This window comes from Streptomyces sp. NPDC001750, from assembly GCF_042892615.1.
GTDB lineage: Bacteria > Actinomycetota > Actinomycetes > Streptomycetales > Streptomycetaceae > Streptomyces.
In genome coordinates this window covers 1-43,280 of the sequence record NZ_JBIAUE010000042.1, presented here as the reverse complement: position 1 = coordinate 43,280, position 43,280 = coordinate 1, and the positions used below count along the sequence as shown (strand labels likewise).

The window sequence follows — 43,280 nt, the reverse complement described above, 5'->3', positions numbered from 1 at the left end:
GACCAAGCTCGCGATGTGGCTTGATGAGGGGCCGGCCGCGCACGGCTGGGCGGACGACCAGGTGTGGACCGCCGCGCGGGTACGCACGCTGACCGGGCGGAAGTTCCACCTCTCCTACAGCGTCTCCGGGGTCACTCGGCTGCTGCACCGCATGGGCTACAGCGTGCAGATGCCCGCCCGGCCCGCCGCCGAACGCGACGAGGACGCGATCACCGCATGGCGGGAGGCGACCTGGCAGGAGGTAAAACCCTCCGGGCGGCGACCGGCGCGTTCATCTGCTTCGAGGACGGAGCGGGCGTGACCGGCCGGCCGCCCAAGGGCCGCACCTGGGGCCGGCGCGGCATCACCCCGAGGGTCAAGGTGTCCGGCCGTAGCCGGGGACGTCTCTCGGTGGCCGGTCTGCTGTGCTTCCGGCCGGGCCTGCCCGCCCGTCTGTGCTACCGGCTGCGTCGGCATACCGGCCGCAAGGGCGAGCGTCGCTCGCTGGGCGAGGCGGACTACATACGCCTGTTGGATGGCGCCCACCAACTGCTCAAGGCCCCGCTGATCGTGGTGTGGGACCGGCTGAACACCCACATCTCCAAGAGGACGGCCGGGTCGTCCTGCTCAACCCGCACCCCACCACTTCCAAGTCCGGCGGATCGCCATGGATGCGGCGGAAGGCTGTCCGACGGCAGCGATCACGGTGGTGTGCCGGAACTGAAGCGTGTTGTAGAAGGTTGTGCTCAGGCCGGGCCAGGGCCGGCTCCGGGGCTGCTCTGATCACGTGATGAGGGCGAGGTTGCGCATGTGGGCGAAGGCGTGCCCGCACGCGTCTCGTGGAGGAGAGCGAGCGGTGCCGTACGCGACGAGCCAGCCTTTTTCGCCGAGCGCGAGCGCATTGTGCGCACGGCCGAATACCTCGTCATCGGATCCTGGAAGGGAGACGGCCGGGAGGACCTGGGACACGTACCGGCGAGGGGTGATCGCACGGTTTGTCATTCGCGGCCTTTCGGGCCTTCCTCGGTACGGCTTCCATGGGACGCGCCGCCTCACGGTCGTTCTGGACGACGAGAAGGACCCGGGCCGTCAACCTGGGCTCTCGTCGTGGAGTACTCGCCTGCGGGGTCCGTAAGAGGCCGAGCCGCGTAGGCAATGCGCACGACACCGTCCTCGTGGCGTTCCGTGCGGGCTTCGACCCCGAAGACCTCGCGCATCATCTCAGGCGAGAGGACGTCGAGCACCGGTCCGGCGGCCACCACCGTGCCGTGGTCAAGGAGGACGATCAGATCGCAGAGGCGGGCGGCCAGGTCGAGGTCGTGCAGAACGGCCAGGGTGCTCACACCGGTCGAACGGATGAGCTCGAGCAGTTCGAACCGGGCACGGATGTCGAGGTGATTGGTCAGTTCGTCCAGGACCAGCAGAAGAGGCTCCTGTGCCAGTGCCCGGGCGAGCAGGACTCGTTGGCGTTCGCCCCCGGACAGGGACACGTACTCCCTCTCGGCGAAGTGGCGTATCCCGCAGCGGCCGATCGCATCGGCGACGGCACTTCGGTCGTCCGGGCCTTCGCGTCCGATCAGGCCGTGATGGGGTGTGCGGCCCAGTGCCACGATCTCGGCCACCGACAGCCCTCCGATGCTGCCCGCCGAGTCCTGGAGGACCGCAGCAGTACGGCGGGCCGCGGCACGGGGCGTGAGGCTCCAGACGTCGTCGTCGTCGACTCTGACGACTCCCCGGGCGGGGCGGAGCGACCGGTAGACCGCGCGGAGCAGAGTTGACTTGCCGCTGCCGTTGGGGCCGACGAGGCCGACGATCGAACCCGGCAGAACGTCCAGGTCGACCCCGTGGAGGACAGGCGTCCCGTCCAGCTCGACGTGCAACTGGTCGACGGTAAGCCTCATACGGTGTCCAAGCCTTTGTTGCGGCGCAGCAGCCATACGAAGAACGGTGCGCCGAGCAGGGCGGTCAGGATGCCCAACGGCAGTTCGTTCGGCCGGATGACCGTACGGGAGAGAAGGTCGACGAGCACGAGGTAGACAGCGCCGAGCAGCGCGGTGAGCGGGAGCAGGCGCCGGTGGTCCGCACCCACGGTCAGTCGCACGAGGTGCGGAATCATCAGCCCGACAAATCCGATGCCGCCAGCCACCGCGATGACCGAACCGGTGAGCAACGCGGTGATGACGAGCAGCAGGGCGCGCAGGCGGTTGACGTCCACGCCCAGAGCGGTCGCCGACTCGTCGCCTGCCAGGACCGCGTTCAGCTGCCGCCCGAACAGGCCGAGCAGAGCGGTGCTGGTCAGTACGACAGTCGCGACCACGGGGAGCTGGTCCCACTGGGCGCCAGCGACGCTGCCCAGCATCCAGAACATGACCGTCCGCAGTTCGGTGGGCGTCGCCCAGAGCTGCACGAAGCTCGTCGCCGACAGCAGTACGTAGCCGACTGCCACGCCTGCCAGCACCAGGCGTGTCGGGGCCAGGCGTCCGCGACGCCGTCCCAGGGCGAAGACCACCGCTCCGGTGGCGAGAGCGCCGAGGAACGCGGCTCCCGCGACCCCCACTCCGCTGATCCCGATCCCGCCCAGCGTGATGACCAGGACCGCGCCGAAGGACGCTCCGTAGGAGAAGCCGAGTACGGTGGGATCGGCCAGGGGGTTGGAGACCAGCGTCTGGAGGACGGCTCCGGCTACTGCCAGGCCGGCTCCCGCGAGGGCCGCGAGGAGGACCCGGGGCGTGCGGAAGCTCCACACGATCTGGTCCAGCGCGGGGTCGGCGACCGCATCGTGGCCCGTCAGGTGATGGGCCACGATGCTCCAGACGTCCGCCACCGGTACGGTGATCGCGCCGATGCCGATCGCCGTGATCATGGCGGCGAGCAGCGCGGCGAGCAGGACGGCGATGCCGAGGGAGAGGCGCAGGCCGGTCAGAGCGCGTCGGGGTGGAGCGTCTTGGCGATTTTCTCCACCGCCACGTCGTTGCTGGGGCCGAGGTAGATCGAGTCGGACAGCACCACGTACGCGTCGTTCTTCGCCGCCGGCCACTGGGGGAACTCCTTGAGCAGCTTCTTGGCATAGGCCGTGGGGTCGGGGTCGTTGTAGCCGATGACGACGAGGGCGTCCACGTCGGCGGCGGCGATCTTCTCCTTGCTCAGGTCCGCGAAGGAGGTCTTGGAGGCCGACTCAAAGGCGTTGGTGCCGCCGGCCTTGGCGAGGATGTCGTTGTAGATCCCCTTGGCGACGACGGAGCTGAAGTCGTTGCCGCCCATCGCCATGTTGGAGAAGAGGACCATGACCTTGGGCTTCTTCTTGCCCTTGACCTTCTCCGCGATGTCCGCGATGCGCTTGTCCGACTCGGCGATCAGTTTCTCGGCGCGGTCGCTGACGCCGAAGACCTTGCCCATGTCGCGGAGCAGGGTCTGGCTGTCCGCGATCGTCATTCTGGACGTGTCCTGGTCACAGCCCTGCGGTGAGATGTAGGTGTTGGCGCCCACGTCCTTGAGCTGGTCGCGGGTAGCGAAGCCGTTCTTGGCGTCGAATCCGTACGCGGTGGTGGACAGGACCAGGTCGGGGCGCTGGCCGAGCATCGCCTCGCGAGGGATGTCGAAGGCGTCGTTGAGCTTGATGTCCCCCTTGGGCAGAGCCTTGATCGCGTCGGCGCGGCCGGGTACTTCCGACATGCCGTAGCTCTGCTGGTTGACGACGATGCGGTCCTCAAGTCCCAGCGCCAGCAGCGTGGAGACCTCGGCGACGGAAGCGCCGTTCATGACGACCACTCTGCTGGGGGCCTGCGTGAAGGTCTGCTTCGCCCCGCAGTTCTCCAGCGTCACCGGGTAGTCGGTGGCCGAGGACGCGGCGGGCTGCTCGGCTTCCGTCTTCTTCTCGGCCGAGGACTCCGCGCATCCGGCGGTCGCGAGTCCGACGACGGCTGTCAGTCCGATGGCGACGAGCCGGTTGGTGGACATGTGTGCTCCTAGCGTGAGGCTGGCTGTTGGCCGGGGTTCGTTTCAAGAGTCGTGCGGTGCCCGGAACGAGTTCCCGGGTGCTGCGCCGAATCTGCGGACGCCCCAGCGGAAGCCGGCGGAGGGGGCAGTGCACCGATGGCCACGCAGTGGTCCAGTTGTCGGAAGAAGGCGGCTCGGTCGACGACCGGGTGCTCGGGAGGCAGGGGACCGTCGGCCGATGCCAGGCTCTGCCGTACGTTGTCCGCCCGTACGGTCGCGAGCCCGAGGTCCTCGTCCGGCCGGTCCGGCCCCGAAGGCAGGGACTCGAAGAAGGCGAGGACTGCGGCGGCGTCCGCCGAGTCCCGGGGCATCCGCTCCCGCCAGGTGCCCAGGGGAAGAACCTCGATCGGGTAGCCGTACTCCCGCAGCCAGCGGTGCAGGTCTTCCTGGCGCACGGGTATCCCGGCGTGGTGGTGGACCACGGAGCTCTGGCGGTGTGTACCGGGACCGACCGCCACGATCTCGGCCGCGGCACGGTCGACCGGGGTCCAGGACTCCTCCGTGAAGAGGTCGGGCACGATCCCTGCTGGCACACCGGCCCGCAGGACGGTCCACAGGAAGTCCTGACTGTTCACCGCCCCTGTGGCGACCGGGCCGACCACGCGTCCCAGCCGGTGCACCGTGACAGGGAGACCGCGTTCGAAGGCTTGCTCCAAGAGTCGCTCGGAGGCCCACTTCGACTGCTGGTAGCCGTAGCGCAGTCCCTCGTGGGCTTCGAGGAACTCCTCCGGGAACTCGTCGCGCAGAGCGCGCGGCGGGCCGACCGAGAGCGTGGAGACGTAGTGCACCGGGATGCCGCGCGGGGCGGCCAGGCGCAGCAGGCAACGGGTGGATTCGGTGTTGGCCGGGCGGAGGGTGGTGTAGTCGCGGACCACGCTGACCGCCGCTCCGTTGTGGACGATCGCGTCGCAGGTGGACTCGAGCTCGGTCAACTCGTCCTGACGCAGGCCGAGCTCCGGCAGGGCCAGGTCCGCCGCGAGGGCGGTGACACGCTGACGCTCGGCCTGTGACAGCGTCACTCCGGCGGCTTTCAGGGCAGAGTGCACGCGCGCCAGGGCATCCTCGGCGCTCCTGTCCCTGACGGCGCAGACGACCTCTGCGTTCGTCGAGCGGAGGAGCTCCACGAGGAGGTGTGCGCCCACGAATCCCGTCGCTCCGGTGAGAAGAATCCGTCGGGGAGGCCACGGGGCGCTTCCGTCTCCCGGGCGGATCTCCGGATCGAGGACGGTGTCGGCTGCCAGGGAGGGTGGCAGCACGGAACGGATGGAGCTCGGCGTGAGAGCGCCGGAGCCGAGGAAACCGGCGAGCTCGGCGGGGGTGGCGTACTGGAAGATCCAGGCGACCTTCACCTCCCTGTCCAGCTCCGCAGCCAGGCGGTTGGCGGCTTGAATGGCCTGCAGGGACTGGGCTCCCCGTTCGAACACATCGTCGTGCGTGGTAAGGCCCTCCGCCGCGAGCACCTGGCGCCAGACGCCGATGACGGTGGCCTCCAGTGTGGCGCCGCCCCCGGTGTCCCCGGGGACGGCCGTGCGCGAGGGCAGGGAGGCGAGGAGAGCGGCACGGTCCGTCTTGCCCGAAGCGGTGCGCGGCAGGCGGGGCAGGAACGTGATGGACGTGGGGATCATCGGCCCGGGCAGCCGGGCCCGGAGGTGGTCGCGAATCCCTGCCGTGCTGGGCCGCGGTCCGGCCGGTACGAGATGGGCGGTGAGCCTGCGCGTCCCGTCGAACAGCACCTGGCCGACCACGGCGGCGTCGCTGATGCCGGGGTGGGAGAGCAGGGCGCTCTCCACTTCGGCTGGCTGGACGCGGTGACCGCTGATCTTGAACTCGTCGTCCACGCGGCCGAGGTAGCGCAGGAGTCCGTCCTCGCCCACCTCCACGAGGTCGCCGGTGCGGTAGGCGGGCGGGGAGTCGGGCAGGCGCTCCAGCGGGGCAAAGCGCTCCGCGGTCTCCTCTGGTCGGCCGCGGTAGACGTTGCCGAGGGCGGGGCCCAGCAGATAGAGCTCACCGTCCACGACAGCCGCCCGGCCGCCCGGCAGGGGACGGCCCACCGGCGTGTCGTTGGCGGCGAGAGCCGGGTCGTGCAGGTCGGCGACGGTGGCGACGACGGTCGCCTCGGTCGGACCATAGGTGTTCAGGAGCCGGACGGTGGAGCCGACCGCCCTGCGCCAGCGTGCGGCCCGTTCGGGCAGCGCTGCCTCACCGCCGATGACCACGGTGTGCACGGTGTCCGGCAGGGAGCCCGCTCCGGTGGACACGGCGTAGGCCAGCTCGTGCCAGTAGGCGGTCGGCAGGTCGAGAACGCTGATGTCCAGGCGCTCGCACTCCGTCAGGAAGTGCGAAACCGAGTCCGTCATGTCCTGCGGCCTGATCACCAGCGTGGCGCCGGAGCACAGGGTCAGGAAGATCTCCTCGATACTGGTGTCGAAGTGCAGCGGGGCGAACTGCAGGACGCGGTCGGCCCGGTTCAGCCCGTAGCGGAGACCGGCGCCCGCAACGAAATGGGCCAGTGCCCCGTGCCCCACCTCGACGCCTTTGGGCTGTCCGGTGGAACCGGACGTGTGCATCACGTAGGCCGGTTCCTCGGCTCCGGGGGCGGACGGTGCCGGGCCCGCCGACGGAATCTTCCGCGCGATGTCGAGCAGCAGAACCTCGTGGTCCGGGAAGAGGTGGGTGTACGACGGTGTGGTGACGACGAGGTCCGGTCCTGCGGAGATGAGCAGGGTGGCCGTCCGGTCCGCCGGGGCGGTCGGGTCGAGGGGGCAGTAGACGGCGCCTGCGGCCATGACGCCCAGCAGGACGGTCACCGCCGCTATGCCGCGCGGCAGCGCGACGGCGACCAGGTCGCCGCGCCGCACCCCGTGGTCGGCAAGGAGCCGGGCGGTCCGGCGTACCTCGCCGAAGAGTGCGGCGTACCCGATGCTCCGGTCGCCCTCCTCCACGGCCACCACGCTGCTGCGGCGCGCCGCGTGGTCGGCGATCAGGGAGAGCACGGGGCGCGGTGGAGCGGGAAGGGGATCTCCGTCCAGCACGCGGACCCCGGTGGAACGCGCCGCCGAGGCGGAGGGAAGGGTGCCGATCGGGCGGTCGGGCTCTGCCACGGCTTCCGTCATCAGGTCGAACAGGGCCCGCCGGTGTCCGGCGACCTCCGCTGCGGTGTAGAGCTCGGGGTTCCCGTCCACGGCGAAGTGCAGGGACGCGCCCTCGGAGCGGTCGTATACGTTGAAGGCGAGGTCGTCCACGGGGCCGGCCGAGACGTTCTGCACCGAGCTGCGGTATCCGGCGAACCGGAGATCGTAGGCGAACGGCATGATGTTCACCCCCGGGCCGGACAGCCGTCGGCCTCCGCCAACCAGCCGCAGGTCGCGCCGGATCTGCTCGTAGCGGTAACGCTGGTGGGGCAGGGCGGAGCGCACCTCGCGGGACACCGCGCCGACCAGCGTGCGCAGGCTGTCCTCCGCGCCGACGGTCAGCCGCAGCGGCAGTACGTTGCGGACCATGGCGGGTACGCGCAGAGACACAGAGCCGAAGCGTCCCATCGCCGGGATGCTCAGCACGATCTCTGGTGCGCCGGTGGCGTGGTGGAGATGGGCGGCGGTGACGGCGAGCAGGACTTCCGACCAGGACGCCGACAGGGCACGTGCCGTGGCCCGGAGCGCCGCGGTGGTCCCGACGTCCAGGGTTGCGGCGTCCCGGTGAAAGGAGGCTGCGGGCAGGGCCGACCGGGCCGCCGGTGTGGCCACCGCGGGCCGGTCGGCGTACCGGCGGGTCCAGTGGTCCCGGTCGCGGGCGAAGTGCTCCGATGCCCGGTAGGCGGCCTCCTCCTCGCGTACCGACGCGAGGGTTCCGAAGCGGCTCGGGCCGACGGCCGTGCCCGCGACGAGGGCGGTGTAGACGTCGGCCACGCGCCGTGCGACCAGGGAGAGGCCGAAGCCGTCTAGGGCGATGTGGTGGACGCGGTGGTACCAGAGAAAGCGGTCGGCGGCGAGGCGGAACAGGGCATGCCCGAACAGCGGGCCACGGGCCAGGTCGACGGGGCACGCGATGTCCGCGTCGATCCAGCGGAACACCTCGGCCTCCGGGTCGGGTGCCCCGGAAACGTCAGCGGTGTGAAGGCTCCACTCGGGTGCCGGAGCGTCCACCTGCCGGGGGCGCCCCTCGCCGTCGGTCGAGAAGACGCAGTGCAGGGCCTCGGTCTCGTCGACCGCCCGGCGCAGCGCGGCCTCGAACAGCTCCTCGCACACCGGGCCCTCGATCACCACGTACTCGGCCGTGTTGTAGGCGGGGCTGCCGGTGTCGAGCTGGTGACCGGTCCAGATGCCCTCCTGCGCTCCGAGCAACGGATGGTGGAGGCGGTCGCTGTCAGGCGTCGTCATGCCGTTCTTCTTCCTGTCGTTCGTTCAGAAGCCGCCACCAGTGCCTGAAGGAGGTCTGTTCGGCCAGATCGATGAAGGAGACATCGATGCCATACGCCTGCCAGCGTTCGACCAGCGTGATGACCCGGAGGGAGTCAAGCCCGGCACCGGCGGGGTGCTCGTCGAGGTCGACCTCCTCGGGCTGCTGGTAGAGGAGTTCCGCGAGGTCCGCGCGGAACTGTTGGGGGGTGAGGGCAGCGGGCATGGTGGTCCTCTCTCTTCGCGCTGCTTGCGGCGGGGGTCAGTTGACCTTGCGGCCCGGTCCGCCCCAGAACCGGTCCCGCAGCGCGCGGCGCAGGATCTTCCCGCTGGGGTTGCGCGGAACGTGGTCGATGAACTCGTACTTCGCGGGCAGCTTGAACGCGGCCAGCCGGGGGGTGAGAAAGGTGTGCAGGTCGCGTGGGCGGGGGGCCGGGCTGCCTTCGGCGGTGACGATGAAGGCGTGGACGTACTCGCCCCAGCGGTCGTCCGGAGCGCCGACGACCACTGCTTCGGCCACGCCTGGGTGGTGCTCCAGCACGTTCTCGATCTCCGCCGGGTAGACGTTCTCCCCTGCCACGAGGATCGCGTCCTTGATGCGGTCGCATATGAACACGTAGCCGTCCTCGTCGACGAAGCCGGCGTCCCCGGTGCGGATCCAACCGTCGACGAGCGTCTCAGCCGTCTTGTCCGGGAGCCCCCAGTACCCCACCATGTGCGCCGGTGTGGCCAGGCAGACTTCGCCCACGGCACCGGGCGGCAGCGGGGTGCCCCGGTCATCGATCACCTGCACGCGTACGCCGGGGTAGGGGCGGCCCGCCGCCTGCATGAGGGGCGCTCCCGGCTCGTGGACGGCCGGCGGAAGGCACACCGCCGTGTTTCCCGTCTCCGTGAGCCCGTAGATCTGGGCGAACTCGCAGCGGAACACCGCCAGGCTCTGTTCCAGCAGCGTCTCGGAGATCGGTGAGCCGCCGTAGACGATCTTGCGCAGTGTCGCGAAGTCGGCCGGCGTGACTCCCGGCCGGGTCAGCATCATCCGCAGCATGGCCGGGACCACGCAGGCGGTGGTGATACCGAGCCGGTGGATCAGGTCGACGGCCTGGGCCGCGTCGAAGGCCCGCATCGCCACGACCGTCGTGCCGGCGTTGAAGTTCTGCGCGGCCCACCACATGCCACCGATGTGGAAGCCGGGGATTCCGATGAGTGCGATGTCACCGGCCCGCCAGTCGATCCAGTCGACGCCTGCCTCGGCCATGGCATCCGCGATGGCGAAGAAGCTGCGGTGTGCCAGCACGACGCCCTTCGGCAGTCCGGTGGTTCCGCTGGTGTAGAGCTGGGCCACCGGGGTGTCGCGCGTCGCGGCGTACGTCGCGTCGGCCCCGGAGTGCGGCGCTTTCCAGTCGTCGTAGCCACCGGCCGCGTCGAGAGCGATGACATGCTCCGGCGGTGCGATCGGCATGCCGTCGACGACGGGCTGGAACTCCTCCTCGACGAGGAGGAGCCGGGTGCCCGAGTCCTGGAGTATGTGGCTGACCTCCGGCGAGGTCAGCCGCCAGTTCACCGGTACGAGGACGGTTCCGGTCTTGGCGCAGGCGAAGAGGATCTCGTAGTACCGCTCCGATTCCTTGCCCAGGTAGGCGACCCGGTCGCCGGCGGAGAGACCGGCGGCGCGAAGCGCCTGCGCGGTGCGGCTGCTTTCCTGGTGCAGTGCCGCATAGGTGAGTGTGGTGTCCGAGCAGATGACCGCCGGCGTGTCCGGCTGCCGTTCGGCGTGGAACCGGGCGGTGTCGACGAGCGTTGCGAGCTGGCGGTGCGGCCGGGTGCCCGGCTGTGGGGCGTCGTGGAAGCGCATGGGAGGTATCCGTCCTGATCGTGCCCGTGACAGGGCGTGCCTGAGTCAGGCGATGTTGACGAAGGCGAGGGTGGCGTCACCGTCGCAGCGGCCGCCCTCGGTGTCCCAGTAGCGGTAGGCGGTGGTGGCCATGAGGAGCGGACTGCCGCCGGGGGACCGGAGATCGACGGACCGGAACTCCATCTCGCCCGCGAAGTCCCGCTGGTTCACCGGGCGTTGGAAGCGGGAGGCGAACCGCGCGATGAGGATGTCCGGCAGCTGATGGCGCCAGAAGTCCTCCAGCGTCCAGGACTCGAACCCGGTCAGCAGTTGTTCCTTCACCGACTTGGCGACGAGGTAATACATCATCTGGTTGTAGGCGATGTTCACCTCCACCGAGTTCAGGTGACCGGTGTCGTCGATGTAGCAGGACTCCGGGATCGCGAACGATGCCCGGACCCGCGACAACCCGTCGGCAAGCCCCGAGACCTCCGCGGTGAGAAGGTAGCGGCAGTGCTCCTTGTACGGTGCGAGCACCCGGGGGATCAGTTCCTGATCCGTGGCGAAGGCCTGCTCCGGACGGGCGTCGGCACTGTGCCCGACGGCCTGTGTCATGCCCTCTCCAGACCGTCGTGCAGCTTGCGCTCGTCGTGGACGGTGACGCGGTACGAGACCGTGGGCTCGGGCGTGGTGGTGTGCCGGGCACAGTGGATGAGGCTGCGGTTGTCCCAGACAAGCAGGTCGCCCTTCTCGAAGCTCTGGAGATGGATGTTCTCGTGCTCGAAGGTCTTGTCGAGCTGGCCGGTCGCCTCGAAGAGCCTCTGGAGAAGGGCCTCGTCGAGGGGCTCACCCTGTGCGTCCTCGATGCCGACGGTGAAGCCCTCACTGAGGTAGAGCACCGTCTCGCCAGTCATCGGGTGGGTGAAGACGGTCGGCTGGAGAACGGCGGGCGTCTTCTGCTCCACCTCGTCGATGATCTCCGACAGGGGCCGGTAGACGTCGTGGGGACGGACCTTGAAGTACTTGCGCACCGAGTGCCGGCACCGGGTTCCGGCGATCTCCTGCTTGAGCTCGTCGGGCAGCTTCTCGTACGCCGCTCCCATGTCGATGAAGTACGTGCCCCGGTTCTTCTCCGGTATGACCTGTGGGTGGATCAGGGTGATTCCGAACGGGTCGGGCATGAACTGGTAGTCGGCGTGCCAGAACTTGCCCGTCTTGGGTACGCCGATCTGCTTCCCGTTCTCCGGGACATTCGACGACACGAACACCTCGGTCACCTCGGGGTGCTGGTACATCGGCTCGTAGTACGTCTCCGGGCGGCCCAGTCGGCTGCCCAGCTCCAGGAACGAACGGGGCGACAGCTCCTGGGCCTTCAGGACGGCGATCTTCCGGCGGTAGACGGTCTCCTTCAGCGCCTCGATGTCGTTCTCCGAAGCCGTGGTGTGGTCGAAGTCCTCGACGGATGCGCCGATGGCCCTGCCGGCGTTATCGGTGATGCGCATGGTGGTACTCCTTCTGTTCCGGTGGAAAGGGAACGGCTGCCGTCGTGTCAGGCGGCCAGGCGGGTGTCGATCAGCTCGGCCGTCGCACCGAGGGTGAGGTGCGGAACCAGCTCGCTGTCCTCGACCGTGACGCCGAGGTGGCGCTCGATGTGGATGCTGATCTCGACCATGGTCAGCGAGTCGACATCGAGGCTGGCGTAGGTCGCCTCGGGTCGGAACTGTTCGGGCGGGGCGTCGTGCAGGTTGCTGAGGATGGACACCAACTGTTCGTACGTGGCGGTCATGGGGTGGATTCCTCTCCGTGATGGGACGGTTCGGCGACTGGCGGAAGCGCGGGCCAGGTCAGGAGGCAGGAGCCCCAGGTGAGGCCGCCTCCGAAGGCGGTGAGCAGGACGCGGTCGCCCGGCCGCAGCGCCCGCTTCGCGTGGCTGTCGGCCAGGGCCAGGGGGATGGAGGCGGCGCCGGTGTTGCCCGCCGTCTCGACGTGGGTGGCGCAGCGGTCGACGGGCAGCCCCAGGTCGTCGGCAACGGTGCGCAGGATGCGCAGGTTCGCCTGGTGGGGGACGAAGCGGTCGACGTCCGCGATGCCAAGGCCGGCCCGGTCGAGCACGGTGCGGGCCGAACCCACCATGCGGGTGACCGCGTGGCGGTACACCTCCTTGCCGCGCATGGCGAAGTGCCGTTCGGCGCGGGAGGTCTGGCGGGGATCGGCCGACTGCCGGGAGCCACCGGCCGCGACCGTGATCATGTCCTCGTGGGCACCGTCGCTGCCGAGGTCGAACGGACCGATCGCTCCCGCCTCTGAGGCGTGCCCCGCCCGCAGGACGACGGCTCCCGCGCCGTCACCGAAGACGACGGCGTTCTGGCGGTCTTCCGGGTCCACGATGCGGGAGTAGACGTCCGCCCCGATCACCATGACGCTTGTCACGACACGCGAGGTGATCAGTCCCGCCCCCGCCGCCAGGGCGTAGACGAAGCCGGTGCACACGGCGCCCACGTCGAAGGCCGCCGCACCGGTCAGACCGAGCCGCGATGCCACCAGCGGCGCAGTGGCGGGGCAGGTCCGGTCGGGCGTGGTGGTGGCGACGATGACGGCGTCGGCCGTGTCCGCTCCCGAGTTGGCGAGCGCCCTGCGGCCCGCTTCGACGGCGAGGTCGGAGGTGGCCTCCTCCGAGGCGGCGAGATGCCTGCTGCGGATACCGGTGCGGGTGCGTATCCAGATGTCGTCGGTGTCGAGCCGGTCCGCCAACTCGTCGTTGCCGACCTTGCGCAGGGGCAGCCGGCCGCCAACGCCACTGAGGACGGCGGCGGGATTCGACCGGGCGGCGGATGTCGCGGACATGATTCTCCTGGGGCAGTGGTGTCGGTGGGGCCCAGGCGGGCCGGGTGAGGGGCGGAGCTCCTACGAGGTGTCTCCGCGGCGGATCAGCAGGGCGGCGACCGAGCCGAGCGCCAGCGCCCCGGAGGTGAGCAGCAGTGCCGTCCGGATGCCGTCGACGAGGACTGGAACGAGCGACTCCTGTCCGATACCGGAGGCCGCCGCGACGAGCAGCGCGAGACCAACGGCGCCTCCCACCTGAAGGGCCGTGGACGCGATCCCGGAGGCGATGCCCTGGTCGCCCGGTGACACACCCGAGGCGGCGGCGATCCACACGGCCGTCCATGCGGCGCCCTGCCCGATGCCCATCAGCACGATTCCCGGCAGCAGCGCCGGATAGGGGCCGTTCGTGGCCACACCCGGCACCAGGGCGAGAGCACCGGCAGCGCCGAGCCCCAGCCCACCGACCAGCAGGCGCCGCATTCCGAACAGAGGCACGGCACGGGCCCCTGTCTGCGTGCCGACCGCGACGATGACTGCCGGCACGAGGAAACAGAGCCCGGTGACGAACGCGTCGTAGCCGCGCACCGCCTGAAAGTAGAGGGTCAGGAAGTACGGGAGCGAGCTGAACGTCGCGCTGAACAGAGCCGCCACACCCGTGGCCGCGACCAGCCCACGGTGGCGGAAGAGCCGAACGGGCATCAGGGGATCGCGCGCACGCGTCTCGATGACGGCGAGGAGGCCGAGACAGAGGAACCCCGCGGCGCCGGCCGCCAGGACGGCGGGGCGCGTCCATCCCGCCACGGGGGCGTACACCAGCACGAAGACGAGCAGGGTGAGCCCCGCGGTGGCCGCGAGCGCTCCCGCGATGTCGAAGCGCCGCGCGCGGTCCCGGGGCGGGTCTGCGGCGAACAGCACGCGTCCGAGGACGGCGAGCGCCAGGGCCATCGGCACGTTGACGACGAACACCGATGGCCAGCCGAATCCCTGGACCAGCACACCACCGAGGAGGGAGCCGAAGCACAGTCCGCCCGCGCCGGCGGCACCCCAGATCGCGAGCGCCCGGTTGCGTACCGGCCCTTCGGCGTAGGTGGTGTTGATGAGTGACAGCGTGGCCGGGAACAAGAGGGAGCCACCGACTCCCTGGGCGGCGCGTACCGCGAGCAGGAGCCAGGGAGACTGTGCGAGTCCGCCGACCAGCGACGAGAGTGCGTATGTCGCCGTGGCGAGGACGAACATCCTCCGACGCCCCAGGAGATCCGCCGCGCGTCCGCCGAGCAGCAGGAATCCTCCGGTGGTGACGACGTACGCACTGACCACCCACTGGAGGTCGTGGTCGGAGAATCCCAGCCCTGTGCCGATGTCCGGCAGCGCCACGTAGACGATGCTGTAGTCGAGCGAGATGACGAGCTGGGCCGACGCGAGGACGACCACCGGAAGGCCGAGGCGTCGTCGTGCTGCTGAGTGCTCAGCAGTGGCAGCGGACATGATCACTCCCTCTCGGAATGAAGATCTCGATGGACTACGTGGTGAGTCGTGGACGGCCTGGAAGAGCTGCCTGCGGCCATGCCGAACCTCGCCTCGGTACAAGGGCGCAGAACAAAGAAGTCGTCGGAAAGCCGGTCCGGTATTTCGGTGACGACACGGCGAACGGTGGAGTGCTCCGGGTAGCTCGCCGAGGAGCCATGCCGCAGAGGTGCGTGCGGCAGCCGGAGGAACCTTCAGCGGGGGCGGTGCGCGCCTGGAACCGGTCCGTCCGAGTGCGGTACGGCCCCCGGGGTCACATCTCCTCCAACAGCTTTCGCACCTCCGTCACCAGGACGGTCAGCGCCTGCCGCTCGGGGATGGTTGTCTCCGGATGCCAGAGATCGGCCAGAAGGCAGGTCCGTGGGCGGGTTCCCCGGTTCTCAGCGTGATGTTCGAAGGAGTAGTCGAAAAGCAGACAGCGTCCTTCCTCCCAGGAACGCGTCTCGCCGGCAACGGTGATGTCGCAGTCGTTCGGAATGTCGACAGCGAAATGGAGATTGATGCTGAAGTTCCACAGATCGCAGTGCGGAGCGATGCGTGAACCCGGCAGCAGTGTCGAGAAGTGGCTCTCCAGCAAAGGGCAGATGAGTTCATCGCCGACGGCGACATTCTTGATGATGTCGAACGCGGTGGGAGCGACCGTGGCGGAATCCGTGACGAGCGCCCCGTCCCGATACAGGTGGAGAGACTGCCAATCGTCCTGGCGTGTCAAGTAGTGCTCGTAGTCGGAGAAGACCTCACGCTTTGTCTGCCAGGCCCTCTCCAGCTCTGCCCTGATCGCGCTGTGGGCCCACTCCAGGGCGTCGACGAGCGACGCGACGGCCGGATCGCTCCTCGGATCGTGCCAAGGCTTCTGCGATATCCCCGGCAGGATCCACTTCGCGCCCGCCTGCAGTGGATGCCGTGGCAGCCTTCCCGGCGCCATCATCTCCTCCACCCGCGCAAGCGAATCGGGGCCGAACTCGTCCCGTATCGCGGCGAACCGCTCATCGGTCGACTGCATCACGACTTCCTCCCAGCCCTGCTGACACGGAGACCGAGGGAAGGCCGGCCTTTCGCGTCTCGTCCACTCGTCGCTCCCCGCGGCTGCGGCCCCTTACAGGTTGGTGGCCGCTTCGTATCAAGAGTCGAACCGCTCTCCGCCTGAGTTCCCGCCGTGGCCGAGAAAAACCGAGCGGGCGTGCGAGGGGCGTGGGCGGTCGGCGCTGTTCGACAGCCGTGAGTGGGCGCTGTTCATGGCCTGCTCACCGGCCGTGCTCCGAACGGCCCAGCGGCCCGCCGCCAGGCCCGGCTGCCGTCGGCGTCCCCGGCGACACCGACGGCAGCCGGGGCGACCCCGGCTACGATCTCAGGAGGCGGTCCCCAGGGTGACCGGCCTGACGACGGCATCGACGGTGACGCGGCCGGTCCGTTCGAAGTCGAGGGTGAACGTGACGCGGTCCCCGGGCCGCCATGTCTCTCCGGCTGGAAGGGTCACAGCTGTCCCGAAGGGGGACATGTCGACCTCCCCGTACGCCGGAACGCTGACGGTCTCCGTCCGTTCGCGATAGGCCCCGGACGTCGCGTTCATGCGATGGGCGGTCAGCTCGATGCCCGAGACGACGAAGGGGGAGCTCACCGAACGGAGCCGGTCCGGCGCGCCACCGGTGTTGACGATCCGGAAGTAGGCGTTGGTGCTGCTTCCAGGGATCACCGGAAGCAGCACGTGGGACTCCTGCACCTCGATCCTCGCCGGGGTGCCCGCATATCCGGCAACTGTCCACGCGGCAAGGCCGCCGAGAGCGACGACAGAGGCGACTCCGGCAACCGCACCGGTACCGAGCGCCTCCCGTATACGGCGGAAATCGGGACGCCGGTGGAGGTTCTTCATGAGCGCATGCTCCACTGAGAAGGGGGAGAGGGTATGAGGCTCGCGGTGGCAGCGGCCGTAGCCGCCGGGCCGGACGCCCGCGTCACAGGACGTCCCGCGCGGCGGACCGGGCCCGGGGCTGCCGTGCCGGCGACGGCTGCCAGGTGCGGAGCCGCAGACTGTTGGCCACGACGAGTACCGAGCTGAGGGACATGGCGACGGCGGCGACCATGGGGTTGAGCAGGCCGACCATGGCCAGCGGCATGGTCACGGCGTTGTAGCCGAAGGCCCACACGAGGTTGACACGGATCGTGCCCAGCGTGTGGCGGGCCAGCCGGACCGCGTCGGCGAGGGCCTCGATGTCGCTGCGTACGAGGGTGACGTCGGCGGCGCCGATCACCACGTCGGTCCCGGTGCCCATCGCGATGCCCAGGTCCGCTCCCGCGAGCGCGGCCGCGTCGTTCACACCGTCTCCTACGACGGCGACACGCCTGCCTTCGGCCCGGAGCCTGCGCACCAGTTCGGCCTTGTCCCAAGGGGTACAGCGGGCATGGACCTCTGCAATCCCCATGTCCTCGGCCACCGCCCGCGCGACTGCGGCCCGGTCGCCGGTGGCCAGCACAGGCCGTACACCGAGCCTGCGCAGGCGGTCGACGGCGCGGTAGCTGCCGGGGCGGACGAGATCGGCCACCTCGATGAGTGCCGCGGCCGTGCCGTCCACGCGGACCAGGACCGCAGTACGGGCCGACTCGTCCGCCCGCTCCCAGGCGGTACGCAAGGACACGGGCAGATCCGTGCCCTCGGGCGCGAGCACCTCCACGACACGCCCGTCCACGTGACCGCTCACACCCTGTCCCGCGACGGCATGGAATCCGGACACGCCTGGCAGGGGACCATCCCCCGTCACCCGCCGCGCGTGGGCTGTGATCGCCCGGCCCAGCGGATGTTCCGAGCCCTGCTCGACGGCGCCTGCGAGGCGGAGGACTTCGTTCACGCCGAGTCCGTCGGGCACGGCCGTGACCCGTCCCACGCTCATATGCCCCGAGGTGAGGGTTCCGGTCTTGTCGAGCACCACGGTGTCGATGTGCCGGAGTCCCTCCAGCGCCTGCGGACCGCTCACGAGGACACCCAGGCGGGCGCCTCTCCCGGTGGCCGCCACCAGAACCGTCGGCGTCGCGAGCCCCAAGGCACACGGGCAGGCGACGACGAGGACCGCCACGGCGGCGGTGATCGCGGCCTGCGGGTCGGCGTCGGCGCCGAGCCAGAATCCGAGCGTCGTAGCGGCGAGAGCCAGGACGACCGGGACGAAGACGCCCGAGACCGTGTCGGCCAGCCGCTGCGCACGCGCCTTGCCCGCCTGGGCGTCCGTCACGAGCTTCGTGATGCGGGCGAGCTGGGTGTCGGCGCCGACCGCTGTGGCACGGACCAGAAGCAGGCCGCCCACGTTGACGGATCCTCCGGTCACGGTGGCTCCCGGACCGACCTCGACGGGCTCGGACTCGCCGGTGACGAGGGACAGGTCGACGGCCGAGCTGCCCTCGGTCACCTCACCGTCGCTGGCGACACGTTCGCCGGGACGGACCACGAACACCTCTCCGACCCGAAGCCGTTCGATCGGCACCAGTTCGTCGGAGCCGTGGCGGCGGACCGTCACTTCCTTCGCGGCGAGCCGCGCGAGCGAGCGCAGCGCCGCACCGGTCCCGCGACGCGCACGGCCCTCCAGGAATCGGCCTCCCAGAACGAACAGCGGTACGCCCACCGTGGCTTCGAGGTAGACGTGCACCATCCCGTCGGAGGTGGAGGGCACCAGGCTGAAGGGCATGCGCATGCTCGGCTCACCTGCTCCACCTAGGAACAGCGCGTACGCCGACCAGCAGAAGGACGCCACCACGCCGAGGGAGACCAGCGTGTCCATGGTCGCGTTGGTGTGGCGCAGGCCGCTCAGCGCTCGCTGGTGGAAAGGCCGGGCTCCCCAAACGGCGACCGGTGCGGCGAGGACGAAGCACAGCCACTGCCAGTTGTCGAACTGCAACGCGGGAGCCATCGAAAGGACGAGCACGGGGAGGGACAACGCCGCGGTGATGACGAGCCGCTCGCGCTCCTGCCCGACAGCAGCCTCCGCGGAGTCATCGGTTCGCGCGGGCGTCACCTCCGTCGGTGTCACCACCAGTTGTGCCGTGTACCCTGCGGCTTCCACGGCCGACGTCAGTTCACGGGCGGTCATCTGAGCGGGGTGGCTGACCCGGGCCCGTCCGGTGGCCAAGTTCACCTCCGCCGTGACACCCTCCAGCTTTCCGAGCTTGCGCTCGACCCGTCTGACGCACGCCGCGCAGGTCATGCCTCCGACGGCGATGTCCGTCACCACAGCCGCAGGAGCCGAATCAGCCGTCACCGGTGTCCGCCTCCATGATGCATGGGCATCTCCCCGTCGCCCCCGCCGCCCGGAGCGTCACCAGTGATCGCAGGTCCGTGCATTCCTGGTGAGACCGGCCCCACCGCGGCCCCTGCGGCGTGGGCGCCGACGAAAAGCACGCCGAGGAGCAACAGGAAACCGCACAGTGCCGGCGGTGGGACAAATCGGGCGATCGTCGCCCAGGACACGGTGCCTGCCGACTGATCCACAGAGTGCTCCTCCACTTTCTCGACGCGAGCTGTGGTGGAACAGCCCGTGGCAGTCCAGAAGTCGGGGTCGGCGGGCCCGGAGTTCCCCGGCTGCGGAGTGAACAGCATCACAGCCCCGTCCGGGTGGATGGAGGGGCAGTCGCACGCATGCATCATGTGCTTTCGAAACCCGCGGCGCGACAGGAACCAGAAGACGCCGCCGCACGACTACTCATTCGCAAGGTGGTTTCGGAAGTCGGAGTCACAGGCACGGGAGTCGCTGCCGTCCGGGTCTCCGCGTTCGGCGGGGCTCCCCTCCAACAGGGGCGCAGGATCGCCCCGGCGCCGACGCCGGGACCCCGGCATGGAGGTGTCTCGCGGAGGGTGCCAGGATCGGGTGCCATGTCGGTGGGGTGGCAGTTTCGCGCCGCACGGTCCGCATTGTTCGCGACCGTGTGCGTGGCGCTGGCTGCCTGCGGTCACGTCCTCATGTCGGGTGAGCCACTCCCCTGGTGGGCCTTGAGCCTGTGCGTGGGTGGCATCGGCGCACTGGGGTGGCTCGTCGCCGGCAAGGAGCGGGGCCAGGTCACAGTCGTCGCTCTCACCGTCGCGGCACAGGCGGCACTTCACGGCGCCTTCACGCTGCTCCAGACCTCGCAGCAGGCTCCGAATCCGGCCGTCAGTCCCTCCCTGGCGCTGCGGTGGGCCGATGCTCTGCTCTGTGGTCCGCACCAGAACGCCGGGGCAGCAGCGCGGGCGTACGAGATCGCCGAGCAGGCCGGGCTCACCGACAGCATGCCGCTTCCCCCGCTCGAAGGCGGGGCCTCGGCCATCGCCGCCCTCGGGCACGCGTCACATGGTACTGAGGCGATGCAGCCCCTGCATGACATGGGCGCGATGACCGGTACTGCCTCCTGGGGGATGCTCGCGGCGCACGTGCTCGCCGCCGTACTCTGCGGGCTGTGGCTCGCCCACGGCGAGCGCGCGGCCTTCCAGATCCTCAGGGCCGTGGTGGACCGTGTCCACTTCTCTCTGGCACTCCTCAACGCGCTCAGGCCCCTGCCGTCCGCGCCCCCTGCGCCCGCCGTCGATCGCTCCGGCAGGCGCCCGCGCCCGCGGCTGCTCGTCCACACGCTCGTCACCCGGGGACCTCCGTGGGAGACCGCTGTCTGCTGACAGCCGGATCACGTCGGCCGCGGGTCCCGCCGCCGACGCCGGCCCGCGCACGTGGTGCGGGCGAAATCTCTCTCTTCCCGGCACCGAGGCGTGCCCGCTGGCTACGTCCCGTCCGGGATTCCCGGAAGGAACCGCAGTTCCGATGCCCCCTGCCCAGAGACAGCCTGCGGTGACGGAGGACGATATCACCGCATGGGCCGTCGACGCCGCCGCCGGCGACGCGGACGCCTTCGAGCGCGTCTTCCTCGCGCTCCACAGCGATGTGCGGCGATACGTGGCCTGCCTCGCCGACGACCACCAAGTAGCCGATGACCTGGTGCAGGAGACCTTCCTGCGTGCCATGAGCACGGTCCACCTCTTCAAAGGCCGCGGTTCGGCGCGTGCCTGGGTGCTGACCATCGCTCGCCGAGCCGTTGTGGACAGCCTCCGGCGCGCGGCCTCCCGGCCTCGGCTCGCCGACACTTCCGACTGGCAGTACGCCGCGGAGCGCAGTCAGCCGCGTGGCCTGCCCGGCTTCGACGAGGGAATCGCCCTGATGGAACTCGTGGAATCGCTGCCGGACGACCGCCGTGAGGCCTTCGTCCTGACACAAGTGCTGGACATGCCGTACGACGACGCGGCCCGCACCAGCTCGTGCCCCGTGGGCACGATCAGGTCCAGGGTCTCGCGAGCCCGCACGATGCTCACCGCCATGCTCGACGACAAAGCGCAGCCGACTTTGGCCTGCTGACTCGCCGAGATCCGGTCGCGCCTGCGGCTGCTCGGGGCGCTGTTCCGCGCCCCGAGCAGTCGGCCCATCTTCCTCATATTGGCAAGCAACTGAGCGAACTTGTGACGCAGTTTGCGGAACTCTCTCCTGCACACCCCGTCCTGCACGACGTCCTCCTGAAGACCGGCCATCGAAGGTGATGTCGAAGGCGTTCAGGGCGGTCTTCCAGCGCATGGTCCAGCGAGCCTGGCCCTTGCCGGTGGGGTCCAGCGACATGATGGCCATGTAGACGCGCTTCAAAGCCGCGGTTTCGTCGGGGAAGTGACCGCAGGCTTTGACTGAACCGCCCCGTGTTCGGTAGAGATCTCAGATTGTGGTTGTGACCTGGGGTTTCGTGGATTTCATGTAGTGGTTGGCTTCGTATTCGACGGGGCGGGATGTGGCCTATTTCACCGTGGAGTCTGCGGTGGTTGTACCAGTCAGCCCACTCGGCAGTGGCCAACTCGACCTGGGCGAGTGTCTTCCAGGGCCGTTGTGGCTTGATCAACTCGGTTTTGAACAGGCCGATCGCGGACTCCATCAGGGCGTTGTCGTACGCGTCACCGACGGATCCGATGCTCGCCGCAATGCTGGCAGCGTCCAGGTGCTCGGCGAGCTTGAACGATGTGCGACCCGGTGTCCGAGTGATGGTTCAACTCTCCTGGCTGAACCGGCTGTTGATCGCAGTCGCGTTGCCAGATGGGCATCTCCATGGCGTCCAGGACGAAGACGGTCTCCTTCACCGTGGCCGCGGACCAGCCGACGATGCGCCGGGAGAAGGTGTCCACGACGAACGCGACATACACGGTCGCGGACCAGGTCTTCACGTGGGTGAAGTCCGCCACCCGGCACCGGTCCGGGGCGGCGGCGAAGTCGCGGTCGACCAGATCGGGGGCCCGCTCGGCCTGTCCGCCGGGGATCGTGGTGATGACACGTTTGCCGCGCACCGCTCCCTGGATACCGAGCTCGCGCATCAGGCGCTCAACAGTACAGCGGGCCACCGCATGACCCTGCCGGTTCAGCTCGTCTTTCCCGCGACCACTTCGTCGGCCGCCGACACGAGGAAGCCTGTACGACAGGCTCCGCCAGAAGCAGGTGTTACGGGATGTTTCCTGTCAGGGTGACTGTTGATCTTTGTGTCATGTGTGTTGAGGCCGCCCGAGAATCGCCCGACTGGAATGCGGTGTGGTCGACAGTCCTTCGCCGTGAACGAAGTGCTGCCGCAGCTGCATGAATTGCTGTTCTCCTCGATCGACGGTGTGTCCGTGGAGTCGGTCGAGGTGACCGACACGGTCGTACGGATCGAGGCACGTACGACTTCCAGTCAGTCGGCCTGCCCGGGATGCGGATGCTGGTCAGGCCGAAGACACGGCTCCTACCTTCGGTTTCCGTGCGGCGGACGACCGGAGTCCGCCCCTTGGCGCCTCAGGTGCGGCCCGCGATCCGAGCTGTGACCTGGTCGGACATCGTCACGGACACGCGACTCCGCCGCGACGGCGCAGGCCGACGGCGACACGGTCAGCGGGTCGTGAGGACGGTTCGACTGGGCGCCGGCGACCACCGTCGTCCCGGCCACACGGCTGACACTGTCAGGGCCGAGAAGGTCCGCTTGGACCGTGCCTGCAGCGATGTGCGGTGGACCGCTCGTAGGCTGCTGCGGCCAGAACCACCACCCGATGCCGGCCAGGATGAGACAGGGCACCACCGCAGCTGCGAGCAGCTGCCAGTGACGCAGCAGCCGAGCGACGCCGCGCCCACTCGGCGAAGGAACAGGCTGCAAAGCCGGTTGCCGCGGCGACGCGACCACGTTGGAGGCCGGACGCGGACGTCTCACCCGCAGCGAGCGAAGCAGTCCGCCACGCCTTGACGTCCCGGAGCCGGTCGCCGCTCCGTCCGGGCCTGATGGTGGCGAACTCCCTTCGCCGAGCGGCCCGGCAGGTGGGGCGGCGCCAGACGGGCCGCCCCTGCCCAGGTCCGACGCCGACGAAATAACGTATTCGGTGTCCTTGTCCACCCTGATCTCCCCCCATGGCCCAGGTAGCAGCCTGCGCAAATATTGCTACATACAGTCACCAATGATTCAATGCGGCGGAGCAAGCCCCTCTCATTCGATTTGAGACTTTCCGAGCAGCCATCAAAAACCGCCAACTGCCTTCCATTCAGCGGGAGTTCGCAGTCAACTTGCGCTGCCCTGTTCAGGCCGCGCACCGGAGCAGAGACACATGTGACCGACCGATAACCCGGACGGCCCGCACCATCAGGCGCTCACAGCGATGCACGGGGCGCCGTCGGCCGAGGCCCACCTGGCACTCGGCCGGCACGTCAAGGCCAAAGACCTGGCGCAGCGCGCGGCGGGACTGGCCCAGGAGGTCGGTGACCTGCAATTGCGCGCGACGAGCCTGTCCCTGCTCGGAGCCGCGGAACACGGCCGCGGAGACCTGCCGTTGGCCATCGCTCTCCAGCGAGAGGCCCTGGCCACGCTCACCGAGCACACCAGCAGGCCGCTGGAGATGGAGGTCCGCCGCCGGCTCGGACACACCTACGCGGCTGCGGGCCACCCGGACAAGGCCGAGCAGCAGTTCCGCATTGCCCGGTCCTTGGCCGGGGCGACGTAGCGGCACTGGTCCTGTGGCCCGGGCGGGGTCTGGACGGTCAACGGTGGATCTCCGAACAGGAAGTGACACCTGATGACAGACGTGATCGTCTCGGCTGATGCCGTGGAGGAAGTGGCTCCTGCCAGGGCGCCGGATGCGTTGGACGACCAGTTGATCAGTCAGCTGGTGGACCGGGCGAAGGCCGACGGCATCCAGCTGACCGGCGAGGGAGGGCTGCTGCTGCAGCAGCTGACGAAGAGGATCCTCGAGTCCGCCCTCGAACGCGAGATCACTGACCATCTCGGGCACGAGAAGCACGAGCGGGCCGAGAGCGGCAACGTCCGCAACGGCACCCGAGCCCGAGCCAAGACCGTGATCACCGATGTCGGGCCGGTCGAGATCGAGGTGCCGCGGGATCGGGCAGGCTCGTTCGAACCGCAGATCGTCAAGAATCGGCAGCGTCGGCTGAACGGCGTCGACGAGATGGTGCTCTCGCTGTCTGCTTGCGGCCTCACGCACGGGGAGATCTCGGCCCACCTCAAAGAGGTCTACAGCGCCGAGGTGTCCAAGACGACGATCTCCACGATCACCGACAGAGTCAAGCTCAAGGGTTCGGCACGTTCAGTTCGGTGCTCGCGCTCAGCTCTTGGTGTTGCCTTCCAGCCCGGCAGCAGGGAAGAGAGCACCGGATCACTCTCGATCTTCTCCTGAGTGAGCCCCATGTCTTCATCGATGACCGCATCTCCACACTTCGAGGTGATGGACACCCACGTCTTGCTGCGTAGAGGTGCGGGCGCCTCGGTAGCAAGAGGCCTTGTCCGGCCGATCTGCCGGAGGTATGCGGCCAACCTTGCGGATACGGACGTCTTTGAAACGCGTGCGGCCGCAACCTGGTCAGGGGGCCTGAGGGCTGTTCGTTCTTCGGCGGTGGGAGGGGCTGGTAGCGCTGGGGATCGGTGTAGCGGTGCTGTGCGGCTGTCATCGTTCTACTGCTGCGCCGGTGGACCGAGGCGCGCTGGCCCCGGGCCCCGGAACCGGCACAGGACACAGCCCCTGACACGTTCTGCCTCCGCCTGGACGGCCTCACCGGCCGGCTTCGCACGGTGCAGTAGCCCTTGAACAGTCACCCCGACGGACAGGAAGCACCCATGTTCAGACGACTCAGCACACTCACCGTGACCCTGGCACTCGCCGGGACACTCGCCACCGGCACGACCTCTGCCGCCTCCGCCGCCGATACCACGCCGGAGGACCGCGTCTCCGGCAAGCGTGTATACAACGGGATGCAAATCGCCTTCAACCCCGCCACGCCAGACGCCTTCTGCACGCTGGGCGCGGTCGGCCAGGACGACTACGGCCGGAAGATCGCCATCTCCGCAGGCCACTGCCTCAACGACCCGCGCTACGCGGACCGCGAGATCCACGAGGACATCGCCCCCGTCTACCACCGGCAGGACACCGCCGCCGGCCCGATCGGGTACGTGCGGTACTTCAAAGACCCCGAGGGTTCGATGACCGGGCACCTGACCAAGGACTACATGATCATCGAATTGGTCGACGGGGTCGCACTCTCGTCGCAGGGGCCGTATCTGAAGCAGACCGACGAACTGGAGGTCCCCGGCGGCGAGGCCAGCCCGAACGCCCTGACGCCTGCCCGCGACGACGAGCGTCTCCTCGGCGCCGCTCTGTTCAACAACAACGAACTCGTGGTGTCCGGACAACTGGGAGTCTGGTACGGGCGGATCACCAACAACAGCAGCGGCGTCTACCAGTCACACGCCAAGCACAAGGGCGGCGACTCAGGTGGCCCGGCCATCTGGCACGTACCCGGTACGCCGTACCCCTCCGAGACCAACGGCTTCCAGGCGGAGGGCCCCTGGGCAGGCATAACCAAGGGCATCATCCTCGGTATTCCTCCCTACGTGTACACCAGCTCGGCCAACATCCTCGCTGACCTGCGCGCCCGTGACTCCGCCGACCCCGCCAACGTCTACGGCTCGGGCTTCGAGGTGACAACCAACCCGTAGAGCAGCGCTCGCCGTCCGCGCGCTGAGGCATGAACGGACTCCCGCCCTTGAGTCTCGGTGAATCGCCCCGCTTCAAATGGAGACTCGATTTCATGAAAGCCTCGCCCGCTGCCCTTGACGCCTCTCCTCCCGTCATTCGGTCGCCAGACACATGACGCGAGTGAGTGCGTGTACGACGGCGGCGCGCTGTCCACGGACGACCCTTCCCAGCACGACCGACCCGAAGATCATCCCAGGCCGGTCAGTCAACGTGACAGTACCCCGTCCAGCGTTCGATGACGTCGCTGTCGGGGCGGACCCGGTAGCAGAGCTCGGCGGTCAGCGGGTAGTGGCGGTCGGCCAGGCGAAGGCGCAGCTGTCCGCCTTCGATGTGGTGGCCGGTGAAGTGCCACTGGGCGCCCCGCGTGTCGTCGGCGAATCGGACCTGGAAGCCCGTCGGCCCGAAGCGGGCTCCGGTCTACGGCGCGAGTTCGTCTGGGGCGGCGTCGGCCTCGAAGCTGCTTGCTGCAGGTGAGGCCGCGTCAGGCAGCCCTTCGAGTTCTGCGGCGTTGAGGGCAGGCCCCAGTACAGGTGCCGGGGCTGCCGTCGGCGCCGATGCGTACGGTGTACGCGAGGCGGTCGAAGACGTTCGAGGCACGAGTGATCCCAGGAAGGTGTCGGGCGAACGTGAGGATCGGCGCGCAGCGGGTGGGCGGCCGTGGTCAAAGCGTCCGGAGAGACGCGAAAGTGACCCGAGGGTAGGGGCGCCGGTCCGCGAAAATCAATACTGGACGAACTTATTTATTTGCCGGTACGTTGCCGACGTGTTTCCAAAGGAATCGGGGCCGTTGGTCACCGCACCGGCCGAAACTGCCATCCTGAGCCTGCTGTTGGCCGAGAGTCCGCTCAGTCGGGTCGAGCTGGCCCGCCGTACCGGGCTGTCCTCGACGAGGACGTCGGCCTGACCGGTGGACCCCGAGCCCGCACCTGCACCAGCCACTTCGCAGCATTGTGCCCCGCCGAGCTGATGCTCGGCGGGGCACAAGAAGGGGCCGAATGAACCAACAGTGTCGGCTTACTGGCGGGCCCTCACGTTTGTTCGCTCGGGCAACAGAGCCGCGTATTGGCCCCAGAGCAGTTCGTCAGCTATGAGGGCAGCGCGGGCAACGGCGGGGTCGTCACCGGCCGGACCCCGGGCTGCGGCGCGCGTCACGCTCAGCGCGCTTCTTCTTGGTCCGTCCCATCGGCTGCCTCCTCGCTCTCAACCCCAAACGGCCAACGAGCAGCCGCCCGCCCGGACACGAACTCCGCCCTCCAGCGGCCCCACCCGCCGGGGCGGGCAGGCTGGCAGGGCTCCCCGGCTTCCGAAACAGGCCCCATAGTCGCGCTGCCCGCCGACCCGGTGCTGAGGCATCCGGAGCAGGAGGTCGGCACCTTCAACGCGCACATCATCGAGACCGGCACCGACAGCTTCCGTCCGGCCCAAACCCAGCAAAAGCGCCGCCGCAAAGCGACAACGGCCGCAATGCAGGATCGTGGCAGGGGGTGTCACCAGGAGCATCCGGCCCGGACTTGGATGGCCATGCCTGCTCTTGGAGCTCTCTCCCCTGGACACGCAAGCCGGCGGCCCGAGCCCCGTTTCCCGACAGCGTCACACTGGCGGGGCCCTCCCTGCTCGGCGGACCTCGGTGGGTTCCGGCGGAGCGGCCTACTGGTACTGCGTGGTGACGCTCACGCCACTGAAGTCCTGTTGTCCGGCGTCGAGGCTGAAGTAGACCCAGCCGGACGGCGGGTTGTCGATGGTCAGCGTCTCGTTGTTGCCGGCGTTGGTGGACTTCGCCTGGTACGAGGTGGTGGTGGCCCAGCTGGTGCCGTTGTAGTACAGGTCGGCGTTGCCGGTGCCGCCGGTGCTGGTGATGGTCAGTTGCTTGACGCCGGTCGGCAAGTACAGGAAGTGGTTGCTGTGGTCGCCGGTGGTGGCCGCGAGGTTGTCCCGGCGGCAGTTCTTGTCGAACTGGCGCGTGTCTGCGTTGGTGCAGAGCGGGGTGGCCTGGGCCTCCGGCAGGGGGCCGCAGTCGTCGGTCGCGCAGGTGGTCGTCAGCCAGGTGGCGAAGTCGGCGTCGTAGCTGGTGCCGATGGTCTGCTTCAGGAAGGTGCGGGCACCGTTCCAGTCACCGGTGCGGTACTTGCCGAGCACGGTCTCGATGTCCGCGGGGTGCGCCTGCAGCATGTAGCGGACCGCCAGGAAGCCCCACTGGTAGACCCGGGCCGAGTTGACGTCGGGGTCGTCGTCCTGGCCGTAGACGGTGTCGAACAACTCGCTGAGCTTGTACGTGTTCTTGCCGGCTGCGGCGATCGCGTTGGCGTTGCGCTCCTGGCGGTAGCCGTACGAGATGTTCTCGGCGATGCCCTCGACCCACCAGATGGTGGGCGTGGTCTGGCTGGCGTCGAAGTCGCCGTACATGTTGTAGCGGCCGTCGAGGTAGTGGGTGTACTCGTGGTTGAGGTTCCAGATCTCGAACTTGGGGCGCAGCCAGGACGCCTCGTGTGCGATGAAGCGGGCCTGGTTGCCCGGCTTGGACGGGTCGCCCTCCTCGTACATGCCGCCGTTGTCGACGTCGATGTCGTAGATGGCCCAGGCGTACAGCGAGTACTGGGTGTAGTCGTCGAAGGCGACAACCTCCAGGTTTGTGTTCACGTCACCGGGGATCGCGCCCTTGTCGCCGATCACGCGGTGGAAGTAGGCGTCCTGGTTGATCAGGCTGGTGCAGGTGGTGGCAAGCTGTCCGGGGGACATGTCCTGGGCGCGGATCTTCAGGCCCGGGGTGCAGGTGTGCTGGATCGGCAGGACCACCGGGAGTACGCGGCTGCCCAGGTCGCAGATGCCGTAGGCCTCGCAGTTGCCCTTGTCGTACTGACGTGTGGCCCAGCCCAGGTTCATGGTGATCGGGGCGGTGGGGCCGACGTTCGGGTAGCGGTTGATCAGGTCCTTCAGCAGTGGCCGGACCCGGTCCTTGAGCTCGGGGACATCAAGGGCGTAACCGAGGAAGCGGCCGACGTTGCTGATGACGTCCAAGCGGTTCAGCTGCGTCTCGTTGCGGGTGATGAAGTCGGCCCAGGTGTTGAGGATCGCGGGGTCGGCCTTGAGCGCGGCCCGCCAGCCCCGGCCGTCGTTCTTGGCATCGAAGCCGTTCTCGATGACGCGCTCGGCGTTCTCGAGGGAGAGGGTCATCCGGCTCGGCCAGGTGGCGTCGTAGTTGGCGAGCATCCACTTGACGACGCCGGCGTACCGACCGGCCTCGTGGGTGCTGTCGATGAGCGTGACGACCTCGTTGAGGGTGTCGCCGTTGGCGTCGGTGATGTCCTTGCTGTGCGGGGCGGCGAAGAAGGCGTCCAGCGCGCCGCGGGCCGAGGCCTGCAGCGCCGTGCCGTAGTCACCGACGACGTCCTGGTGGTTGTCCTGCACGTAGTAGCCGGCGCGCAGGAACATCACCAGCTGGCCCACGGAGGTGCTGTTGTCGCCCGGGTAAGTGGCGGAGGCGTCGCGGAGCGCGTTGGCGACGGTCACCATCTGGGGCTCGCGGAACGTCTTGCCGGCGTCGGTTCCGGTGAGGTTGAACAGCGAGTAGGTGCAGGTGACCTTGGGGAGGGCCTTGAGCTGCTGGATCAGCGCGCTGCCCGTGGCGTTGATCACTCCGGAGAGGTCGCCGCATTCGTTCCCGCCGGCGGCGGCCGAGAACTGCTTGCCGGCCTTGGCAGGCTCGGTGGTCGGGGCGGCGGCCGGGGCGGACTCTTCGAGGGAGTCCTGTGAGGAGATCTTGAAGCCGGAGCCGTTGGTCGTGGCGTCGGGCGATTTGGGGACCGGGATCGACCGCGGCGCCGAGGCCGCGGGGCCGGCAGCGTTGGCGCCGGCCTGGGGCACGGCGCCGACGGGGGTGGCCTGGCTCTGCGGCGTGAGCAGGCCGAACGCGACGAAGAATGCGGCGCCGAGCGCAGGGAGCCTGCGCGCGTTGGCCGTTGATATCCGGGAGGGGCGCATCTGTTGGGGCCTCCGGGGCCGTCGTGGCCGCATGTTGAACAAGCGGCTATTGGTGTGTGACATGTAAAATGGCACATGTCGCACCGCACAGGAAGATCCTGGACCGGATTACCGTCCGACATCTTTGCGTTCGGCCCCTGCTGAACGGCGCGGAACTCCCCTCCGCCGCGCCGCTCCGCACGTCCGATGGTGTCGAGGACGGATGGCCCGGCTCCTGGACAGCTGACCTGCTGTCGGGCAGCGACGTGGCCCGGCCGGGCCCGGCGCCACCGCGAGGGCCTGGTCGAGGCGGTGCGCAACAAGGGGTTCCGCGTCACCGAACTCTCCGACCGCGATTTGGACGAGTACACCGAGATCCGCTCACTCATCGAGATCCCCACCATCGGCCGCGTGACTCGGTCCGCCTCACGCGAGCAGCTGGAGGCGCTGAGGCCGATGGCCGAGGAGATCGTGGCCGCCGCGGACCGGGGCGACCTGATCGCCTACCTGGAGTCGGACCGCAGATTCCATCTCGGCCTGCTCGCCCTCGCGGGGAACGCTCGCCTCCTCGAGACGGTGGCCGACCTGCGCAAGCTCTCTCGGCTCTACGGGCTCGCCGACCTGTCCCAGGAAGGGGCGCTGGTGGGGTCGGCGCGGGAGCACACAGCACTTCTGGACATCATGATCGCCGGGGATGCGGAGGGCGCCGAGGAGCACATGCGCCACCATCTCGCGCATGTGCGGACCCTGTGGGCGGCGCGGAAGCGGGAAGCCGAGCGCCCGGCCCGCACGCTCGGCTCCCGCTGACGCCGATGCTCATCCGGCACGACCGGGGGTACTGCCCCGGCACCGATGGGCCGGAGGGGTCAGGTCCGCTCCCTGGGAGTTCCCCCCTTCCGCCGGTAGGCCGCGACGGCGACCACCAGGTCCTGCCAGGCCATCCCGCATGTCTTCACGACCAGCGGGCGGTCGGCCGGGGCGACGGCCCGCGAGCCGATCAGGTCCGCCATGGTCACCAGGGAATCCGGCGCAAGCGAGCCTTCGCCAATCGCCATCACGACGTCGCCCGCCTCGCGGAGGGCGGTCTCCCGGCTCTCCACGAGGACCGTGGCGCGACCCATCAGCGTGCTGTCGATTTCCCGCGCGGTCGGTTCGTGCGAGCCGACCGCCAGCACCACCGCGCCGTCGCGCACCAGACGCCCGTCGACCACCGGTTCACGGGCGGACGTCGCAGTGACGACGACATCCGCGCGACGTACCAGAGCCGCCGTTTCCGCACCGTCCGCCGACGTATGCCGGTCCGCCCATTCAGGGACGGGGCCCCCGCGCCGGGTGACGGCCGTGACGTCGGCCACCGGAACGTGGGCCCGGACAGTGGCGACGTGCCCCTCCCCCTGGGGGCCCGCACCGAAGACCACCAGACGCAGTCCTCCGCCGGCGTCTGCGAGCCCGCGCAGCCGGTCCAGGCAGGCCGCGACCGAGACGGCGGGGGTCCGCAGGGTCGTCAGCGCCACCCCGTCCAGGAGCGCCACCGGGGTCAGGGTCGCGCTGTCGTGGAGCAGATAGGTGGCGTTGATCCGCCGCAGCCCGCGCGCGGCGTTGCCGGGCGCGACGGTGGCGATCTTCACACCGAACCAGCCACCGGATTCCGAGGGCATGAGCAGTCCCTGACCGTGGGCCAGCGGAATGATCGCGCGCGGCACGTCGCCGTCCGGGTCGAGCCCCCTGGCCAGCGCTTCCCGGACTGCGGCGACGGCGCCGGCCGGGCCGAGCGCGAACACGTCCTTCTCGTCGAGCATTGTCGTCATCGCAGCACGAAGCCCGGCAGGAGGGTGTCGTCGGGGTCGACGGTGAAGCGGCAGGTCCCGGTGGCGTACGCCGTGCCCGTTATGGCCGGGACGACCGCGGGGAGGCCGTGGGCGGTGGTCAGGTGGGCGATCCGGGCGCGGAAGACGGAGCCCGCTACTGACTCGTGCCGCAGTTCGTCACCCGGGTGCAGTTGTCTGGCGTCGGCGAGCAGCGCGACCCGTGCGGCGGTGCCCGAGCCGCACGGGGAGCGGTCGACCTCACCGTCCGCGAATACTGTGACGTTGCGGTGGTGCAGCAGATGGGTGCCGTCGGGCCGTCGGGCCGGTGCGGCGGCCTCTTCGGTGAACACCGTCCCGTAGACGCCGGACAGCCGGGGATCCTGTGGGTGTTCGGCGGCGTCGGCGGCGTTGAGCGCGTCGCGGATCTCGCGGCCCGCCGCGATGAGCTGGGGGATGTCTTCCGGCCGGACCCGCAGCCCGAACTGCTCCACCGGAAGCACGGCGTACATGGCGCCGCCGAAGGCGATGTCGACGGCGACGGTTCCGCGCGAGGTTGCCACCTTGACGCCGCGCGCGTGGACGTAGCCGGGGACGTTGATGAATGTCACGTCCGCGACCCGGCCGCCGACGGTGCGCACGCTCGCCGTGACACGGCCGGAGGGTACGTCGATCACGACGTCCGTCGTTCCGTCGGCGGGCGCCGGGACCAGGCCCGAGGCGACCGCCCAGGCGCCGAGGGCGATCGTGCCGTGGCCGCAGGCTGTGGAGAAGCCGTCCTTGTGCCAGAAGAGGGCGCCGAGGTGGGCGCCGGCGTCGTCCGGCGGCACCAGGAAGGACCCGTACATGTCGGCGTGACCGCGCGGTTCGCTGCACAGCAGGGCCCGCGTCCACTGGACCTCGTCGCTGGCCATGGCGGTCGTGCGCCGCTCGGCGACGGTGAGCCCGGCCCCGGTCACGGCCGGCGGGGCCTGCGGCACGATCCGGAACGGTTCGCCCCCGGTGTGCCAGTCCACCGTCTCGATCGGCGCGGTGCCCAGCGGCCCGCGCGCCACCGCCGTCTTCGGCCTCTCCGCCTTCCCATGCCCTTCCGAAGTGTCAGCCGCCTTCGGTCTTTCCCGTGTCACCTGCATCACGCTCCCTGATATCTCGACATGCTGTGGGCCGGTCCGCCAGGCGGCGTCCGGACAGGTGGGCGCGATGGGCCGGACGCCGCACGGGCGGCCGGCCCATCGCGCGACCGCTCAAACGGTTCACACAGTGAACCCCGCCGGGTAGGGGTCCGTGGGATCGAGCAGGTACTGCGCGGTCCCGGTGATCCAGGCGCGGCCGGTGACGGAGGGCAGTACGGCGGGCCGGCCGCCGACCGTGGTTTCTGCCAGGATCCGGCCGGTGAAGCGGGAGCCGATGAGGGACTCGTTGACGAAGTCCCGCCCGGTCGGCAGTAGCCCCCGCGCGTGCAGTTGGGCCATCCGGGCGCTGGTTCCCGTCCCGCAGGGCGAGCGGTCGAACCACCCGGGGTGGATTGCCATGGCGTGCCGCGAGTGCTCGGCGGTCGAGCCGGGCGCCTCCAGATAGACGTGGTGACAAACGTCTATGGAGGGATCCTCCGGATGCGCCACCGGGTTCTGCGTGTTGATCGCCTCCATGACGGCCAGGCCCGCGTCGAGCAGCCGATGCTTCTCCTCCCGGTCGAAGGGGATGCCGAGGCCCTCGGTGCGCACGATGGCGTAGAAGTTGCCGCCGTAGGCGATGTCGTAGCGGACCGGGCCGAAGCCCTCGACCTCGACGACCTGGTCCAGCCCGTGACTGTAGGACGCGACGTTCTCCAGGGTGACCGACTCGGCGCGACCGCCCCGCACAGCGACCCGTGCCGTGACCAGTCCGGCGGGCGTGTCCAGGCGGATGAGGGTCTCTGGCTCGACCGCCTCGACCATGCCCGTCTCCACGAGAACCGTCGCCACGCCGATCGTGCCGTGCCCGCACATGGGCAGGCAGCCGGAGACCTCGATGTACAGGACGCCGAAGTCGGCGTCGGGCCGGGTCGGGGGCTGGAGTATCGCCCCGGACATGGCTGCGTGCCCGCGCGGCTCGCACATGAGCAGGGTGCGCAGCCGGTCGCGTTGCTCGACGAACAGCTGCCGCCGCTCGGCCATCGTCTCGCCCGGCAGGACGCCGACCCCGCCCGTGATGACCCGGGTCGGCATGCCCTCGGTGTGCGAGTCGACGGCGTGGTAGCAGGCGACCGAACGCATGTCAGTTCACCCCGGCGTCGATGAGGGCCTGGGTGGCGGCACGTACGAGGGCTTCGGTCTCCGGGTTCAGCGCCTGCCGGGGCGGACGGCAGGAGCCTCCGGTCCGGCCGATCATGTCCTGGCCGAGCTTGATGGCCTGTACGAACTCGGTGTTGCTGTCCCAGCGCAGCACGGAGTGAAGCTGGCGGTAGAGGGGGAGCGCGGTGTCGAGGTCGCCTGCCAGCGAGGCGTTGTAGAGGGCGAGGCAGGCGCGCGGGAAGATCTGGGGGTAGCCCGCGACCCAGCCCTTGGCGCCGGCGAGACCGACCTCCACGAGGGTGTCGTCGGTGCCGATCAGGAGGTCGAGCCCGGGGGCGAGCTCACTGATGGCATAGCACCGCCGGACGTCGCCGGAGAACTCCTTCACACCCACGATGAAACCCTCGGCATGCAGCTTGGCCAGCAGCTCCGGGCGCAGGTCGACCTTGGTGTCGATGGGATTGTTGTAGGCGGTGACGGGAAGTCCGGCCGAGGCCACCATCTGGTAGTGCTCGAGAACGGCGCGGTCGTCAGCTCGGTAGGCGTTGGGCGGCAGGCACATGACGGCCTGGCAGCCGGCGTCCTTGGCGAACTGCGCGTGCCGCTTCGCCTCGACCGCGCCGTAGGCTCCCACGCCCGGCATGACGGTGAAGCCCTCGGGAGCGTTCGCGACGGCGGTCTCCACGACGCGGTCGCGTTCCTCGTAGGTCAGGGTCTGGTACTCGCCCAGCGAGCCGTTCGGGGCAACGCCGTGCAGGCCCTGTTCGGCGAGCCAGGCGACGTTGTCCCCGTAGGCACCGTGGTCGACGGCAAGGTCGTCGTCGAACGGGAGGCTGGTCGCGACGATGACGCCGTGCCAGGGCATGCGGCTCTGGGTCATTTGAGCTCCTCAGGTGTGATCGGTGGTGGACTCGTCCAGACCGGCGAGCCCACCGAGGGTGACGGGGGTCGCGATCAGCCGCTCCGCGGGCGCGTACGGCTGATCGCGGGCCACGAGACAGTGCACGGCGGGCCCGCACATCCGGCCCTGGCACCACCCCATGCCGGCCCTGGTCAACTGTTTGACTTGCCGGTGGTCGGATGCCGATCCGTCGGCGCAGGCGGCCCGGACCGCCCCTGCGGTGACCTCTTCGCACCGGCAGACCAGCGTGTCGTCGGTCAGCCACGGGGACCAGGCCGGTGGCAGGGGGTGCGCCTGTGCCATCGCACGGGCGAAGGCACGGTGCCTGGCCACCGCGGCACGTTTCGCGGCCAGGCGCCGGACGTTCGGCAGGCCGGGCGCCCGGAGGTCGGTGAGCACCGACACGGCGGCGATCGCGCCCTCGCTCACCGCGAGCACGGCCCCGCCCACGCCGCAGGTCTCGCCCGCCGCGTAGAGCCCGGGCACTCCGGTGCGCTGTCCGTCGTCGACGGCGGCGGCCATGGTGCCGTCGCCCGCGTCGGCGAGGTCGCAGCCGAGGGGGATGAGGAGGTCGAGCTGGGGCGCGAAGCCCCAGCCGACGCCCACGGTGTCGGCCTCGATCCGGCGCTCCGTACCCGGGAGCGGGCTGCCCTCGGCATCCAGGGAGGCGACGCGCACCATGGCGACCCTCCCGTCTCCTTCGGCGCCGACGATCGCGGTGCGGGTACGGACCGGGACGCGGTGCCGGGCGAGCGTGCCCGCGTACCGCGCGGCCTCAACCCACTTGGCGGGGTTGCGCAACAGCGGTACGGGGTGTCGCAGCCAGGCCGAGGGCGCAGCCGCCTCGCACACGGCGGCGACCTCGGCCCCGCGTGCGGCAAGGGCCGCGGCGACCGGCAGCAGGAAGGGTCCCGTACCGCCGAGCACCACCCGGCGGCCGGCGGCAACTCCCCCGCCCTTGAGCAGCGACTGGAGACCCCCGATGGTGAGCACGCCGGGCAGGTCCCAGCCGGGGAAGGGAAGTTGGCGGTCGTAGGCGCCGGTCGCCACCAGCAGTGCTGGTGCGCGCAGCACTACGGCGGTCTCCTCGGGCGCCCGGCTCCGGTCCATGGCGTGGACGGCGAACCCGTCGCCCTCGCGGGCCGTGGTCCACACGTGGTGGTTCAACAGCAGCGTGAGCCGACCGGTGCGCGCGTGGGCGGACAGTGTCGCGCACAGCGCCCGGTACGTGGGAAGTGCGTGGTGCAGATCCGCGGTCGGGATGGCGTGGCGCGCGTGTTGCGGGGGGTGGCGCCAGAACTGGCCGCCCAGGGCGGCGCCCGAGTCGACGAGAAGGACACGCAATCCGCCGTCCAGGGCGGTGGCGGCAGCCGCCATGCCGGCCGGGCCGGCGCCCACCACCACGAGGTCGCCGGATTCACTCATCGTCGCCCTCCCCGGTCGTGACGGCCATGCCCGTGCGGGCCTGCACGAGGCAGGCGCGTTGCCCGCCCGTTCCGTCGATGGTCACCAGACAGTCGAAACAGACACCGATCCCGCAGAAGACCCCGCGGGGCCGCTGTCCGAGCCGGGTGGCCCTCCAGGCGACCCGGCCCGAGGCGACGAGTGCGGCGGCCAGGGTCTGTCCTGGTACGAACGGCAGCGGTTCGCCGTCCACGGTGAACTCGCTCACTTCGGCATACCTCCGGTGGTGAGGAATCGGTCGGGCAGGAGACCGGTGTGGGCGGCCGGATCGGCGCCCCGCCAGGGGCGGCCAAGCAGGTGAGCGGTGACCAGAGCGCCGGTTCCCGGAGCGAGACCGACACCTGCGCCCTCGTGGCCGCACGCGTGGACGACGCCGGGCACTCGGAGGTCCGGACCGATGACCGGCAGGTGGTCCGGGCAGTACGGCCGGAAGCCCCGGTAGGCGCGGATCAGATGGGCGGCGCGCAGGAACGGGAACAGACTGCACGCCTGGGCGGCGAGGGCGGCGACCACGGCCGGGTTCATGGCGGTGTCGAAACCGACGCGCTCGCGGCTGGCGCCGATCAGAATGGTTCCCGCCCGGGTGCCCTCGACGACGCACGAGGTCTCCAGCCCCGCGTCGCAGGAGGCGACGTTGGCGACGTAGTCGGCGGAGTAGACCTTGTGCCGGATCATGGGCGGCAGCGGCTCGGTGACGAGGACGAAGCCCCGGCGCGGCAGGATCTCGACGGGGGCGCCGAGTCGGCGGCCGACTTCGCCACCCCAGGTCCCCGCAGCGTTCACCACGGCGTCGGCGGTCAGCACGGTGCCGTCAGCGGTGCGGACTCCGGCGATCCGGCCATCGGGTCCGGTGATTGCGGCGATGGCTTCGCCGGTGTGCACCCGTGCGCCGCGCCGGACTGCGGCGCGCAGCAGTCCGGCTGCCGCGAGGACGGGCTGTACCTGGGCGTCCTGCGGGTAGTGGACGCCGCCGGGAAGTCCGGGCGCGATATGCGGTTCGAGATCGCGGACGCGTTCGACGGGTTCGGTGCAAACGCCAACTGCCGCCTGGTTCGCGGCGAACGCGTGCAGGGCGGTGAGGGCCTCGGGTGTGCTCGCGACGACCAGGCCGCCCTTGGCTTCCAGTTCGACGGTCTCCGGGCCGAGTTCCTCGCCGGCCTCGTCCCACAGATCGCGGCTGAGCCGGGCCAGTTCCATTTCGGGTCCCGGTTCCTTGTCGGAGAGGAGTATGTTGCCCTCCCCCCGACTGGTCGTGCCGGCGCCGACGGGCCCCCGGTCGAGAACCGTGACGCCGAGGCCCGCCGCGGCGGCGTGGAACGCGCACGCAGCGCCCACGATGCCCGCGCCCACGACAACGACTTTCATAGCCACCCCCTCTGTGCAATGTCACATGCCACAACTAGGCTATACATCGGAGTGATCCGAAGACAACGCCGCCGACCGGGTGATCTTCACCCGGCGCCCGACGACGGCGCGCTGCACACCGTGCGCACAGGGAGATGAATCGTTGTGAACCTGACCGGACACTCGATCCTGGCCGGCCGTGACGCCCCCGGTACGGGGGCCGCCTGGCACGCGATCGCCGCCGCGACCGGCGAGCCGATCGGCCCTCCGCTCCGGGACGCGTCGGCCGAGCAGATCGCCGAGGCAGCCCGGCTCGCCGAGGCTGACGCCCGCGCCTTCCGCGCCCTGCCGGCAGAGCGCCGGGCGGGCTTCCTCGACGCCTGCGCGGAGGAGATCGAAGCGCTCGGCGACGCACTTCTGGAACTTGCAGCCCACGAGACCGGGCTCTCTTCGGTCCGGCTGGCCGGTGAACGGGGGCGGACCTGCGGGCAACTGCGCCTGTTCGCCGATCTGGTCAGAAGTGGAACCGCGCTCGGTGCCAGGATCGACTCCGGGGCCTCCCGGACGGATGTACGGCTGCGCCGGATTCCCGTCGGTCCGGTGGCGGTATTCGGCGCGAGCAACTTCCCGCTGGCGTTCTCGGTCGCGGGCGGAGACACCGTGTCCGCGCTGGCCGCCGGCTGCCCCGTGGTGGCCAAGGCACACCCGTCCCACCCGGGCACCAGCGAGGCGGTGGCCCGCGCCGTCACGACGGCCGCCGCGCGCACAGGTGTGCCGGCCGGTGTGTTCTCGCTACTGGTGGGCCGGGGCAACGAGGTCGGTCTCGCCCTGGTCGGTGATCCACGGATCGCTGCCGTGGGCTTCACCGGCTCCCGGGCCGGCGGGCTGGCGCTGGTCGCCGCCGCGCAGTCCCGCCCGGTGCCCGTCCCGGTCCACGCCGAGATGTCCGCGGTCAATCCCGTGATCGTGCTCGACGGGGCCCTCGCCGAGCCGGGACCGGTGGCCGAGGGATACGTGGCGTCGCTGACCAGCGGCGCGGGGCAGTTCTGCACGAACCCCGGCCTCCTGCTGCTGCCTGCCGGGCCGACGGGCGACGCCTTCCTCGCCGCCGTGACTCAGGCCGTGGCGAGTACGGAGGGCCAGGTCATGCTCACCCCGGGAATCACCCGGGCGTACACAGAGGGGGTGCAGCGGTGGGCGGCCGTCGAAGGGGTGCGGGAGGTGGCCCGGGGCACAGCCGGGGACGGCCCGTACGCGCCCGCCCCTGTGGTCCTCGAATGCGACGCGGCCACGTACACCGCGCACAAGGATCTCACCGGCGAGGTCTTCGGCGCCGCGGGGCTCATCGTGCGCTGGTCCGGGACGGAAGAACTCCTCTCGCTACTGGAGACTCTGGAGGGGCAGCTGACAGCCACCCTGCAGGGAACTGACGCCGACTTGGCCACGGTCCTGCGACTGCTGCCCGTGCTGGAGGAGCGAGCGGGCCGCATCCTGTGGGGCGGCTGGCCCACCGGGGTCGAGGTCTGCCACGCGATGGTGCACGGGGGGCCGTGGCCCGCGACGGGGCAAACCTTGCCGGGAGCGGCACTAGGCACCGTGCCAGGCGTCGCGGGTCGGACGGGACGTTCGGAACACGCCTCAGACCCGCCGGGCCGCGACGGCCGCGGCCCCGACGAGTCCCGCGTCGGCGCCCATCAGCGCGGGAGCCACCGTGAGCCGCCGCACGAAGGAGAGCGTGGCGTACCAGTCGAGGGCCCGGCGCAGGGGAGCGAGGAGGATGTCGCCCGCTCCGGCCACTCCCCCGCCGATCACCGCGATGTCGATCTCGACGAGCACCGCGGTGGCGGCGATCCCCGCCGCCAGCGCCTGCGCGGCCCGACCGTACGAGGCCAGGGCGATCCGGTCCCCCGTGCGCGCGGCGGCGGCCACGGCCGCGGCCGAGACGTCGCCGTCCGGCCCGGGCAGCCAGCCGTTCTCCAACGCCCGGCGGGCGATGTTCGGCCCGCTGGCGATCCGCTCGACACAGCCGTACGAACCGCAGGGGCACGGGTCGCCGTCCAGCTCCACGCTGACATGACCGATGTGCCCGGCATTGCCCGTGGGACCGGGGTGCAGTCGTCCGCCGAGGACGAGCCCCCCTCCGACACCGGTGGACACCACCATGCACAGGGCGTTGTCATGACCGCGCGCCGCACCCAGCCAGTGCTCCGCCGCCGTCATCGCGACGCCGTCGCCGACGAGTTCGACCGGCAGTCCGCCGACCGCCTCGCCGACGCGTTCCACCAGCGGGAAGTCGCGCCAGCCGGGAACGTTGACGGGGCTCACCGTACCGGCGGAGGCGTCCACCGGACCCGCGCTGCCGATGCCGACGGCCGTCACCCGCCCCCACATCGGCGACCCGGACAGCTCGGCCAGGACCTCCCCCACCGCGCCCATGACCGCCTCGGCCCCCTCCCGTGCGGGTGTCGGCCGCTGCGCCCGCGCGAGGAGCCCGCCGCCGCCGTCCACCAGCGCGGCGGCGATCTTGGTGCCACCGATGTCCAGCGCGGCGACGAGGTCGGATTGCATCGGTGCGGCTCCGTGGGCTCGGGAGGGGGCGGAACGTGCCGGGTTCGGTTCGGACGCGGTCCGGCCCCGGCGGACGTCCGACCAGTCTCCATTCAGTTGACAACGTTGTCCAGGCCCTATGCTCGACGTGCACAGCATCCGGTCCGCGCCATGGCGCCGCTCACGGCCCAGGCCGGATCCCGCACCCGACGAAGGACAGCGCACCGTGGCCGAGACCGCCCGTCACCCCGAGCCCCGTTACGGCAACCGGCCGACCATGAAGGACGTGGCCGCACGCGCCGGAGTCGGCCTCAAGACGGTCTCCCGGGTGGTCAACGGCGAACCGGGGGTGACGCCGGACACCGAGCGCCGGGTCCAGGAGGCCATCGAGGCACTCGGCTTCCGCCGCAACGACAGCGCACGCGTGCTGCGCAAGGGCCGTACCGCCTCCATCGGGCTGGTCCTCGAGGACCTCGCCGACCCGTTCTACGGGCCGCTGAGCCGCGCGGTCGAGGAGGTCGCCCGGGCGCACGGCGCCCTGCTCATCAACGGGTCGAGCGCCGAGGACCCGGAGCGCGAGCAGGAGTTGGTGCTCGCGCTGTGCGCACGCCGGGTGGACGGTCTGATCGTGATCCCGGCCGGGGACGACCACCGCTATCTGGAACCGGAGACGAAGGCGGGTGTCGCCACCGTCTTCGTGGACCGGCCGGCCGGCCGCATCGACGCCGACACGGTCCTTTCCGACAGCTTCGGCGGCGCCCGGGAGGGCGTCGCCCATCTCATCGCGCACGGCCATCGCCGGATCGGTTTCATCGGCGACCAGCCGCGCATCCACACCGCCACGGAACGGCTGCGCGGCTATCACGCGGCCATGGCGGACGCCGGGACGGCGGTCGACGATTCCTGGGTGTCCCTCGGGTCCACCGAACCGGGGCGGGTCCGGGCCGCCGTGGAGAGGATGCTGTCCGGCCCCGAGCCCGTCACCGCGCTGTTCGCGGGCAACAACCGCGTGACGGTGACGGCGGTGCGCGTCCTCGCGGAGCGGGAACGCCCGGTCGCTCTCGTCGGCTTCGACGACATCGAACTGGCCGATCTGCTCGGCATCACCGTCATCTCGCAGGACGCCGCCGCCGTCGGCCGCACCGCCGCCGAACACCTCTTCCGACGTCTCGACGGCGCGGACCACTCCCCCGTGCGCGTCGAACTGCCCACCACGCTCGTCCCGCGCGGCTCGGGCGAACTGCCGCCCGCCTGAGCCGCGCGGCGCGTCCGAGGCGCCGCCGTCAGGGCGCGGTCAGCGTGAGCCCGGCGCGGCGAACGCGTCCAGGTCCGCGCGCGTCAGCCTGGTCAGCCGGGCCACCTCGGCGGCGTCCAGGGCGCCGCAGTCGATGCCGCGCAGGAGGTATCCGCCGAGCGCCTTGGCGGTGGCGGGTTCGTCCATCACGTCGCCGCCGGTCCTGGCGGCGTACGCGGCGAGCCGCGCGGCGGCCTGCTCCAGGCCCTCGCGGTAGAAGGTGTACACGGCCGCGTACCGGGTCGGCAGGTGCCCCGGGTGCATGTCCCAGCCCTGGTAGTAGGCGCGGGTCAGGGCGCGGCGGGTGAGACCGTGGTGGAGCCGCCATGCCTCGTGGACCCTGTGGGTGGGACCGACGGGGAGGACGTTGGTGGAGCCGTCGCAGACCCGTACGCCGGTACCGGCGGCGGCGACCTGCATGACGGCCTTGGCGTGGTCGGCGGCCGGATGGTCGCTCGCCTGGTATGCGGCGCTGACGCCGACACAGGCGCTGTAGTCGAAGGTTCCGTAGTGCAGTCCGGTGGCCCGGCCCCGCGCGGCGTCGATCATGCGGGCGACGGCGGCGGTGCCGTCGGCGGCCAGGATGGACTGGCTGGTCTCGATCTGGATCTCGAAGCCGATCCGCCCGGCCGGCAGTCCGTGCGTCTGCTCGAACGCCTCGAGGAGCCGCGCGAAGGCGGTGACCTGCTCGGGGTAGGTCACCTTGGGGAGGGTGAGGACCAGTCCGTCGGGGAGCCCGCCCGCCCGCATCAGACCGGTGAGGAAGATGTCTGTGGTCCGGATGCCCCGGTCGCGCACGGCGGCCTCCATGCACTTCATGCGGATGCCCATGTACGGGGCGGCCGTGCCGTTCGCGTACGCCTCCGCGACCAGCCGTGCGGTGCGGGCAGCGGTCTCGTCCTCCTCGGCATTGGGGCGCGAGCCGTATCCGTCCTCGAAATCGATGCGCAGATCCTCGACGGGTTCGCGCTCCAGCTTGGCGCGGACCCGGTCGTGGACCGGGGCGGCGAGTTCGTCCGGGATGCCGAGGACCGCGGCGAACGACGCCGCGTCGGGCGCGTGCTCGTCGAGCGCCTTCAGCGCCTGGTCGCCCCAGGAGCGGATGGTGCCGGAGGTGAACGTGTCGCCGGGGACGTAGACCGTGTGGACCGGCTGGCGGGTGCCGGGATCTCCCGGGTAGCGGCGGGCGAGTTCGGCGTCGACGGCGGTGAGGGAGGCGCCGATCTCCTTGCCGACCGTACCGGCGAGGCTCGTCGCCACCTGCTCCTGCTGACCCATTGCACACCCTCCACCATCAGACGGCTTTCGCTTCACGGAATCAACAATCCGGATAGTGAAGCTATAAGGCCGTCGATTCGGCGTCAACGGTGATCGGAAAAGGTCCGGGGCCGTGTGGTGGGAAGTCACCACACGGCCCCGGACCGGGACAACGGCAGGGAAGCCCGCGTTGTCAGCCCTTGCGGGCCTTGATCTCGTCGGTGAGCTGGGGCACGACCTGGAACAGGTCACCGACCACGCCGTAGTCGACGAGATCGAAGATCGGCGCCTCGGCGTCCTTGTTGATCGCGACGATCGTCTTCGAGGTCTGCATACCCGCCCGGTGCTGGATCGCCCCGGAGATCCCCGACGCGATGTACAACTGCGGCGAGACCGACTTGCCCGTCTGCCCCACCTGCGCGGAATGCGGATACCAGCCCGCGTCCACCGCCGCACGCGACGCACCCACCGCCGCGCCCAGACTGTCCGCGAGCGCCTCGATCAACGCGAAGTTCTCCGCACCGTTCACACCCCGCCCGCCCGACACCACGATCGCGGCCTCGGTCAGCTCCGGACGCCCCGTCGACTCACGCGCCTCACGCCCCGTCACCCGCGTCCCCGACGCCCCCGACGAGAACGACACCTCCAACCCCACGACCTCACCCGCCGCAGCCACCGGCTCCACCGGCGCACTGTTCGGCTTGACCGTCACCACCGCACCACCCCGCACCACCCGGGACCGCGTGGTGAACGACGCCGCGAACACCGACTGCACCACCACCACACCCCCCTCCCCGGCCTCCACATCCACCACATCGGTCAGCAGACCCGAACCCGTCCGCAACGCCAGACGCGC

The 43,280-nt window shown here is 70.1% G+C and carries 34 protein-coding genes and 5 pseudogenes; 10 read left to right on the top strand and 29 right to left on the bottom strand.

Annotated elements, in window-relative coordinates:
* Both ACFYY6_RS35490 and ACFYY6_RS35485 read left to right on the top strand, forming a co-directional pair.
* Positions 1-301: winged helix-turn-helix domain-containing protein (locus ACFYY6_RS35490; protein WP_389197352.1), on the top strand; the 301-nt coding region annotated here is incomplete at its 5' end.
* Entirely contained in the window at positions 298-762 is a 465-nt protein-coding gene (locus ACFYY6_RS35485) for a hypothetical protein (protein WP_351524127.1), read from the top strand. The genes ACFYY6_RS35490 and ACFYY6_RS35485, both read left to right, overlap by 4 nt.
* 269 nt (positions 763-1,031) lie before the next feature.
* Here ACFYY6_RS35485 and ACFYY6_RS35480 read toward each other — a convergent pair whose 3' ends face one another.
* The 14 genes from ACFYY6_RS35480 to ACFYY6_RS35415 form a co-directional block, all read right to left on the bottom strand.
* On the bottom strand, positions 1,032-1,880 hold the full coding sequence (locus ACFYY6_RS35480; RefSeq protein WP_389197350.1) for an ABC transporter ATP-binding protein: 849 nt from the start codon (positions 1,878-1,880) through the stop codon (positions 1,032-1,034).
* Positions 1,877-2,842, bottom strand: a complete 966-nt coding sequence (locus ACFYY6_RS35475) for an iron ABC transporter permease (protein WP_351524123.1) — start codon at positions 2,840-2,842, stop codon at positions 1,877-1,879. The genes ACFYY6_RS35480 and ACFYY6_RS35475 overlap by 4 nt, the downstream gene beginning before the upstream one ends.
* Before the next feature lie 56 nt (positions 2,843-2,898).
* Complete coding sequence (locus ACFYY6_RS35470; RefSeq protein WP_389197348.1) at positions 2,899-3,936, bottom strand: ABC transporter substrate-binding protein; 1,038 nt, start codon at positions 3,934-3,936, stop codon at positions 2,899-2,901.
* Positions 3,937-3,944: 8 nt separating this feature from the next.
* On the bottom strand, positions 3,945-8,351 hold the full coding sequence (locus tag ACFYY6_RS35465; protein ID WP_386609291.1) for an amino acid adenylation domain-containing protein: 4,407 nt from the start codon (positions 8,349-8,351) through the stop codon (positions 3,945-3,947).
* The gene (locus ACFYY6_RS35460; protein ID WP_351524118.1) at positions 8,338-8,595 is read right to left on the bottom strand and encodes a phosphopantetheine-binding protein; all 258 of its coding nucleotides are present in this window, start codon (positions 8,593-8,595) and stop codon (positions 8,338-8,340) included. The genes ACFYY6_RS35465 and ACFYY6_RS35460 overlap by 14 nt, the downstream gene beginning before the upstream one ends.
* Positions 8,596-8,631: 36 nt before the next feature.
* Positions 8,632-10,221, bottom strand: a complete 1,590-nt coding sequence (locus tag ACFYY6_RS35455) for a long-chain-fatty-acid--CoA ligase (RefSeq protein WP_351633889.1) — start codon at positions 10,219-10,221, stop codon at positions 8,632-8,634.
* A gap of 45 nt (positions 10,222-10,266) precedes the next feature.
* Entirely contained in the window at positions 10,267-10,815 is a 549-nt protein-coding gene (locus tag ACFYY6_RS35450) for an FcoT family thioesterase (RefSeq protein ID WP_351524114.1), read from the bottom strand.
* Positions 10,812-11,702, bottom strand: coding sequence for a TauD/TfdA family dioxygenase (locus ACFYY6_RS35445; RefSeq protein ID WP_351524112.1), 891 nt, complete (start codon positions 11,700-11,702; stop codon positions 10,812-10,814). The genes ACFYY6_RS35450 and ACFYY6_RS35445 overlap by 4 nt, the downstream gene beginning before the upstream one ends.
* A 47-nt stretch (positions 11,703-11,749) precedes the next feature.
* Positions 11,750-11,986, bottom strand: a complete 237-nt coding sequence (locus ACFYY6_RS35440) for an acyl carrier protein (RefSeq protein WP_351524110.1) — start codon at positions 11,984-11,986, stop codon at positions 11,750-11,752.
* The gene (locus tag ACFYY6_RS35435; protein WP_351633884.1) at positions 11,983-13,044 is read right to left on the bottom strand and encodes a beta-ketoacyl-ACP synthase III; all 1,062 of its coding nucleotides are present in this window, start codon (positions 13,042-13,044) and stop codon (positions 11,983-11,985) included. The genes ACFYY6_RS35440 and ACFYY6_RS35435 overlap by 4 nt, the downstream gene beginning before the upstream one ends.
* 60 nt (positions 13,045-13,104) lie before the next feature.
* Positions 13,105-14,508 carry an MFS transporter gene (locus ACFYY6_RS35430; protein WP_351633881.1) on the bottom strand — a complete coding sequence of 468 codons (1,404 nt, stop codon included), beginning with the start codon at positions 14,506-14,508 and terminating at the stop codon, positions 13,105-13,107.
* A 292-nt stretch (positions 14,509-14,800) separates the two neighbouring features.
* Positions 14,801-15,550 carry an aspartyl/asparaginyl beta-hydroxylase domain-containing protein gene (locus ACFYY6_RS35425; RefSeq protein WP_351524105.1) on the bottom strand — a complete coding sequence of 250 codons (750 nt, stop codon included), beginning with the start codon at positions 15,548-15,550 and terminating at the stop codon, positions 14,801-14,803.
* A 345-nt stretch (positions 15,551-15,895) separates the two neighbouring features.
* Positions 15,896-16,417: a copper chaperone PCu(A)C gene (locus tag ACFYY6_RS35420; protein WP_386609289.1), complete on the bottom strand. Its 522-nt coding sequence runs from the start codon at positions 16,415-16,417 to the stop codon at positions 15,896-15,898.
* Positions 16,418-16,499: 82 nt separating this feature from the next.
* Entirely contained in the window at positions 16,500-18,734 is a 2,235-nt protein-coding gene (locus ACFYY6_RS35415) for a heavy metal translocating P-type ATPase (protein ID WP_389197355.1), read from the bottom strand.
* A gap of 782 nt (positions 18,735-19,516) precedes the next feature.
* Between ACFYY6_RS35415 and ACFYY6_RS35410 the strand changes: the two genes are divergently transcribed.
* Together ACFYY6_RS35410 and ACFYY6_RS35405 are read left to right on the top strand one after the other, a co-directional pair.
* A complete protein-coding gene (locus ACFYY6_RS35410; protein ID WP_389197345.1) occupies positions 19,517-20,173 on the top strand; it encodes a hypothetical protein in 657 nt (218 codons plus the stop codon).
* A gap of 142 nt (positions 20,174-20,315) precedes the next feature.
* Positions 20,316-20,903 (top strand): sigma-70 family RNA polymerase sigma factor, encoded by a 588-nt coding sequence (locus ACFYY6_RS35405; protein ID WP_351524098.1) that lies wholly within the window; start codon positions 20,316-20,318, stop codon positions 20,901-20,903.
* A gap of 162 nt (positions 20,904-21,065) precedes the next feature.
* Here the strand turns inward: ACFYY6_RS35405 and ACFYY6_RS35400 are convergent.
* The 3 genes and pseudogenes from ACFYY6_RS35400 to ACFYY6_RS35390 form a co-directional block, all read right to left on the bottom strand.
* A pseudogene (locus ACFYY6_RS35400) lies at positions 21,066-21,224 on the bottom strand (IS256 family transposase); the annotation flags it as partial.
* A gap of 79 nt (positions 21,225-21,303) precedes the next feature.
* Positions 21,304-21,462: pseudogene (locus ACFYY6_RS35395) on the bottom strand (integrase core domain-containing protein); the annotation flags it as partial.
* 19 nt (positions 21,463-21,481) lie between these two features.
* The gene (locus ACFYY6_RS35390) at positions 21,482-21,943 is read right to left on the bottom strand and encodes a DDE-type integrase/transposase/recombinase (RefSeq protein ID WP_386609316.1); all 462 of its coding nucleotides are present in this window, start codon (positions 21,941-21,943) and stop codon (positions 21,482-21,484) included.
* Between the two features lie 1,251 nt (positions 21,944-23,194).
* Here ACFYY6_RS35390 and ACFYY6_RS35385 point away from each other — a divergent pair.
* The 3 genes and pseudogenes from ACFYY6_RS35385 (at position 23,195) to ACFYY6_RS35375 (ending at position 25,542) form a co-directional block, all read left to right on the top strand.
* On the top strand, positions 23,195-23,536 hold the full coding sequence (locus ACFYY6_RS35385; RefSeq protein ID WP_389197343.1) for a tetratricopeptide repeat protein: 342 nt from the start codon (positions 23,195-23,197) through the stop codon (positions 23,534-23,536).
* Between the two features lie 72 nt (positions 23,537-23,608).
* Positions 23,609-24,115: pseudogene (locus ACFYY6_RS35380) on the top strand (transposase); the annotation flags it as partial.
* Positions 24,116-24,663: 548 nt separating this feature from the next.
* Entirely contained in the window at positions 24,664-25,542 is an 879-nt protein-coding gene (locus tag ACFYY6_RS35375; RefSeq protein ID WP_351633868.1) for a hypothetical protein, read from the top strand.
* A gap of 241 nt (positions 25,543-25,783) precedes the next feature.
* Here ACFYY6_RS35375 and ACFYY6_RS35370 read toward each other — a convergent pair.
* Both ACFYY6_RS35370 and ACFYY6_RS35365 read right to left on the bottom strand, forming a co-directional pair.
* Positions 25,784-25,978, bottom strand: a pseudogene (locus ACFYY6_RS35370) (glycoside hydrolase family 36 N-terminal domain-containing protein); the annotation flags it as partial.
* 1,251 nt (positions 25,979-27,229) lie between these two features.
* Positions 27,230-29,560: a collagenase gene (locus ACFYY6_RS35365; protein WP_351525479.1), complete on the bottom strand. Its 2,331-nt coding sequence runs from the start codon at positions 29,558-29,560 to the stop codon at positions 27,230-27,232.
* 186 nt (positions 29,561-29,746) lie between these two features.
* Here ACFYY6_RS35365 and ACFYY6_RS35360 point away from each other — a divergent pair, with 186 nt between their 5' ends.
* Complete coding sequence (locus ACFYY6_RS35360) at positions 29,747-30,346, top strand: GntR family transcriptional regulator (RefSeq protein ID WP_389197341.1); 600 nt, start codon at positions 29,747-29,749, stop codon at positions 30,344-30,346.
* 59 nt (positions 30,347-30,405) lie between these two features.
* Here ACFYY6_RS35360 and ACFYY6_RS35355 read toward each other — a convergent pair whose 3' ends face one another.
* From ACFYY6_RS35355 to ACFYY6_RS35325, 7 genes are all read right to left on the bottom strand, one after another.
* On the bottom strand, positions 30,406-31,347 hold the full coding sequence (locus tag ACFYY6_RS35355) for an ornithine cyclodeaminase family protein (protein ID WP_351525481.1): 942 nt from the start codon (positions 31,345-31,347) through the stop codon (positions 30,406-30,408).
* Positions 31,344-32,399, bottom strand: a complete 1,056-nt coding sequence (locus ACFYY6_RS35350; protein ID WP_386609286.1) for a proline racemase family protein — start codon at positions 32,397-32,399, stop codon at positions 31,344-31,346. The genes ACFYY6_RS35355 and ACFYY6_RS35350 overlap by 4 nt, the downstream gene beginning before the upstream one ends.
* Positions 32,400-32,597: 198 nt before the next feature.
* Positions 32,598-33,599, bottom strand: a complete 1,002-nt coding sequence (locus ACFYY6_RS35345) for a proline racemase family protein (protein WP_389197339.1) — start codon at positions 33,597-33,599, stop codon at positions 32,598-32,600.
* Position 33,600: 1 nt separating this feature from the next.
* Positions 33,601-34,497, bottom strand: a complete 897-nt coding sequence (locus tag ACFYY6_RS35340) for a dihydrodipicolinate synthase family protein (RefSeq protein WP_351525407.1) — start codon at positions 34,495-34,497, stop codon at positions 33,601-33,603.
* A gap of 9 nt (positions 34,498-34,506) precedes the next feature.
* Positions 34,507-35,943, bottom strand: coding sequence for an FAD-dependent oxidoreductase (locus ACFYY6_RS35335; protein WP_388652914.1), 1,437 nt, complete (start codon positions 35,941-35,943; stop codon positions 34,507-34,509).
* Positions 35,936-36,190, bottom strand: coding sequence for a (2Fe-2S)-binding protein (locus ACFYY6_RS35330; RefSeq protein WP_351525409.1), 255 nt, complete (start codon positions 36,188-36,190; stop codon positions 35,936-35,938). Before ACFYY6_RS35330 ends, ACFYY6_RS35335 begins: the two co-directional genes overlap by 8 nt.
* Positions 36,187-37,347, bottom strand: a complete 1,161-nt coding sequence (locus ACFYY6_RS35325) for an FAD-dependent oxidoreductase (protein ID WP_351525410.1) — start codon at positions 37,345-37,347, stop codon at positions 36,187-36,189. The genes ACFYY6_RS35330 and ACFYY6_RS35325 overlap by 4 nt, the downstream gene beginning before the upstream one ends.
* A 144-nt stretch (positions 37,348-37,491) precedes the next feature.
* Between ACFYY6_RS35325 and ACFYY6_RS35320 the strand changes: the two are divergent.
* Positions 37,492-38,709 (top strand): annotated as a pseudogene (locus ACFYY6_RS35320) (aldehyde dehydrogenase family protein); the annotation flags it as partial.
* Positions 38,710-38,964: 255 nt separating this feature from the next.
* Here ACFYY6_RS35320 and ACFYY6_RS35315 read toward each other — a convergent pair.
* Positions 38,965-39,894 (bottom strand): ROK family protein, encoded by a 930-nt coding sequence (locus ACFYY6_RS35315; RefSeq protein WP_389197337.1) that lies wholly within the window; start codon positions 39,892-39,894, stop codon positions 38,965-38,967.
* Between the two features lie 205 nt (positions 39,895-40,099).
* On the opposite strand from ACFYY6_RS35315, the gene ACFYY6_RS35310 reads away from it, so the two are divergent.
* Positions 40,100-41,128, top strand: coding sequence for a LacI family DNA-binding transcriptional regulator (locus ACFYY6_RS35310; protein ID WP_351525412.1), 1,029 nt, complete (start codon positions 40,100-40,102; stop codon positions 41,126-41,128).
* Positions 41,129-41,167: 39 nt separating this feature from the next.
* On the opposite strand, the gene ACFYY6_RS35305 is transcribed toward ACFYY6_RS35310, so the two are convergent.
* Positions 41,168-42,445, bottom strand: a complete 1,278-nt coding sequence (locus tag ACFYY6_RS35305) for a DUF6986 family protein (RefSeq protein ID WP_388652909.1) — start codon at positions 42,443-42,445, stop codon at positions 41,168-41,170.
* A 172-nt stretch (positions 42,446-42,617) separates the two neighbouring features.
* On the bottom strand, positions 42,618-43,280 hold a 663-nt coding region (locus tag ACFYY6_RS35300), incomplete at its 5' end, for an electron transfer flavoprotein subunit alpha/FixB family protein (protein ID WP_389197335.1).

Coding starts and splice junctions, on each gene's coding strand:
- ACFYY6_RS35345 (WP_389197339.1), bottom strand. CDS start 33,599: ATGCGTTCGGTCGCCTGCTACCACGCCGTCGACTCGCACACCGAGGGC.
- ACFYY6_RS35360 (WP_389197341.1), top strand. CDS start 29,747: ATGGTGTCGAGGACGGATGGCCCGGCTCCTGGACAGCTGACCTGCTGT.
- ACFYY6_RS35450 (WP_351524114.1), bottom strand. CDS start 10,815: ATGACACAGGCCGTCGGGCACAGTGCCGACGCCCGTCCGGAGCAGGCC.
- ACFYY6_RS35325 (WP_351525410.1), bottom strand. CDS start 37,347: ATGAAAGTCGTTGTCGTGGGCGCGGGCATCGTGGGCGCTGCGTGCGCG.
- ACFYY6_RS35480 (WP_389197350.1), bottom strand. CDS start 1,880: ATGAGGCTTACCGTCGACCAGTTGCACGTCGAGCTGGACGGGACGCCT.
- ACFYY6_RS35335 (WP_388652914.1), bottom strand. CDS start 35,943: ATGAGTGAATCCGGCGACCTCGTGGTGGTGGGCGCCGGCCCGGCCGGC.
- ACFYY6_RS35365 (WP_351525479.1), bottom strand. CDS start 29,560: ATGCGCCCCTCCCGGATATCAACGGCCAACGCGCGCAGGCTCCCTGCG.
- ACFYY6_RS35405 (WP_351524098.1), top strand. CDS start 20,316: ATGCCCCCTGCCCAGAGACAGCCTGCGGTGACGGAGGACGATATCACC.
- ACFYY6_RS35475 (WP_351524123.1), bottom strand. CDS start 2,842: ATGATCACGGCGATCGGCATCGGCGCGATCACCGTACCGGTGGCGGAC.
- ACFYY6_RS35340 (WP_351525407.1), bottom strand. CDS start 34,497: ATGACCCAGAGCCGCATGCCCTGGCACGGCGTCATCGTCGCGACCAGC.
- ACFYY6_RS35305 (WP_388652909.1), bottom strand. CDS start 42,445: ATGGGTCAGCAGGAGCAGGTGGCGACGAGCCTCGCCGGTACGGTCGGC.
- ACFYY6_RS35460 (WP_351524118.1), bottom strand. CDS start 8,595: ATGCCCGCTGCCCTCACCCCCCAACAGTTCCGCGCGGACCTCGCGGAA.
- ACFYY6_RS35415 (WP_389197355.1), bottom strand. CDS start 18,734: ATGACCTGCGCGGCGTGCGTCAGACGGGTCGAGCGCAAGCTCGGAAAG.
- ACFYY6_RS35455 (WP_351633889.1), bottom strand. CDS start 10,221: ATGCGCTTCCACGACGCCCCACAGCCGGGCACCCGGCCGCACCGCCAG.
- ACFYY6_RS35385 (WP_389197343.1), top strand. CDS start 23,195: ATGCACGGGGCGCCGTCGGCCGAGGCCCACCTGGCACTCGGCCGGCAC.
- ACFYY6_RS35440 (WP_351524110.1), bottom strand. CDS start 11,986: ATGACCGCCACGTACGAACAGTTGGTGTCCATCCTCAGCAACCTGCAC.
- ACFYY6_RS35470 (WP_389197348.1), bottom strand. CDS start 3,936: ATGTCCACCAACCGGCTCGTCGCCATCGGACTGACAGCCGTCGTCGGA.
- ACFYY6_RS35425 (WP_351524105.1), bottom strand. CDS start 15,550: ATGCAGTCGACCGATGAGCGGTTCGCCGCGATACGGGACGAGTTCGGC.
- ACFYY6_RS35315 (WP_389197337.1), bottom strand. CDS start 39,894: ATGCAATCCGACCTCGTCGCCGCGCTGGACATCGGTGGCACCAAGATC.
- ACFYY6_RS35420 (WP_386609289.1), bottom strand. CDS start 16,417: ATGAAGAACCTCCACCGGCGTCCCGATTTCCGCCGTATACGGGAGGCG.
- ACFYY6_RS35375 (WP_351633868.1), top strand. CDS start 24,664: ATGTTCAGACGACTCAGCACACTCACCGTGACCCTGGCACTCGCCGGG.
- ACFYY6_RS35355 (WP_351525481.1), bottom strand. CDS start 31,347: ATGACGACAATGCTCGACGAGAAGGACGTGTTCGCGCTCGGCCCGGCC.
- ACFYY6_RS35435 (WP_351633884.1), bottom strand. CDS start 13,044: ATGTCCGCGACATCCGCCGCCCGGTCGAATCCCGCCGCCGTCCTCAGT.
- ACFYY6_RS35465 (WP_386609291.1), bottom strand. CDS start 8,351: ATGACGACGCCTGACAGCGACCGCCTCCACCATCCGTTGCTCGGAGCG.
- ACFYY6_RS35430 (WP_351633881.1), bottom strand. CDS start 14,508: ATGTCCGCTGCCACTGCTGAGCACTCAGCAGCACGACGACGCCTCGGC.
- ACFYY6_RS35445 (WP_351524112.1), bottom strand. CDS start 11,702: ATGCGCATCACCGATAACGCCGGCAGGGCCATCGGCGCATCCGTCGAG.